Raw genomic sequence first — 55,548 nt, forward strand, 5'->3', positions numbered from 1 at the left:
TCGGCTCGCACGTCACCTTCACCGACGCCGCGACCGGCACGACCCGACGCGTACAGCTCGTGATGCCGGCCGAGGCCGATATCGGCCAGGGGCGGATCTCGATCCTCTCCCTGGTCGGGGCGGGGCTGATCGGCCTGCGCGCGGGGCAGTCGATCGACTGGCCGGTGCAGGACGGGCGGCTGCGGCGGCTCACCGTGGTCGAGGTGGCGCCGGGGTAGCCGCGCGCCTCAGCGCGGGTTCTGTGGCGGGCAGCCCAGCGGATAGCAGCGGATCCATTCGTAGTCGTTCTTGCTGCTGCCGCCCGCCCCCGCAGCCGCGGCCGCGATCGCGCCGATGACGACGACGCCGACGACCGTGAGCACCACCGCCTGGGTGTTCGCGCGGTCGGCCCGCTGCTGCGCGCAATTCTCCACGCCGCCCGTGTCGGGGTGCTCGGCCTGGCAGGCGCTGCGGTAGTCGTCGGCGGTCGCGCAGCCGGCGAGCATCGCCAGGGCAGCCGCAACCGCGGTGATCCGGTTCGCCGTCATCGGCGTCCTCCCGAGGCCCCTTTGCGGAGCACATTCGAAAGTGCGCACGAAGGCGTGAGGATGCCTTGCGAAGGATCAACCGCCCCGGCGATCGCGCATGAAGAAGGGCGCGGCCTTGCGGACCGCGCCCCCTTCGCGTCTCCGGCGGTGACGCGCGGCTTACGCCGCCTTCGCCATCCCGCGCAGCACGTAGTGCAGGATGCCGCCGTTCCTGTAGTACTCGACCTCGTCGGCCGTATCGACGCGGCACAGCACCTGCGTCTTCACCTGCGTCCCGTCGGCGCGGGTGATGACGACGTCCATCATCATGCGCGGGGAGAGGTTCTCCACGCCCAGGATGTCGATCGTCTCGTCGCCCTTCAGGCCGAGCGTCGCGCGGCTCTCGCCGTCCTTGAACACCAGCGGCAGCACGCCCATGCCGACCAGGTTCGAACGGTGGATGCGCTCGAAGGATTCGGCGATCACCGCCTTAACGCCGAGCAGGAAGGTGCCCTTCGCCGCCCAGTCGCGCGACGAGCCGGTGCCGTATTCCTTGCCGCCGAGGACGACCAGCGGCACGCCCTCCTTCTTGTACATCATGGCGACGTCGTAGATCGGCGCCACCTTGCCCGAGGGGTAGTGCTTCGACACGCCGCCTTCGACGCCGGGCACCATCTCGTTCTTGATGCGGATATTGGCGAAGGTGCCGCGCATCATGACTTCATGGTTGCCGCGGCGCGCGCCGTAGGAGTTGAAGTCCGCTTGGCGCACCTGGTGCTCGAGCAGGTACTCGCCCGCCGGCGAGGACTTCTTGATCGAACCGGCCGGGGAGATGTGGTCGGTCGTGATCGAGTCGCCCAGTTCGGCGAGGATGCGCGCGCCCTTGATCGAGCCGACCGCGCCCGGCTCCATCGTCATGCCCTCGAAGTAGGGCGGGTTCTGCACGTAGGTGGACCCCGAGTTCCAGCGATAGGTGTCGCTGTCGGCGTCGACGCGAATGGCCTGCCACTGCGCCGGGCCCTTGAACACGTCGCCGTAGCGTTCCTGGAACATCGCGCGGGTCACGACGGAATGCACCGTGTCCGCCACTTCCTTCTGCGTCGGCCAGATGTCCTTCAGGAACACCGGCTGCCCGTCCTTGCCGGTGCCGATCGGCTGCTTCGACAGGTCCTTCTTCACCGTGCCGGCGAGCGCATAGGCGACCACCAGCGGCGGGGAGGCGAGGTAGTTCGCGCGGACGTTGGCGTGCACGCGGCCTTCGAAGTTGCGGTTGCCCGACAGCACCGAGGTCACGACGAGCTTGTTGTTCTCGACCGCGTCCACGATCGGGTCCGCGAGCGGGCCCGAATTGCCGATGCAGGTCGTGCAGCCATAGCCGACGGTCTGGAAGCCCAGCGCATCCAGGTGCTGCTGCAGCCCCGACTTCGTCAGGTATTCCGTCACCACCTGGGACCCCGGGGCGAGCGAGGTCTTCACCCACGGCTTCGCCGTGAGCCCCTTCTCGTTCGCCTTCTTGGCGACGAGGCCGGCGGCCACGAGGACATAGGGGTTGGAGGTGTTGGTGCACGACGTGATCGCCGCGATCACCACGTCGCCATGGCCGAGGTCGTAGTTGGCGCCGGCCACCGGCACGCGCAGCTCGGCCTTGTCGCCCGGCACGCCCATGGTGCCGGCCGCGAGGTCCTTGCCGAAGGCGGTCGCGACGTTGGTCAGCGCCACGCGGTCCTGCGGGCGCTTCGGACCGGCCATCGACGGCTCGACGGTCGCGAGGTCGAGTTCCAGCGTGTCGGTGAAGACCGGATCCGGCATGCCCTTCTCGTGGAACATGCCCTGGGCCTTGAGGTATTCGCGCGCCAGGTTGATGCGGTGCTCGTCGCGGCCGGAGACGCGCAGGTAGTCCAGCGTCGTCTCGTCCACCGGGAAGAAGCCGCAGGTCGCGCCGTATTCCGGGGCCATGTTGCCGATCGTCGCGCGGTCCGCGAGCGGCAGGTCATCGAGGCCGGGGCCGAAGAACTCGACGAACTTGCCGACCACGCCCTTCTTGCGGAGCATCTGCGTGACGGTGAGCACCAGGTCGGTCGCGGTCATCCCTTCCTTGAGCTTGCCGGTCAGCTTGAAGCCGATGACGTCGGGGATGAGCATGGCGATCGGCTGGCCGAGCATCGCGGCCTCGGCCTCGATGCCGCCCACGCCCCAGCCCAGCACGCCGAGGCCGTTGACCATCGTCGTGTGGCTGTCCGTGCCGTAGCAGGAATCCGGGAAGGCGAAGGTCTCGCCGGTGTCGGTCGAGGTCCACACCACCTGCGCCAGGTATTCGAGATTCACCTGGTGGCAGATGCCCGTGCCCGGCGGGACGACGCGGAAGTTGTTGAAGGCTTCCTGGCCCCAGCGGAGGAACTCGTAGCGCTCGCCGTTGCGCTCGAACTCGATGTCGACGTTCTTCTGCAGCGCGTCGGCGGTGCCGGACACGTCCACCATCACCGAGTGGTCGATGACGAGGTCGACGGGCACCAGCGGGTTCACCTTGCGCGGGTCGCCGCCGAGCTTGAGCAGCGCGTCGCGCATCGCGGCGAGGTCGACCACCGCGGGCACGCCCGTGAAGTCCTGCAGCAGGATGCGCGCGGGACGGAAGGGCACTTCCTTCGTGGAACGGCCTTCCTTCACCCACTCGGCGATCTTCTTCGCGTCGTCGACGGTGTAGGAACGGCCGTCCTCGAAGCGCAGCACGTTCTCGAGCAGCACCTTGAGGCTGTAGGGCAGGCGGCTGATGTCGCCGATGCTCTTGGCCGCCTCGGGCAGGCTGAAGTAGTGATAGGTCTTGCCGTCCACGGTGAGGGTACGGCGGGTCTTCAGGCTGTCCTGCCCGATCATCCGCATGGTCCGGGTGCCTTCCTCGCTGGGAGCGGCCTTTCGCGGCCGCGAAACGGCCGCCTTAAAGCATGGCAGCCCGCGGCGGTCCATGGAGTGGGGGACGGTTTTGCCTGATCCGGCCGACGCGGTGCTCATGGCGCGCAACCTGGCCTGCCTGCGCGGGGAACGGGCCGTCTTCGCGGGCCTCGACGTTTCCCTCGCGCAAGGGTCGGCGCTGCTGCTGACCGGCGCCAACGGCGCGGGCAAGTCGACGCTGCTGCGGATCCTCGCCGGCCTGCTGCGTCCTGCCGAGGGCGCGGTGCTCTGGCAGGGGGAGGACATCGCCGCCGACCCCGCCGCCCATGCCCGCCGGCTGCGCTACCTCTCGCACCAGGATGCGCTGAAGCCGGCACTGACGGTCGCGGAGAACCTGGCCTTCTTCGCCGCACTCTGGGGTGGCGCGGTCGCCGGGGCACTGGACGCGGTCGGCCTCGCGCCGCTCGCGGACCTGCCCGCCCGCGTGTTGTCATCCGGCCAGCGGCGGCGCCTCGCCCTCGCGCGCCTTGCCCTCGCGCCCGCGCCGCTGTGGCTGCTGGACGAACCGACCACGGGGCTCGACGCGGCTTCGGTGGAGCGTCTGCGACCGCTGCTCGCCGCGCATCGCGCCGCGGGCGGCATCGTGATCGCCGCGACGCATATCCCGCTGCCGCTCGCGGATGCGCAGGAGTTCCGGCTGTGACCGCCTTCCTCGCGCTGCTCGGCCGGGAGATCCGCCTCGCGCTCCGCCACCCCGCGGATACGCTCGCCGCGGTGCTGTTCTTCGTCCTGGTCTGCGCCCTGTTTCCCTTCGGCGTTGGCCCGGCGCCGGAAACCCTGGCCCGCCTGGCCCCCGGCGCGCTCTTCGCCGCCGCACTCCTCGCCGCGCTGCTGCCGCTCGACCGACTGTTCGGCGCTGATGCCGAGGACGGGACGCTCGACCAGTTGCTGTTGTCGGGCCTGCCGCGGGGCGGGATCGCGGCGGCCAAGGCGCTCGGCCACTGGATCACGACCGGACTGCCGCTTCTCGCCGCGACACCGGTCGCGGCCGCCCTGCTGAACCTGCCGACGGATGCCTGGGGCGCGGCGCTCGCGGCGCTGGCGCTGGCCACCGCGCTGCTGTCGCTGCTCGGCACGGTGGGCGCGGCGCTGACGCTCGGCGCGCGGCGGGGGTCGGTGCTGCTGCCGCTGCTGGTGCTGCCGCTCGCCATCCCCGCCGTGATCTTCGGCGCGGCGGCGATCGAGGCCGCGGCCGCCGGCCTGTCGCCCTCGCCCTTCCTGCTGCTGCTCGGCGCGGGCGTGTCGCTCGCCCTGCCGCTCGCCCCCTTCGCGGCCGGCGCGGCGCTGACCGCGGAGTAGCGCCGGGCCGCCGATTTCTTCGCGGGGTTGCGAGGTGATGGTCACTCGAACGTGACGCGTCTCAGGCCATGCGATGATGCCCACCGGGTGGCGCTGCCCGCGGCCCCGCCATCCATGTTATGATATTGGAAACGCAGAATTTCCACCGCAACCCGCCCGCCCCCCGGATCCGGGCCGCAACCAGCAGGCACCCTCGCGCCAGAACCCTCTACCCAGGATCGGTGGCGGCGCGGCGGCCAAAAGGTCTACGAAAACATCGATTCGAGGGCGTGATGCCCCGGTCACGCGGGTTCCGGATCCCCCCCCGACTCCCCCACCGGAACCTGGCGGCACCTGGACCCGTGCGCCCGGAAGGACAGCTGACCATGGCCCATGACACCGACCCCCCCGCCGAGGACGTCATCATCACGCTGCGCCCGGCCGCCGGCGGGGCCAGCACGATCGAGATCGACCGCCTCAGCGACGGCTCCTACCGCGCGACCCACCGGGCCGGACTCGGCTCGCTCGAGCTCTGCCGCACCGCCGACCTCGAGCGCCTGCTGCGCCAGTTGAACGAGGCCATGCTGACCGGCACGCCCAGCAGCTACGTCGCCGCCGTGCGGAACCTGCACGCCTCGGAACTCGCCAGGACGGCCTGAACCGCGCCTATTCCGCCCGCTGCGGCCGAGCCATCAGCCGCGCCATCGCCTCGGCGACCGTGATGCGGTCCGCGACCAAGTCCGCGACCGCCGCGCAGATCGGCAATTCCACCCCGACACCCGCCGCCCGTGCGACGATCGCCGGCGCCGTTGCCACGCCCTCCGTCACGCCGGCGCGCTTGGCGAGGACCTCGGCCATCCGCTCCCCACGCCCCAGCGCGACGCCGAGCGAGGTGTTGCGGCTGCCCATGCCGGAGGAGGTCAGCACCAGGTCGCCCATGCCGGTCAGCCCCGCCGCGGTCTCCGCACGGCCGCCGAGCCCCACCGCAAGGCGCGACAATTCCGCGAGGCCGCGCGTCACCAGCGCCGCGCGCGCATTCTCCCCAAGGCCCGCCCCGATCACGGCACCCGCCGCGATGGCGATGACGTTCTTCGCCGCCCCGCCGACCTGCGCGCCGACCGGGTCCTCGCCCGCATAGAGCCGGAAGGCCGGGGAGCCGAGCAGCGCCAGCCCGGCCTCCCGCAGCCCGGCATCTGCCGCCGCCACCACCGCGGCGGCCGGCAGGCCGCGCGCGACCTCATGCGCGAAGTTCGGCCCCGACAGCACGCCGGCCGTCGCCCCGGGCCGCACCGCCGCCACCACCTCGAGCGGCAGGCGCAGCGTCGACGCCTCCACGCCCTTCGCACAGACGAGCATCGGTGCGTCGAAGGCAGGCAGGCCAGCCAGCACCCGGCCGAGCGCCTGCGCCGGCACCACCATCAGCACCAGGGCGGCGCCGGACAGCGCCTCCCCGGCGTCCGACGTGACGCGCAGCGCGTCGGGCAGAGGCGCTCCAGGGAGGTAGCGGGCGTTCTCGCGCGCTGCAGCGATCTCGGCCGCGCGGTCAGGGTCGCGGGCCCAGAGGACAGCGTCACGACCCGCGCGCACGGCCTGCACGGCCAGCGCGGTTCCCCAGGCACCGGCACCAAGGACGGCGATCTTCATGCGACGTTCCCCGGGGGAGGATGAACCTCCCCCGGCCCCCCTCCCTTCTCTGCGACTCCGCCCTCGCTCACGGGCACGGCCCTCATTCCGGAACGATCCGGGTCACGGAAACGCCAGCGCCGGGCTCGGTCTCCAGGGCCGCCAGCAGGGCGGACAGGATCTCGGCGGCCGCCGGCTCGAAACCATAGGGCGGGTTCACGACCAGGAGTCCGCTGCCGTTCAGGCGGCGCGGATCGGTCGGCTCGCGCAGCCACATCTCGGCCGCCACGACGTCGCGAACCGGGGAGGCCCGCAGGGCATCATGGAAGTCGCGCACCGGCGCGCGGTGCTTCACCGGATACCAGGCGGCGAGGATGCCGGCGCGGAACCGATGGTTCAGACCCATGATGGCCTCGGCCAGGCGCGCGAACTCGTCCTCCTGCTCGAAGGGCGGATCCATCAGCACCAGGCCGCGCCGCTCGGGGAAGGGCGTCAGGGCGCGAATCGCCTCCCACGCATCGCGCCGGTGCACCGCCACCTGCCGGTCGCGCGCGAAATGCGCCCGCAGCGCCGCATGGTCCTCGGGGTGCAGCTCGCAGCAGGCGAGGCGATCCTGCGGCCGCAGTGCGGCGCGGATCAGCGCCGGCGAACCCGGATACCGCGCCGGAAACCCCTGTTCCCGAAGCGCCGCGACGAAGGGCAGGAGCGGCCCCTCGGTGACGCCCGCGAGGCGCAGCGCGCCGCGCGCGGCTTCTCCCGTCCGCGCCGCCTCCTCCGCCGAGAGGTCGTAGATCCCCCGTCCGGCATGGGTGTCGAGCACGGCGAAGGGCGCCGCCTTGCGCTTCAGCGCGTCGAGGATCGGCAGCAGCAGCGCGTGCTTCAGGCAATCCGCGTGGTTGCCGGCATGGAAGGCGTGGCGGTAGTTCATCGCGCCGCGGTCATCGCGCGATGCGCCGCCCGGCGCAACCGCGCCGCTCGACCGCGGCCGGCCGCGATGCGAGCCTCGCCCGATGAATCGCCGGACTCTCCTCGCCGCGACGCTCCTGCCGCTCCCCGGGATCGCCGGGGCGACGACGCGGCTTGCGGCACCCTTCGACGTCGCCGCCATCCGGGCCGCCGCCGCACGCCCGGCCCGCACGCGCGCCTGCACCGCGCCGCCGGCCCCGGTCACGACCCTGCAGAGCGAGCCCTTCTACACCGATGCCCGCTTCTCAGTGCCCGACCCGGCGCGGCTCGCGGCCGACACCGCGGCGACGCGCCCGCTGCGCCTCTTCCTCGACGCCGCGCAGCGCGGCGCGGAGGATTGGCTGCGCGCCGCGCCGCCCGACGCCGCCGCGTGCGGCCTCGACGCCCTGGACGCCTGGGCACAGGCCGGCGCGCTGCTCGGCGCCTTCAACCGCCAGGCCGGCTATCACCGCAAATGGACGCTCGCCGGCGCCGCGTCGGCCTTCCTCGCCATCCGCGACGCGCCGGGCCTCGACCCCGCCGCGACGGCGCGCGTCGCCGCCTGGCTCGCCGCCGTCGCGCGGCGGGTGCAGCCGGACTACGACCGCATCCCGCCGGCGGGCGCGATGGCGCATTCCTCGCTCAACAACCATGCCACCTGGGCCGGCTTCGCCGTCGCCGCGGCCGGCGCCGCCGCGGGCGACCGCGCGCTGCTCGACTGGGGCGTCGCGCGCCTTGCACTCACCCTCGACCAAATCGACGCCGCCGGCGCGCTGCCGCAGGAACGCGCGCGCGGACGCATGGCGCTGCACTACCACCTGTTCGCGCTGCAGGCGCTCGCGCCGCTGCTGCGCCTCGCGGAGGCGAACGGCCATGTGCTGTCGCGCCAGCAGGACGCGGCCCTGGCGCGTCTCGTCGCGCTCGTCGCGGCATCGATCGCCGATCCCGGCCGCATGGGCGCGCTCGCCGGCGTGCCGCAGGGGCATCTCACCGAGGATCCGCGCTTCGACGAGACGACGCGCTACGCCCGCGACGCCCATGGGCTCGAGGTGCTGCAGGGGCGCCGCGCCGATCCCGCGCTCGAACCGCTGCTCGCACCGCGCCGCCCGTTCCGCCAATCCTGGATGGGCGGCGATGTCACGCTGCTGTGGGGTCCGCGCCAGCCGCCCTCGGCCAGATGATCCGAAGCGGTGGCAACCGGGCCCGTTCGGGACCATCTTCCGCCCATGAACCTGATCGCCCCCGGCCCCGTCCTGTTCATGCCGCAGAAGCGCCCGGCCCCCGCGCCGGAGCGCCCGCTCAAGGTCGTCTCCCCCTTCGAGCCGAATGGCGACCAGCCGCAGGCGATCCGAGAGCTCGCGGCCGGGCTGGAACAGGGTGATCGCGACCAGGTCCTGCTGGGTGTGACCGGCTCCGGCAAGACCTTCACCATGGCCAAGGTGATCGAGCACCTGCAGCGCCCGGCGCTGGTCCTCGCGCCCAACAAGACCCTGGCGGCGCAGCTCTATGGCGAGATGAAGTCCTTCTTCCCCGACAACGCGGTGGAATACTTCGTCAGCTACTACGACTACTTCCAGCCCGAGGCCTACGTCCCGCGCACGGACACCTATATCGAGAAGGATTCCCAGATCAACGAGCAGATCGACCGCATGCGGCATTCCGCGACGCAGGCGCTGCTCGAACGCAACGACGTGGTTATCGTCGCCTCGGTGTCGTGCATCTACGGCATCGGGTCGGTCGAGACCTATTCCCGCATGGTCGTGAAGCTCGAACGCGGCGGGCGGATCGACCGCGACGCGCTGGTGAAGGGCCTGGTGGAGCAGCAATACCGCCGCAACGACGCCTTCTTCGCCCGCGGCACCTTCCGCGTGCGCGGGGAGAGCGTGGACATCTGGCCCTCGCACCTCGACGACCGCGCCTGGCGCGTCTCGCTCTTCGGGGACGAGATCGACGGCATCCGCGAATTCGACCCGCTGACCGGCGAGGTCACCGGCGAGATGGAACGCATCGCCGTCTACGCCAACAGCCACTACGTCACGCCGCGCCCGACGCTCACCCAGGCGATCGCGCAGATCAAGGTGGAGCTGAAGGAACGCCTCGCGCAGCTGGAAGCCGAGGGCAAGCTGCTGGAGCGCCAGCGCCTCGAGCAGCGGACCATCTTCGATATCGAGATGATGGAGACGACCGGGTCCTGCAAAGGCATCGAGAACTATTCGCGCTACCTGACCGGCCGCAACCCAGGCGAACCGCCGCCCACCCTGTTCGAATACCTGCCCGAGAATGCGGTGCTGATCGTGGACGAAAGCCACGTCACCGTGCCGCAGATCGGCGGCATGTATCGCGGCGACTATGCGCGCAAGTCGATCCTGTCGGAGTTCGGCTTCCGCCTGCCCTCCTGCACCGACAACCGCCCCCTGAAGTTCGAGGAGTGGGACGCCTATCGCCCGCAGACCGTCTTCGTCAGCGCGACGCCGGGCCCGTGGGAGATGGAACGCACCGGCGGCGCCTTCGCCGAGCAGGTGATCCGCCCGACCGGCCTCGTTGACCCCGTCTGCGAGATCCGCCCCGTCGAAGGCCAGGTGGACGACCTGCTCGCCGAATGCCGCGAGGTCGCGAAGAAGGGCGGGCGCGTGCTGGTGACGACGCTGACCAAGCGGATGGCCGAGGACCTCACGGAATACATGACCGAGGCCGGCATCCGCGTGCGCTACCTGCACAGCGACGTGGACACGCTGGAGCGCATCGAGATCATCCGCGACCTGCGCAAGGGCGTCTTCGACGTGCTGGTGGGCATCAACCTGCTGCGCGAGGGCCTCGACATCCCCGAATGCGCGCTGGTCGCGATCCTCGACGCCGACAAGGAAGGCTTCCTGCGGTCCACCACCTCGCTGATCCAGACCATCGGCCGCGCCGCGCGCAACGCGGAAGGGCGCGTGGTGCTCTACGCCGACACCATGACCAACTCGCTGCGCAACGCGCTCGGCGAGACCGAGCGACGCCGCGCCAAGCAGCAGGCCTGGAACGCCGAGCACGGCATCACGCCCCAGACCATCCGGCGCGAGATCGCCGACGTGCTGAAGGATGTCAGCCAGGGCGACTACATCACCGTCGATGCGGTGGAAGGCGAGGAGGAGACGAACTTCGTCGGCAAGGACCTCCGCGCCGCGATCGCCGACCTCGAGCGCAAGATGCGCGCCGCCGCGGCCGAGCTGGAATTCGAGACCGCCGCGCGGCTGCGCGACGAGATCAAGCGGCTCGAGGCGCTGGACCTCGGCCTCGAGCCGAACCTCGCGGGCCGGTCGTTGCAGGAAGCAACGCCGCGCGCCGACTGGCGCCCCAAGCCGATGGGCCCGGGCGGCGGCGGCTACGACCCGAAGAAGGGCAAGGGCGGGCGCAAGCGCAAAGGTCCCTGACGCGCTTGTGAATCCTGTGGCGGGCTTCGCCCAGGTCCTGCCCGATGCCTGCCACACGCAGGGGGTGCACTGGCCGCATGGATTGCAACGCCAGGAGGCATCGAATGCGCCCCTCCCGTCTGCGGCTCGCTGCCGCACTTCTTCTCGGTCTCGGCCTCGCGGCCTGCGCGGACCCGGTCGGCCAGCGCGCCCTGGTGGGCGGCGGCATCGGCGCGGCCGGCGGCGCGGGCATCGCGGCGCTGACCGGCGGCTCGCCGCTCGCGGGTGCTGCCATCGGCGGCGCCGGCGGCGCGGCGATCGGCGCCCTGACCGCCCCGCGCCAGCCGCGCGGCTACTACTACTGACCCGGCGGGCACGGAGGCTTCGCCTTCGTGCCCCACCCTTTCGCGCGGCTCAGGCCGCCGCTTCGCCCGCCGGGCGCGGCACTTCGAGCACGAAGAGCCGGTGCTGCGCGGTATCGACCATCCGGCGCGTCTCGTCGCGCCACACCCGCTCGGCCGTCGCGGCATCGTGGTAGGGGCCGAAGCACTGCTCCGTCCCGGCCTCAAGCTCCTGCCAGGTGGAATCCGTGAAGATCCCGCCCCAGACGAAATACAGCGTGCGTGCCGTCATGCCGGCCTCCTCGAAACCGGGCCGACCATAGCGCGGCCGTGCTGCACTGCAACATGACGTGGCGCAAGGCGCGGTCAGGCGGATCGGCGCCGTTGCGTCTCCTCGCCGCGCTCCGCCTCGGCCCGCGCCGCCAGACGGGCGCGGATGCGCTCCAGCGCCTCGCCCTCGGTCAGCACCGGCAGGCAGGCCCGCGCGCCGCGCCGCGCCTTGGCACCCTCGGCGGCGAAATCCTTGAACAGCAGCGTGATGCCGTGGTTGTCGAACTGCGCCCGGTTGCCCTCGTCGAGGTAGGATTCCGTCACCGCCCCGTCCGAGACCACCAGCACATGGGCCGGCAGCTCGACATGCCAGTAGGTGACCTCGGGGCACCAGAGCTCCTGCACGATGGTGCTGCCGTTCAGCAGCAGGCCGGCGGGCACCAGCACGCCCTCGATATGGATTCCGTGGTCGGGCGAGACGCGCAGCGGCCGGTGCGGCATGCCCTCGGCCAGCGCGCCCGCCGCGATCAGCACCGGCGCGACGCGCCGCGGGTCGTGGTGCCGGGCGATGTCGATCCGGCTGTGTCCCATCCAGACCACCGGCTGCAGGGCGGGCCCGCCCTGGGCGGTGACCACCAGGTCGCCGGCGCGCAGGCGCTCCACCGGCACCTCCCCCTGCGCCGTCGCGATGAGCGTGCCGGCGGCGAAGCAGGGAATGACGTCGACCGGGCCGACCGGGTTGCTCGTCACCCCGCCGCCGGTCGCGGTGAAGGTGTAGTCCACCCTGGGGTCGAGTCCCGCGGTGTTGAGGGCCACGATCCGCGTATAGGTGTGGTTGCCGCTCGTCTGGCTGACGGTGACGGCGCCCACGACGACCGGCGCGCCGCCGCCCACCGGCGTCGCGACGATGTTCACCGTGCCGGTGTAGTTGCCCGTGTAGGTGAAGGTGATTCTCGCCTGGCCGCCCGGCACCGGCAGTGGCTGCGGGCTGACGCTGCCGAGCGTGATCGATTGTGTCGGCATGCCCCGATCCCCGGCCGTCGCCCGCGGCACCCGCGCCAGCCGGGCCGCGGCGCGGGGCGCCCTCGGGGCCCGGCATCGTCTTCCGCGGCGGCACGGGGCGCAGGTCCCGCGCCGCGAGGGTAGCGTCGCGCCAGGACCCGTCCCGCATCACATCGCCGTAGCGGCGAACCCAAGGCCGTGACGACGAAGGGGCGGGTCCCTTCCGGAACCCGCCCCCCGAGCCATGCCGGCGATGGACCGGCGCGTCAGGCCGTGCGGCGCGCCCCGACCTTGGCCGAGGCCTCCGCCCGCGCGGCGAGCCGGGCGCGGATGCGGTCGAGCACCTCGCTCCCTTCCTCGAGCACCGGGCGGCAGGCCTGCGCGGCGTAGCGGCCGTTGGCGCGCTCCGACGCGAAGTCCTTGAACAGCGTCGTGATGCCGTAGTTGTCGAACTGCTTGCGGTTGCCGTCGTCGAGGTAGGATTCCGACACCGCGCCTTCCGACACGACGAGCCCATGCGCGGGCAGCTCGACATGCCAGTAGGTCACCTCGGGGCACCACAGTTCCTGCACGATCGTCGTGCCGTTCACCAGGCGGCCGGCCGGCACCAGGTAGCCGTCGACGAACATGCCGTGGTCGGGGGAGACGCGCAGGTCGCGATGCGGCACGCCCTCGCCCAGCGCGCCGGCCTTGATCAGCACCGGCGCGATGCGGCGCGGGTCGGGGTGGCGCGCGACATTGGCGCGGCTGTGGCCGATCCAGACGATGGGCTGCAGCGCGGCGCCGCCCTGGGCGGTGACGACCAGGTCGCCCACGCGCAGGTCCTCGACCGCCACTTCGCCGCGCGCGGTCGCGATGAGTGTGCCGGTGGCGAAGCAGGGGTCCACGTCCGGCGGCTGCACGTAGTAGCTGCCGCTGATGATGCGGTTCGGGCTGTTGTCGAAGGAGACGGAGTCGGTGCCGTTGATGACGTAGCCGCCATTGGCGCCGGTCTTCACCACCGACCAGCCGCCGCCCAGCGTGTCGCCGGTCTTGAGGCTGCCCCAGACGACGCCGTTCGGGCCGCCCAGGGTGCTGTCCATGCCCTGGATGTAGACGGAGTCGTTGCCGCCGCCGGTGTTGATCGTGTCAACGCCGGTGTTGGTCGTGATGTAATAGACGTCGGCGCCGTTGCCGCCGAAGATCAGGTCGTTGCCGGCGCCGCCCTCGATCGTATTGACGCCGGTGCCCGCGCGGATCGTGTCGTTGCCCGCGCCGCCCTGCAGCAGGTCGTTGTCCGCGCCGCCGACAAGGCTGTCGTTGCCGTCGTTGCCCGTCAGGCGGTTGAAGCCCGCGCCGCCGATCAGCGTGTCGTTGCCGGCATTGCCGAACAGGCTGTCATTGCCGGCGCCGCCGTCGAGGTAGTCGGCCCCGCCGAGCGTGTCGTTCGTCCCGTCATCGCCGATCAGGACGTCGTCGCCGATCTCGCCGAGGATCGAGTCGGTGCCGTAGCCGCCCACCAGCGTGTCGTTGCCGTCGCTGCCGAGCAGCGTGTCGTTGCCGGTGCCGCCGTCGACGGAATCCGCGCCGAGCCCGGCGGACACGGTGTCATTGCCGCCGCCGGCCAGGATGGTGTCGGCGTTGGCGCTGCCGGTCAGCGTATCGTTCTGGTTGGACCCGATGATCCCCTCGATGCCGGAGAGGGTGTCGCCCTGCGCGTCGCCGCCCGTGCCGGCGCCGGACGTCAGGTTGACGTTCACGCCCGCCGAGGAGGCGCTGTAGTCGACGAAGTCGTTGTTGTTGCCGCCGACGAGGCTGTCGGCGCCCGTCCCGCCCGACAGGGTGTCGTTGCCGTCGAAGCCGAGCAGCGTGTCGGTGCCCGCGCCACCGGACAGGCTGTCGTTGCCGGTGATGCCACCGATGTAGTCGTTGCCGTCATTGCCGAGCAGCGTGTCGTTGCCGATGTTGCCGGTCAGCGTGTCGTTGCCGGCAAGGGCGTCGGCATACGCACCATCCACCGTTGCGACGAACTTGTCGTCGCCCGTCGTCGGGCCGGGGCCGGGGGTCCAGGTTCCGGACATGCGTCTCTCCTATCGCGAAGACTGGCCCGGGCGCGCGGCCCGCAGCGTGTTGGAAACGACGAAAGCCGCCGAGGGGACGAAGCCCCGCGGACGGCACGACAGCGACGCCACCGCGGGCACCAGCCCGCAGCGCGGCGTCAGGTCATGGCTTGGGTGTGGTCGGCCGCCTCGGCCTCGGCCCCGGCCGCCCTTGGCGGCGGGCCGGCGCGCCCCGGCGGTCCGCCGGGCCGGTGGCCTCGAGGCCCTGCCCCGCGATTCCGTCCCGCCGGGTTCGGGCCCTGCGGCGGCGTCGGGCAGGTCGAGGTCATCCGCGGCCGCGACCGGCGCCTCGGCCGGACGGGCGAGGCCCGCGGCCGGCGCCAGCGCATGGAACCCGCCCCGCAGCCGGCCGCGCGCGGCGGCCCGCAGGCTGCGCCGCATGCCGCCCGCGGACGGCGCGCAGGCCGCCTGGCGGAGCAGGCCGAGCCCGCCCTCCATGCTTCCCTGCAGATGCCGTGCGACGACGATCACGCGAACGAGACCCCTGGATGATTCACCAACGGGTCAATGACTAGCCCGCGAGCTCACGGTTCCGCAAGCGGATTCACAATTCCGTCAGTCAGGTGGATTTTTGAGACGCCGGCCGGCGACGGCGCAGCATCCCGGCCACCTCGCGCAGGTCGAAGGCGCCGATCGCCGTCCCGACCGCGAGGAAAACCGCGCCGCCGGCCGCGATCAGCGCCGCCGCCACCCCCGCGCGCCCGACCGGCCCCGCGCCCGGCGGCAGCACCCAGCCCAGGGCGAAGACGGCCGCGCCCATGATCACGGCGGTCGCGAGGATGCGCGGCACCCGCCGCCGCGCCCGGCGGTCCATGACGTATTGCCCGCGCCGCGCCAGCAGCCACGCCAGCAGCCCCGCATTCGCCCAGGCCGCCAGCGCGGTCGACAGCGCCACGCCCACATGCTGCAGCGGTCCCATCAGCACCAGGTTGAAGCCGAGGTTCAGCGCCACCGCGAACAGCCCGACCTTCACCGGCGTCGCCGTGTCGCCCCGCGCGAAGAAGCCCGGCGCGAAGACCTTCACCAGCACGAAGGCCGGCAGCCCGAAGGCGTAGGCGACCAGGGCCGCGGAACTTGCCGCCGCTTCCGCCGGCCCGAAGGCGCCGCGCAGGAACAGCGCCCCGATGATCGGCCCGGCCGCCACCGCGAGGCCGACGGCCGCCGGCACGGTCAGCAGCAGCGACATCTCGAAGGCGCGGTTCATCGACCGATGCGCCGAGAGCGGCTGCCCGGCCCGCAACTGCCGCGACAGCAGCGGCAGCAGCGCGGTGCCCACCGCCACGCCGATGACGCCGAGCGGCAGCTGCGCCACCCGGTCCGCGTAATAGAGGAAGGAGATGGCGCCGGAGGGCAGCAGCGAGGCGATGATGATGTCGACCGCGAGATTCAGCTGCACCACGCCCGCCCCGATCACGCCCGGCACCATGCGCTTCAGCACCAGGCGCACTTCCTCGGTGATCGCGGGCAGGCGCAGGATGTGCAGCGCCATCCCCGCCCGCGCCGTCGCCCAGAGCACGAGCGCCAGCTGGGCGACGCCCGAAGCCGTGACGCCCCAGGCCAGCGCATGCCCCGGCGTGGCGACATAGGGCGTGAGGAACAGCAGCGCGGCCATCGAAACCAGGTTGAAGAAGATCGGCGCCGCCGCCGCCGCGGCGAAGCGGTCGAGCCCGTTCAGCACCCCGCTCACCAGCGCCGTGAGGCAGATGAAGAGCAGGTAGGGGAAGGTGATGCGCGTCAGCTCGACGGCCAGCGCGAACTTCGCCGGGTTGTCCGAGAAGCCGGGCGCCAGCACGCTCATCAGCTGCGGCATGAAGATCATGCCAACCAGCACCAGCATGCCGAGCCAGATGCCCATCAGCGCGCCCATCCGCTCGGCGAGCGCCTGGGCGCTGGCCTTGCCCTCGGCCGCCAGCGTTCCCGCGAAGGCGGGGACGAAGGCGGCGTTGAAGGCGCCCTCCCCGAACAGGCGGCGGAACAGGTTGGGCAGCTTGAGCGCGACGAAGAAGGCATCGGCCACCGGCCCGGCGCCGAGCCGCGAGGCGATCAGCATGTCGCGGGCGAAGCCGAGGATGCGGCTCGCCATGGTCCAGGACCCGACGGTGAGGACCGAGCGGATCACGGGCGGGGCGCAGGGCGGGGCATGGGCGCGGCATGCCCCCGCTTCGGGGCGGAAGCAAGGCGCGCGTCAACGGCGTGGAAAGGCCGGGCGCGCACCATGGCGTGGATGCGACACCTTCTCCTGCAGATCGCGGTCAGCGCGGGGCTGTTGCTGGTCGCGGGCCTCTGGCCCCCGTCGGCCGTCACGCCAAGCGCGGCGCGGCTGCTGGCCGCGATACCGCCCCCCGCGCGGCCGCCGGCCGTAATGCCAGACCCCGCGCGGCTGTCGGCCGCGACGCCGGACCCCGCGCGGCTCTTGGCCGCGACGCCCGGCATCACAGGCCCAGCAGGTCCAGGGTCCGGCCGATGACCTTCGCCTCGTCGAAGCGGTCCAGCGCCCTCGCCCGGCCCGCCGCGCCCATCCGCGCCCGCAGCGCCGGGTCGGCGGCGAGCCGCGACAGCGCGACGCCGAGCGGACCGTCCTGCATCGGCGGCACCAGGTAGCCGGTCTGCCCGTCCACCACCTGCTCGCGCGGGCCGCGCGTGTCGGTCGCGACCACCGGCAGGCCGGTCATCATCGCCTCGATGACGCTCATCGGCAGGCCCTCGAAATGGGAAGGGAGGCAGAAGACGTCGGCGGCCGCGAGGATCCGCCCGACATCGTGGCGGTAGCCCAGGCGCCGGATCCGCCGGCCCATCGCCGCCTCGGCGCGGGCGAAATGCGGCTCGAGGTCCTCGCCATGGTCCGAGGCGAGCCGTTCGCCGACCACCCAGAGCACGGCGTTGGGCGGCGTCGCCTCCATGGCGCGGAGCAGTTCCGGGTGGCCCTTGTGGCGCACCAGGCGGGAGACGATGACGATGACGCAGTCATCCTCCGCAGCGCCGAGCTCCGCGCGGATCGTCGCGCGCGCCTCGGCATCCGGGTGGTAGATCGCGGGGTCGCGCCCGTTCAGCACCGCCACCGCCTCGCGATGGATGCCGAGGCGCCGGGCATCGGCCGCCTCCTCCTCGCTGACCGTGAGGAAGACGTCGGTCATCCGCCCGCCGAGCTGCTCGAGCCGCAGCGAGAGCTGCCGCCGCCACCACGGCCCCGGCTGGTTGAACAGGAAGCCGTGGCAGGTATAGGCGATCCGCGGCACGCCCGCCGCCTTGGCCGCGGCACGCCCGAGCAGCCCGCTGATCGGCATGTGCGCGTGGACCAGGTCGAACTTCTCCCGCCGGAACAGGTCGACCAGCGCGCGAAGGGCACGGCCCTGCGGCACGGGGTTGAGGCTGCGCGCCATCGGCACCGTCTCGATCCGGAACCCCTCGGCGCGGGGGATGTCGAGCAGCGGCCCCTCGGCGCAGACGCCGACCACCTCATGCCCGCGCGCCCGGGCGCCGCGCATCACCGGCAGCAGGAAATGCCGCAGGGAGAAGTCGACATTGGTGATCTCGCAGATCTTCATGCCCGCGGGATTAGGCGGTTTCGCGCCGCGGGGGAACGCGCCGGCGGGTGAAATGAATCATCGGCAGCCTCCGCCCGGATCTGTGAGAGTCTCCCGCGCGCAGGCCCGCCCGGTCGGGCGGCCCGCCACCCCGCGATGCACGGAGGAATTCCATGGCAGGCCAGGGCACAGGTCAGTCGAAGGCCACCACGCAGGACGGCGTCGCCATCGAGCGGCTCGTGGAAGGGCGCCTCAAGGTGCTGCTGCCGCAGTCGAAGGGCGACCAGCGGGAACGCGGCGGCACGGTCCATCGGCATAACCAGTCGGGCAAGCTCGGCTATGTCGAGTTCGAGCCCGGCACGCATGAGAAGATCGACATGGGCTTCAACAAGGACAAGCTCGGCCGATACCTCAAGCCCAACCGCGGCTGCCCGGCCAATACGACGCCGATCGCCTTCTACCACACGCATGGCCGGGACGATTCGAAGCTGCCGCCCGGTGCCCGCCGCGCCGGCCCCGCCGACATCAGCGACGAGGACATGCGCGTCGCGACGGAGGAACAGCTCGTCGCCTATGTCGCCCTGGATGACGGGCGCTGGAAGCGCTTCACCCCCGTGGTGTTGCAGGCGCTCACCGGCACCATCGACCGCGAGATCGACGGCCAGACCGTCTCCGTCCCCTACCGCGCCCTGCCGGCCTTCAACGAGCAGGGGCAGGAATATTGGCGCCTCGGCAAGAACGAGTTCATGAACGGCAACCTGCTGCGCTGAGGGTCGGTTTGAGAATGCGCCTCTCGGCGCATTCCGGCACCGGCCCGCACCCCCGCCCGGCCACCCACGTCAGTATCCTGCAATGGATGGTCGGGCGGGGGTGCGGGCCGGTGCCGGACTTGTCACATCGAGGCTGAGCCGCGGTCAGCCGACAATTTCGACCGCGGTGAGCCCGGCCTCGAGCAGGCGGCGCAGCTCCTTCTCGGGCAGCGCCACGCAGCCTTCGGTCGGTGCAAGGTCCGGCCGCGCCACGTGCAGGAAGATCGCGCTGCCGCGCCCGCGCCGCACCGGCGCGTCGTTCCAGCCGAGCACGCCGATCACGTCGTAGACGGCATCCTCGCGCCACAGCCGCTCATGGCGGCCCGGATGCGGCAGGCGCACGGCCTTGTTGTAGTCGGCATGGGCGGGATCGTCGCACCAGCCATCCTCGGGCGCGATCGGTTCGGCCGGCACCGCGCAGCGCGGGCGCGGCCCGCGATCGGCACGCCACAGCACCCTGCGCAGCGGCAGCAGCCCGACCGGCGTCGCGCCATCCCCTTCCTGCTTGTCGGCGCGGATGCCGCCCTTGCCCAGGGCGCAGCGCAGCGTCTCACCCCGGAAGCGCAGCAGCCCGTCCGGGGTGACCCGGGCGGTGCCGCTCATTCGGGCAGCAGGTGGCCGAAGCGCAGCGCCTTGGTCTTGAGGTAGCCGTCATTGATCCCGTTGGGGTCGAAGACATGCGCCTCCCGGCCCAGCACCTCGATGCCGCAGGCGGACAGGCCCTCGATCTTGTCGGGGTTGTTGGTCAGCAGCCGCACCCGCTCCACGCCCACCGCGCGCAGCATGGTCGCGGCGACGAGGAAGTTGCGCTCATCTGCCCCGTAGCCCAGCGCCCGGTTGGCATCGAGCGTGTCGAGGCCCTGGTCCTGCAGCGTATAGGCCCGCAGCTTGTTCACGAGGCCGATGCCCCGCCCTTCCTGCGCGAGGTAGAGCAGCACGCCGCCCGCCGGGTCCCGCGCCATGCGCGCGATGGCCCCGCGCAGCTGCGGCCCGCAATCGCAGCGCAGGCTGCCCAGCAGGTCGCCGGTGAAGCATTCCGAATGGGCGCGCACCAGCGGCGCGCCGCCCTCGGCCGCCGTCTTCTCCGGCGTGCCGACCAGGATCGCGAGGTGCTCGATGCCGCCATCCGCGGCGCGGAAGGCGACGATCCGCGCCTCGGCCGCATCCTCGAGCGGCACGCGCGCCTCCGCCACGCGGGCTAGGCTGGTCGCGGCCGAGGCCGGATAGCCCAGCACGTCGGCCGCCTGGACGCCGAGCAGGCCGAGCCGCGCCGCCGCCCCCTCGGTGGCCGGCGCGGCGACCAGCGCCGGCAGCAGCCGCCCGAGCTTGGCCAGCGCAATCGCCGGCTGCGCCAGCGCCGGCGCGGTGACCCGCTCGGGCTGTTCCGGCAACAGGCGCTCGGCGACCGGGTCGGCCAGGCTGCGCAGCGCCTCGGGCGCCAGCAGCGCGGGCGGCAGGCGCAGCGCGACCGCGCCTTCGTCTTCCGCCGCATGGGGCACCGGGCGCTGCAGCACGGCCGCCGCCCGCACGGGGGCGAGCAGCAGCACCGGCGCCGTCAGCGCCGCCTCGGCCAGTTCGCCCAGGCCACGGGCGCCCACCGTCTCGGCCGCCGCGACCACGAGGCAGCCATCCGGGCCCGAGATCACCACCGGCGTCCCGCGCCGCAGCTCCGCCACCGCGCGGTGGACGCGGCGCAGGGCGAGGACGGTCGGGTCCAGGGCGACCGGGACGTCGGCGATCTGCTCGGCGGTGCTGGGACCGGGAGGGGTCATCGTGGGGCGTTCCATTCCTTGCTCCCATGGCGCGCGCCGAATGTGGCGTGCCCATGGCATCGGGCGGCGGGGCCAGGACTGCTCCTGTCCACCCTGCCTCCGCGATGTGGTACGCACTGCGCCGTCGTCCAGATGCGCAAACAGTCCATCACAGATCCGCGAGTGTGCGCGGACGGTAACTTGATATCTGGCAGATTGGTTCGCGAACGGCCATACCTCTGCCAAGGGGGATGTAAACCTGCCAGTATCGGGTTCGCATCACAGGATTTCCGACGTGGGGGATAGCTGCGCATGACCGGTCCGCGCCCGGTACTCATCGTGGACGACGATCCGGCACTGCTGGCGACACTGGCCGAACAGCTCGCACTCGAGGGCGAATTCGCCATCGCCGAGGCCGGGACGCTGGCCGAGGCCGATGCGAAACTCGGCACCGAGGGCGCGCGATTCGACCTGGTGCTGCTCGACATCCGCCTGCCGGATGGCGACGGGCGCGACTTCTGCGCCCGGATGCGACGGCTCGGCCTGCGGATGCCGGTCATCATGCTGACCGGCTCGGACAGCGAGAGCGACATCGTCAGCGGCCTCGACGCCGGGGCCAACGACTACATCGCCAAGCCCTTCCGGCTGAACGAGCTGCTCGCCCGCATGCGCGCCCAGCTGCGCGGCTACGACAGCAGCGAGGACGCGGTCTTCAAGGTCGGGCCCTACCTGTTCCGCCCCGCGGCCAAGCAGCTGCACGACGCCGCGCGGAATAAGCGGATCCGCCTGACCGAGAAGGAGGCGGCGATCCTCAAGTTCCTCTACCGGGCGGGCGGGCGGCCGGTGCCGCGCAACGTGCTGCTGAACGACGTGTGGGGCTACAACAGCAACGTCACCACCCATACGCTCGAGACGCACATCTACCGGCTGCGCCAGAAGATCGAGCCCAACCCGGCCGAGACGCGCATCCTGCTGACCGAGGCCGGCGGCTATCGCCTCGAGCAGACGAGCGAGGCCGAGGCCGGCTGACCCCCGGCGCGCGGGCAGGACAGGCCCGCGCGCGGCTGCCATCATCGCCCTCCAGCCGCAGCGGAGGGACCATGACCCGCCTGATCGACCATGCCGACGCGCCGCCCGAGGTCCGGGCGGTCTATGACGACATCAAGGCCCGGCGCGGCGTCCCCGACGTGAACAACTTCTGGAAGGCGCTCGCCATCCACCCGCCCACGCTCGCCCGCACCTGGGAGAGCCTGAAGGAGGTGATGGCCCCCGGCGCGCTCGACCCGCTGACCAAGGAGATGCTGTACCTCGCCGCCTCGGCCGCGTCGGGCTGCACCTACTGCATCGCCTCCCACACAGCGGCGGCGAAGGCGAAGGGCATGACGGAGGCGATGCATGGCGAGTTGCTCGCGGTGATCGCCATGGCCGCCGAGACGAACCGCCTGGCCGAGGCGCTGCGCGTGCCGGTCGACCCGGCCTTCGAATAGCCCCGCTACGCGGCGGCGCCCCGCCCGCGCATCGCCGCCGCATAGACGCCGAGCGCGGTGACGCAGATCGCGAGGAATCCCGCGGCGGTCAGCAGCGGGGCCGCCGGCGCCCCGGTCAGGTCGCGCACGAAGCCCGCGAAGGGCGGCAGCAGCGCAAGGCCGAGGTAGAACAGCGTGTAGTGGACGCCCATGCCGAAGGCCCGGCTCTCGGCCGAGAGCGCGCGGCCGGCGAAGGCCATGATCAGGCTCGAGGGCGGGGCCGCCAGCAGGCCGAAGGCCGGCAGGGTCAGCCAGGCCGGCGCCCCGGCCGCCGTCGCCGCGAGCGCGCCCACCATGCCGAGCAGGCACAGCACGCAGACCAGCATCGGCCGGCCGAGCCGTTCCGCGATCGCCCCGCCCATCGGCTGCAGCGGCAGGATGGAAAAGCCGATCAGCGAGGCGAGCGCCCCGGCCTCGGCGCGGCTCAGCCCCTGTGCGACCAGGAATGCCGGCGTGAAGCCCACCGCGACGGCGAAGGACGCGTTGTAGCCCGCCCAGACGACGCCGAGCGCGATCAGCGGCCGCCATTCCTCGCGCAGCAGCCACATGCGCCGCTGCGTGGCCGCCTGCGGCCCGCCGCCCTGCACGGTCAGCATCACCAGCACGAAGGCGAGCGAGCAGAACCCCGCCGACAGCCACAGCCCCGTCCGCCAGTCCTGCCCCAGCATCGGCAGCACCAGCAGCGCGAGGCCGATGCCGAAGGGCCAGGCCATCAGCATCATGCCCATGGCGAGCGCGACCGCCGCACCGCTGAAGCGGTCGAGCACCATCTTCGCCCCGGCGATGGTGAGCAGCGCGCCGCCCACGCCCGAGACGAGCCGCCCGGCGAGCGCCGCGGTGAAGTCCGGCGCCAGCGCGAGGACCACGCCCCCCAGCGCCATCAGCCCGACCCCGCCGAGCAGCACGACGCGGTCGCCGAAGCGCGCCAGCAGCCAGCCGGCCGGCAGGGCGACGAAGACGCCGGCCAGCGAATAGGTGCCGATCAGGGTGCCGAGCGCCGCCCAATCCGCGACCAGGCCGCCGATCAGCAGCGGCCCGAGCGCGCCGACCACCTGCAGCTGCGCGCCCATCGAAACCCGCGCCAGGGCCAGCACCCCGACGTCGCCCCAGCGACCAAGACTCATGCGACGCTGCTTATGCGTCGTGGCGGCGGGCAGCAATGGGGCGACGCATGAAAAAGGGCGCGGCGGATGTGCCCGCCGCGCCCCCTTCGCTCACCCGCCGAGGCGGGTCATGTTCAGTTGATGCGCTCGCCGTGCATCGTCACGTCGAGGCCCTCGCGCTCCTCTTCCTCGCTCACGCGCAGGCCGATCACCACGTCGGTGATCTTGAGGATGATGAAGGTCGCCACCGCGGTGAAGACGATGGTCGCGCCGACCGCGGTGCACTGCTTGATGAACTGCTCCATCCCGCCCGGGCTGCCGTCCGGCGCGGCCGTCGTCGCCGAGAGCGGCCCGTAGGAGAGGAAGCCGACCAGCAGCGCGCCGACGATGCCGCAGATGCCATGCACGCCGAAGGCGTCGAGGCTGTCGTCGTAGCCGAGCGCATGCTTGAGCGCGGTCGCGCCCCACAGGCCCGCGAGGCCCGCGACCAGGCCGATGATCAGCGCCGCACCCGGCAGCACGAAGCCCGCCGCCGGGGTGATGGCGACCAGGCCCGCCACCGCGCCCGAGATCGCGCCGAGCACCGAGGGCTTCCCCTTGATCATCCACTCCGCGAAGGTCCAGGACAGCACCGCGCCGCCGGCCGCGATCTGCGTGACCAGCATCGCCATGCCCGCGCGCCCGCCGCCCGAGGACCCGGCCGAGCCGGCGTTGAAGCCGAACCAGCCCACCCACAGAAGCGAAGCGCCGATCACCGCGAGGCCGAGGTTGAACGGCGCCATGTTCTCGCTGCCGTAGCCCACGCGCTTGCCGAGCACGATCGCCGCGACCAGGCCTGCCACGCCGGCGTTGATGTGCACGACCGTGCCGCCCGCGAAGTCGAGCGCGCCGAGGCCGAACAGCCAGCCATTCGGATGCCAGACCCAATGCGCGATCGGGCTGTAGACCAGCAGCGTCCACAGGGTGACGAACATCACCAGCGCCGAGAACTTCATGCGGTCCGCCACCGCGCCGGTGATCAGCGCCGCGGTAATGATCGCGAAGGTCATCTGGAACATCAGGAAGATGCTCTCGGGGATGGTGAAGGCCACCGCCCCGTCGCCCGTGCCGAGCGTGAAGGGCTTGTCCCAGTTCTCCGAGATGCCGGACAGCAGGATCTTCGAGAAGTCGCCGACATAGGCCGAATAGGTGCCGCCGTCGCCGAACGCGATCGAATAGCCCGCCACCATCCAGAGCACCGTCACCAGCGCGGTGATGAAGAAGGACTGCATCATGGTGGCGAGCACGTTCTTCTTGCGGACCATGCCCGCGTAGAAGAGTGCGACGCCCGGCACCGTCATCATCAGCACGAGCGCGGTGGAGGTGAGCATCCAGGCGGCGTCGCCGGTGTCCACCTTGGCGTCTTCCGCCATCGCGGGCATCGCCGCGAGCATGAGGGTGGCCGCGGCCAGGCCGCAGCGCGCGAAGATGCGCTTCACTGTCGTCAGATCCTTTCCGGTCATGGTGCGGCGCCTCACAGGGCCGAGCCGTCGGTCTCGCCCGTGCGGATGCGCAGCGCGCGCTCCACATCGAGGACGAAGATCTTGCCGTCGCCGATCTTGCCGGTGCGCGCGGTCGTCGCGATCGCCTCGACCACCGCGTCGGCCAGCTCGTCCGGCACGGTGACCTCGATCTTCACCTTGGGCAGGAAGCTCACGTGGTATTCGGCACCGCGATAGATCTCGGTCTGGCCCTTCTGCCGGCCGAACCCCTTCACCTCGGTCACCGTCAGACCCTGCACGCCCAGCGGGGTGAGCGCCTCGCGCACCTCGTCAAGCTTGAAGGGCTTGATGACTGCCATCACCAGTTTCATGGCCCGTCTCGATCCTCTCCTGGGCGAACTGGGCAAGGTGGCTTCCAAGACCCGTGCCACAGCCGCGCGGCCCGTCCCCCGCAGGCTGAAAGACCCCCCGGCCATGGCGATGCCCGCGGATTGTGCGTCTGCCTAAAGCGCGCGCAGACTGGTGCGCGGGCGGGAGCGGCCTAGATTGGCGCCATGACCAAGCCCATCGACGTCGAGACCTGCATCATCGGCGCCGGCCCGGTCGGCGCCACCCTCGCCGCCGCGCTCGCCGCGGGCGGCGTGCGGACCGCCGTGGTCGACGCCGCCCCCCTGCCGCCCATGGAACTGCCGGCCTTCGACGGGCGCGCCTACGCCATCGCGCTGACCTCGAAACGGCTGCTGGCCGCCGCCGGCGTGTGGGACCGGCTGCCCGAGGAACCCTGCCCGATCCTCGCCATCCGCGTCGCGGACGGCCGGCCGGGCGAGCGCGCCTCCCGGCTGTCGCTGCATTTCGACCATGCCGAGGTGGGCGAGGACCCCTTCGGCTGGATGGTCGAGGCCCGCGCGCTGCGCGTCGCGCTCAACGCCCGCCTGCCCGCCCTGCCCGGCCTGTCGGTCTTCGCGCCCGCCCAGGCGACGGTCGAGCGGTCTGCCTTGGGCGCGATCATCCGCCTGTCATCCGGGCAGGAGATCCATGCGCGGCTGGTCGTCGGCGCCGAGGGCCGCAATTCGCCGCTGCGGCGCGAGGCCGGCATCCCCGCGACGCGGCTCGACTACCACTGCATGGGCATCGTCGGCGCCGTCGCGCATGAGAAGCCGCACCACAACGTCGCACTGGAGCAGTTCCTGCCCCACGGCCCCTTCGCCCAGCTGCCGATGCAGGGCATCCCCGGCCATCCGAACGTCAGCGCCATCGTCTGGACCGAGCGCACCGCCATCGCGAAGGCGGCGCTCGCCATGGACGATCCGGCTTATGGGCGGCAGATCGCCGCGCGGATGGGCGACCACCTCGGCGCCGTCACGCCGATCGGGCGCCGCTGGTCCTATCCGCTCTCGGCCATGCATGCGGAACGCTACGTGGCCGAGCGCCTGGCCCTTGTCGGCGATGCCGCGCACGGCATCCACCCGATCGCGGGCCAGGGCCTCAACCTCGGCTTCCGCGACGTCGCGGCGCTGGCGGAACTGGTGATCGAGGCGGTGAACGCCGGCGAGGATCCGGGCGCCGCCGCGCTGCTCGCGCGCTACCAGGCGGCGCGGCGGCCCGACGGGCTGCTGATGCTCGGCGCGACCCATGCGCTCGAACGGCTGTTCACCTCGCGCCTGCCGCCGGTGCGCCTCGCGCGGCGCCTCGGCATCGCGGCGGTGGACCGGATGCCGCGGCTGAAGCGCTTCTTCGCGCAGCGGGCGATGGGCTTCGGCAGCACGACGGGCGGGCTGCTCGGCGGGCAGACGCTGGCGGGCGCGGACTGACACGCCCGCGCCGCGCGGGCTCAGTCGAGCCGGATGTTCTGCCGCTCGATGATGCCCTTGAACAGGTCGCGCTGTTCCTGGAGGTAGCCCGCGAAAGCCGCCGGGCCGCGCGGCGCGGGCTCGACGAAGATGCTCTCGAAGCGGCCGCGCACGGTCGGGTCGGCCATGCCCGTCTCGACCTCCTGCGCCAAGCGGTCGGCGATCGGCGCGGGGGTGCCGGCGCGCGCCACCAGGCCCACCCAGGCGCCGGCGTCGAAGCCCTCGAAGCCCGGCGTGCGGGCGAAGGGCGCGATGTCGCGCGCGAGGCTCGTGCCGTCCTTCAGCGAGACGCCGAGCGCCTTCAGCGCGCCCTGCCGCACCAGCGGGTAGGTCGCGGCCATGGTCTCGATCGAGTAGTTGATCTGCCCGCCGATCAGCGCGGTCATCGACGGCGCGCTGCCGGCGAAGGGCACATGCAGCGCATCGATCCCGGCGCGGGCGTTGAACGCCTCGATGATCAGGTGCGCCGTCGCGGCGGTGCCCGAGGAGCCGAAGGAATAATGCCCCGGGCGCGCCTTCATCAGCGCGACGAATTCCGCGACGGTGTTCGCCGGGAAGTCGGGCTTCACGACGAGCAGGTAGGGCGAGACGCCCCACATCGCGATCGGCGCCAGGTCGCGCGACGTGTCGTAGGGCAGGCGCTGCAGCAGCGGCGAGATGGTGAAGGGCCCCGAGGACCCGGCGAGCAGCGTGTATCCGTCGGGCGCGGATTTCGCGACGACGTCGGTGCCGATGGTCCCGCCCGCGCCGGCGCGGTTCTCGGGCACCACGGGCTGGCCGAGCTTTTCCTGCAGGCGCTGCGCGATGACGCGGCCGGCGAGGTCCGTCGCCTGGCCCGGCGGCCAGGGGATGACCATGCGGAGCGGACGGTTCGGCCACGGCGCCTGCGCCGCGGCGATACCCGGCAGGCCAAGGGCGGTGAGCGCGAATGTCGCGCGGCGAGTGATGCGCATGCCTGACGTCTCTCCCAAGTCAATGGGCGGGTTGGCCCGCTCCTGTGCCCGCTACAGCACGCCGCGCCCCGCGCCACAAGGGCGGGGCACGGCGCGGGTTCAGCGCGGCGGCATTTCCGAGATGATGAGCTGCGTCGGCACGCCGCGGCCGCGATCGTAATGACCGACCCAGATGTCGTACTGGCCCGACATCGGCTGGCGGAAGACCATGCCCGGATTGGTGCCGATGAAGTCGTCGTTGCAGACCCACTGCCCGTTCGGGAGGTTGACCACCAGCGTCACGTCGAAGCGCGACTGCGCGGCGATGTAGAGGGGCAGCCCGCCGCCCGCCTGGTAGTTCAGCCGCACGTCGGGCGCCTGCGCGATGGACCCCACGCAGCCCGCGCCGCCGATGCGCTCGGCGGGGATGTTGCCGCCCGCGGTCACGTTCACCACGAAGGGGTCGGGGGCGAAGTTGAAGCGCAGGTTCGCCGTGCCGAAGGACGGCGGCATGTTGTAGTTCTGCGCGGCCACGCCGCCCGCGCCGATGGCCAGAAGTGCCGCGGCGCCGAGCAACATTCGTCTCGAAAACATGTCCAGTCCTCCAATTTTTGGGCGGACGGGATCATTCCGCCGGTGGCCGGCGGCGGCAAGTGGATTCCGCGTGACCGGAGCGTCATCCGGCCCGCATGCCGGCTTTTGCCTGAGGGCTGCAGCGCGCGCGCCACAAGGGGCCGCCGGGGCATGTTCCGATCACGCAGCGCCGGGGTCGCGCCGCGCGGGGCGGAAGCGGCCGAGGGCTACGCGCGCGCCACCAGGCGCGGATGCGGCCCGTCCTCGAGCACCAGGCCAGCGAGCACCGCGTCGCGCACCCGCGCGCGCACGACCTTGCCCTGTGCGTTGCGCGGCAGTTCCGGCAGCGCGATCCAGGCCCGCGGCCGCTTGTGGCGCGCGAGCGAGGCGACGCGCCCCTCCACCTCCGCCTCCCAGCCCGGCGCAGGGGCTTCGGCGACGCCGACGATCACCTCGCCCCAATAGTCCGACGGGATGCCGAGCACGCAGATCGCCCGCCCACCCGCCGCGCCGTCGAGCACGGATTCGATCTCGCCGGGATGCACGCGGTAGCCGCCGGTCTTCATCACATCCGCCGCGCGGCCCGACAGGCGCAGCCGGCCGCGCGCATCGATGGCGCCGAGGTCGCCGGTGCGATGCCAGGCGCCGGGCGGGCGCGCCGCGAAGCCCGCCGCCGTGATGGTGCCGGCATTCATGTGCCGCCCGCGCAGCCAGATCTCCCCGGCCTCGCCCGGCGGCAGCGCCGCGCCGTCCTCGCCGCGGATGTCGATCTCGACGCCCGGCGCCGGCCAGCCGAGGCAGGCGCCGAGGCCCGCATCGGGAGCGGCCATCACCTCCGCGACCTCGGGCGGTTCGAGCACGGTGATGGGGTTGAAGCATTCGCTCATGCCGTAGGTGATGCGCACCACCGGGCCGAAGGCCTCGGCCGCGCGGCGCCACAGCTCCCGCGACAGCGTCGAGGTGCCGGTGAAGATGCAGCGCACGCCCTCGAAGCGCCGCCCGGGGAACAGCGAGAGGATCTTCGCGAGCACCGTCGGCGGGGCGAAGATCGCGGACGGCCCGGCTTCGAGCACCGGCAGCACGGCCTCGGCCTTCACGCCGTCCTGCAGCACCACCTCCGCGCCCTGCTCCAGCCAGGCGGCGCTGATCAGGGAGGCGCCGTGCACGAAGGGCGTCATCAGCAGCACGCGGTCGCCGCGGCCGGGCGTGAAGGGCAGCACCGCCCGCTGCAGCAGGTGCGCCGTCCAGCGCCCGCCATGGGTGTGCACGATGCCCTTGGGCCGGCCCGTGGTGCCCGAGGTGAACAGGATCCGCCCCCAGGCCTCGGCCGGCACCGCGGGCAGCCGCGCCGCCGGGGGTTCCGGCGCGATCTCCTCGATCGCCCAGGGCTCGAGGCCGAGCGCTGCGAGCCGCGCGCCCTGCGCCGCCGGGGCCATGACGCAGCGGAAGCCCGCGAGTTCGGCGAACCAGCCGATCTCCGCATCCGTCGAATGGGCGTTCACCACCACCTCGCAGGCGCCCGAGATCGTGACGCCCGCGCTGACCCAGGGCGCGTCGACGCCGTTCGGCACAAGTGTGGCGACCGGCGCGCCGGGGGCGACGCCCGCCGCCTGCAGCCGCCGCGCCAGCGCATGCGCGCGCGCCGACAGCGTCGCGAAATCCATCGTGGCCGCGCCGTCGGTGACCGCGACACGGTCCGCGAAGCGCGAAGACAAGGTGAGAAGGTCGTTCGACCAGGCAATTCCATCCCGCATGGCGCGGAGGTTCGTCGCCGCGGCGCGGCGCGTCAAACCGCGGGGGGCTTGATCGCCGCGCGCAAGGCGGGCGGGATGCGTGCAACACCCGGAGGAACGACCATGGACCCGCTGCGCCACCCGACCCTGCCCGAGGGCATCCGCAGCCGCTTCGTCGAGGACATCAACGGCCTGACGATGCACCTGCTCGAGGCCGGCGAGGCCGGGCGCCCGGCGCTGCTGCTGCTGCACGGCTTCCCCGAGCTCGCCTATTCCTGGCGCAAGGTGATGCTGCCGCTCGCGGAGATGGGCTTCCACGTCATCGCCCCGGACCAGCGCGGCTATGGCCGCACCACCGGCTGGGACGATTCCTACGACGCGGACCTCCGGCCCTTCGCGATGCTGAACCTGATCCGCGACCAGCTGGCGCTGCTCGGCGCGCTCGGCATCGAGCATGTCCATGCCGTGATCGGGCACGATTTCGGATCGCCGGTCGCGGCGCATTGCGCGCTGGTGCGCCCCGACGTCTTCCGCCGCGTCGCGCTGATGAGCGCGCCGCATGCCGGCGCGCCGCGCATCGGGGACCATCGCTCGGCCGCGGTCACGCGGGTGTCGCCGGCGCTCGCCGCGCTGCCGCGCCCGCGCAAGCACTACCACTGGCACTATGCGCAGCGCGGCGCGAACGGAGAGCTGATGGCCTGCCCGCAGGGCCTGCACGCCTTCTTCCGTGCCTACTACCACCACAAGTCGGGCGACTGGGCCGGCAACGACGTCCATCCGCTGAAGGGCTGGACCGCCGAGGAACTCGCGAAGCTGCCGACCTACTACGTGATGGACCTGGCGGAGACGATGCCCGAGACGGTCGCGCACGAGATGCCCTCGCCCGCGCAGATCGCCGCCTGCGCCTGGATGACCGAGGCGGAGATGGCGGTCTACGCGCAGGAATACGGCCGCAGCGGCTTCCAGGGCGGGCTCAACTGGTACCGCACGCGCTTCACCGGCACGAACATGGAAATGGAGGCCTTCGCCGGCCGGCGCATTGACGTGCCCGCCACCTTCATCGGCGGCGCGCGCGACTGGGGCATCCACCAGGGACCCGGCGCGCTCGAGGCGATGGCGACCACCGCGACCTCGGACTGGCGCGGCACGCATCTGGTGCCCGGCGCCGGCCATTGGGTGCAGCAGGAGAAGCCGGAGGAGACCGTGGCCTTGCTGCGCGACTTCCTGCGCTGAGCCGAGGAGCCACGGCGCGACACACGCATGACGCGAATCGCCCAGGGACTCTGTTTCCGATACGCGAATCACGTGATTCGTGAGGTCGCGTCAGTATTTGTTTTGAGAATTCTCGCGGAAGATTGACCGTTTTGAGAGGGGCGCGGCTTCTGAATCCTTAAGTAACGCGCGGCAATCCGTGATTGATATCGGGTCGCAGAATCGCAACGCGACCGTGACCAAACCCGCCGCCCCACCCTTCGCCGCATACGCTCCCGCCGCCTCCGCGCGGCGGGCGCGGCGCGTCCTGCGCCGGCTGCGGGCCGGACGGTCGCTGGCGATCTTCTCGGCACCGGCGCCTCTGCCCGCGATGGCCGAACCCGCCGAGACGGAGCGCGAGGGCCTCGCCCTCCCTTCGGCCTCCCCGGCCGGCGGGCGCGCGGCACCGCGCGCGGCGCGCCACGCCGCCGCTGCCGCGCCGCCGGTCCGGACCCGCAGCCGCACCCGCCGCCGTCGACGACGACCGGCGCCGGCGCATCCGCGCCCGGCGCCCCAATCCATCCCGACCTGATCCGGCGTCATCCCCGCCACGGCCTCCGTGAGCGCGCGGGCGGCGTCATGCCCAAACCCACGCCCTGACGGGCGACGCGATTGGATGAACCCATGTCCTGGTCCGCAGGCGGCCCCAGCAACGGCAACGACACCTTCACCGGCGGCCCCAACGGCGATTCGCCGGCCGGTGCGCAGAACGGCAACGACAGCCTCGTCGGCAACGGCGGCAATGACTCCCTGCGCGGCGAGGGCAACAACGACACCATCCGCGGCGGCGAGGGCAACGACACGCTGCTCGGCGGCAACGGCAGCGACTGGCTGTTCGGCGATGCCGGCAACGACCGGCTGCTCGGCGACGGCCAGGGCGGCGACGGGTCCGAGGCCGACACCATGGACGGCGGCACCGGCAACGACACCATCATCGCCGTCGACGGCAACGACAGCGTGCTCGGCGGCGACGGCAACGACAGCCTGGTGCTCGCCGGCGGCAACGACACCGGCCTTGGCGGCGCGGGCAACGACACGATCGATGCCGGCAGCGGCAACGACATCCTCGACGGCGGCGCCGACAACGACCGGCTGATCGGCGGGTCGGGCAACGACAGCCTCTTCGGCGGCGCGGGCGCGGATTCCCTCGACGGCGGTTCGGGCGACGACACGCTGCAGGGCGGCGCCGGCGCCGACACCTTCGTCGATTCCGGCGGCGTCGACGAACTCTCCTACGCCTCGGACACGGTCGGCGTGACCGTGAACATGCAGCTCGGCACGGCGAGCGGCGGCGACGCCCAGGGCGACGTCTTCGCCGGCAACACCTTCGAGAACCTGCGCGGCGGGTCGGGCAACGACTTCCTCACCGGCAGCACGCACTACGACAACATCATCTATGGCGAGGGCGGCAACGACACCATCGTCACCAACCTCGGCGACACCGCCTATGGCGGCGCGGGCGACGACAGCATCTACGGCTCGCCCGAATCCGGCAGCGGCAACGAGGACGTGCTGTTCGGCGACGACGGCAACGACATCATCGTCGCGCGCGGCGGCACCGACACCGTCTTCGGCGGCGCCGGCGACGACACCGTCATCGCCGGCAACGGCGACGGCATCGACAGCCTCGACGGCGGCAGCGGCAACGACACGCTGCTGCTGCGCAACTGGGCCGGGCCGAACATCAACACCGACGACATCGCGAGCGGCACCTACGGCAACTGGACCGTGAGCGGCGCCACCGGCACCGACGCCCTGCGCACCTTCACCTACAGCGACGGCACCGTCCTGCGCGTCCGCGACTTCGAGGCCATCGTCTGCTTCACCGAGGGCACGCTGATCACGACGCCGCGCGGCGAGGTCCCGGTCGAGGCGCTGCGCGCCGGCGACCAGGTGCTGACCCTGCATGACGGCCCCGTGATCCGGCCGCTCGTCTGGACCGGGCGCACCAGCGTCGACGTCGCGCGCCATCCCGATCGCGTGAAGGTCGCCCCCGTGCGCATCACCGCCGGCGCGCTCGGGGACGGCGTGCCGTTCCGCGACCTCGTGGTCTCGCCCGACCACGGCATCCTGCTCGACGGCCACCTGGTGCCCGCCGGGCTGCTGGTGAACGGCACCACCATCCTGCGCGAGACCTGGCATCGCCGCGTGACCTACTACCACCTCGAGATCGAGGGCCACGGCCTGCTGGTCAGCGAGGGCGCGGTCACCGAGACCTACCTCGACGACGGCAACCGGCACCTGTTCGACAATGCCGCGCTCGCCACCGTCGCGGTCGACTTCGCGGCCTATCGCGGCAATGGCCGCTATGCCGCGGCCGCCTGCGCGCCGCTGCTCGCCGAGGGCGACCTGCCGCTCACGGCGATCCGCGCACGCCTCGCCGGACGCGCCGCCGCGGCGGGCCCCCGCCGAAGCGCGCGCGGCTGAACCGTGGACGGGGGGGCGGGGGCCATGGACCCGACGCAGGGGCCGCGCCGGCGCGACGGCCAGGGACCGGACGGGCGGCGGGACACCACCCGCGCCCGCCCCGACCCGCGCGACGCCCGCGCCTGGGCGACGCATCCGGTGTATGTTTCGCCGCGCGGGGGGCCGGTGCGGATGCCGGCCGCCCCGTCCCGCAACCGCTCCGAGACCTCCGTGCCGCTCGAGAATCTGACGACGCTCGCGAATCCCGTCCGCCACGAGGCCAACAACCTCCTGGCCGCGATCTCGGGCACGGTCGACATCCTGCTCCGCACCGCGGCGACGGATCGCGACCGGGCGCGGGCGTCCCGCCTGCGCGAGGCGACCGACCGGCTCGAGGCGCTGCTGAAGGCCTACCTTTCCCTCGCCGCGCCGCCGGCGGGCGAGGACGGGATCGACGGCGCGCAGATGCTCCAGCTCATGCGCCCGCTGCTGGTGCTGACGATCGGGCCCGGCCGGTTGGTCGAGATCGAGGCCGCGCCCGGCCTGCCGCGCCTGTCGGTCTCGCCGACGATGCTGCAGGCGAGCCTGCTGCGCCTGGCGCGCGAGGCCGCGGCCGCGGCGCCCGCCGGCGCGATCCTGCGCGTCACGCTCACCCGCGCGGAGGACGGCGTCGCCCTCTCGGTCGCATCCGATCCGGAAGGCGCGGGGCCGGCGCCGCTGCTGCTGCACCCGTCCGGGGGATGACCCCCGGACCGGCGCCGCGGCTCAGGTGCGGATGCCGAGCAGCGTGTAGGCCGGGCAGAAGCGCGTCACGCCGGTCGCGAGCGGCACCAGGCCGACCAGGCCCCACCAGCCGAGCGGACCGAACACCCCGGCCGCGAGGATCGCGAGCCCCGCCACGATGCGGAGCACCCGGTCGACACTGCCCACGTTGCAACTCATCGTTCCGATCCTTCATCCCGCCGGCACCTGCCGGCCATGCGCCGTCTCTGCGCCCGCCGGCAAGGCGCGTCGGTGATGAAGTCACGCGAGGCCGTCGCCGTCCTTGATCCGCGTCAGCCGCGGCAGGTCGAGCACGACGACCGCCCCGCGCTCGGTGCGCACCAGCCCGCCCTTCGCGAAGGCGGCGAGGCGACGGCTCACCACCTCGCGCGCCGTGCCGATGTCGGTCGCGATCTCCTGCTGCGTCGCCGCCACCGTCCCGCACGCGCGCTCGGCCAGGTAGGCCGCGAGCCGCGCATCGACGCTGCGGAAGGAGAGTTCCTCGATGCGGCCCATCAACGCGCCGAGCCGCCGCGCGAAGCCGGCCAGGACAAACGTGCGGAAGCCGGCGCTCTCCTCGACCAGCCGCGCGAAGACCGGCGCGGGCAGCAGGATCCCCGCGCACTCCGTCTCCGCCGTGCCTTCCGCCGAATAGACATCGGCCGAGAACAGGCAGGAGGTGGTGATGGCGCAAGGTTCCCCCGGCACCACCCGGTAGAGCAGCAGGGCGTGGCCGTCCTCGGCGATCAGGTCGACCCGCACGCGGCCGGTACGCAGCAGCACGAAGCCGCGACAGGGATCGCCAGGGCGGAACAGCACCGCGCCGGCCGGCGCCGACAGCGGCAGCGCGGCCTCCGCGATGCGGGCCCGCGCCGCGGCGTCGAGCGTGGCCGGAAGGCCGGGCAAGTCGTCCGGCACGGGCCGGCCCTGGGATGGCGTCTCCATATGTGAGAGACTACGCAGCAAGGTGACCGAGGGGGAGCCGCCGATGTGCTGGTCGATGGAGGCGACCGTCGGGATGGTCGCCCTCGGCACCGTCGCGACGGCCGTGACGATCCGCCAGGAGCAGCCCGCGGCCATTCCCGCGTCCATCGCCTGGTTCACCCTGATGGAGGCGCTGCAGGTCGCCGGCCACGCGACGGCCGACGACTGCGCCCTGCCGGCGAACCAGGTCGCGACCGTGCTGTCCTACCTGCACATCGCCTTCCAGCCCTTCTTCATCAACGCCTTCGCCATGGCGCTGATCCGCGGCACGGTGCGCCCGGCCGCCCGCATCGGCGTCTGGGCCATCTGCGGCCTGTCGGCGACCTCGATGCTGCTGCAGCTCTACCCCTTCGACTGGACGGGCCGCTGCCCCCAGGGCTTCGGCCTCTGCGGCGCGCCGCTCTGCACCGTCTCGGGGTCCTGGCACATCGGCTGGCAGGTCCCCTTCAACGACCTGCTGGGACCGCTGAGCGCCCTGCCATGGTCGTTCGGGGGGCATCTCGACTATTTCGCCGCGGCCTTCCTGGTGCCGCTCGCCTACGGCGCCTGGCGCTTCGTGCTGTGGCACGCCCTGTCCGGGCCGGTGCTGGCCACCCTGCTGACCCACGACCCGCGGGAGATGCCCGCGGTCTGGTGCCTCTTTTCCATAGGGATCGTGCTGATCGCCCTCAGCCCCTGGGTGCGGGAGCGGGTCTCCTCGCCCGGCTGGCGGCCCCTTGCGGTGCCGTCGTGACACAGGCCGGCGTGTCGCGGCGGCCACGCCCCGCCGCGGTGGCGTGGTCCGGGCGGGGGAAAGCGATGCATCCCAGCATCTTCGCGTGTAGGATTATGACGTCGTCTGAATATTGATCCTCCATGCCCCGTGCCGCCCTTTCCGATGATGTGCGCCGTTCCGGCCGCCTGAGCGGCGCGACCTTCCGCTTCGCCTCCCCGGCGGTGCGGGCGGTGCTGCGCCGGCGGATGAACGAGCTTGCCGGCGTGCTGGTGGCCCTTGCCGCCGTCGCGCTGCTGGTCGCGCTCGCGACGCACAACCCGTCCGACCCCTCGCTCAACACCGCGACCGACCGCGCGCCGACCAATCTCGCGGGCCATCCGGGGGCGATCATCGCGGACCTGCTGCTGCAGACCTTCGGCTTCGCCGCGGCGCTGCCGGTCCTGGCCATGCTGGCCTGGGCATTCCGGCTCGCGACGCAGCGCGGCTTTGGGTCGGTCGCGGGGCGGATCGGCGGGCTGGTGGTCGGCCTGCCGCTGGTCGCCGCCGCGCTGACACTGGTGCCGATGCCGGCCAATGTGCCGGTCGACGCCGGTCCAGGCGGCGCCGCCGGGCTGGTGCTGTCCTCGGCCATCGTGGACAGCCTGGCCGGCTGGCTGGGCCCGCTGGGCGGCATGGCCGCGAGCGCGCTGCTGTCCGTCGCCGCGGTCGGGTCGGCCTTCATCGCCTGCGGCCTGACCTTCGGCGAATGGCGCGGCGCGGGCCGCGTGGCCGTCGGCGCCGGCCAGGTCGCGGTCGGCGCAGCCTGGAGCGGTGCCGCCGCCCTGCGCCGCACCCCCGGTCCGCTGGAGGCGCCGGTCGAAGCCGAGGAACCGCCCCGCGCCCCGCTTTCCCGCCCCACTCGGCCGGGCCTCTTCGTCCGCCTCGGCGCCCGCCTGCGGACCGCGCGCGACGGCGCCGGTGCGATGCTGCGGCGGGAACCGCGGGAGACCTCCCTCGGCGCCATGCTGCGCGCCGCGGACGAGGCCGCCGCGGCCGTCCCGCCGAGCCCCGCCGCCCCGCCCCCGCCCCTGCCGGGCGAAGAAGGCGACATCCGCCGCGGCACCGAGCCCGAGGCGAAGCCGCGCCTCGCCCCGCGCACCCGCGTCACGACGCCGGCCGCCGACCGCCCGCGCCGCGTGCCGGAACAGCGTGCGCTGGATCTCGGCCCCGGCTGGCGCCTGCCGCCGCTCGACCTGCTGACCGAGGCGCCGGCCAAGCGCACCGGACGGCCGTCGGAGGAATCCCTGCAGGCCAATGCGCGCCTGCTGGAATCGGTCCTCGAGGACTACGGCGTGCGCGGCCGCATCGCCGAGATCCGCCCGGGCCCGGTCGTCACGCTGTATGAACTGGAACCCGCGCCGGGGACGAAATCCTCCCGCGTCATCGGCCTCGCCGACGACATCGCGCGGTCGATGTCGGTCATCGCGGTGCGCATCGCGACCGTCCCGGGCCGCAACGTCATCGGCATCGAGATGCCGAACGCCAAGCGCGAGACGGTCTACCTGTCCGAGATGTTCGTCGACGAGGGCTGGGCGCGGAACCAGGGGCGGCTGCCGCTCGCCCTCGGCAAGGACATCGGCGGGGCGCCGGTCATCGCCGACCTCGCGCGCATGCCGCATCTGCTGATCGCGGGCACCACCGGGTCGGGCAAGTCGGTCGGGATCAACACCATGATCCTGTCCCTGCTCTACCGCTTCGGGCCCGACGAGTGCCGCTTCATCATGATCGACCCGAAGATGCTGGAACTGTCGGTCTATGACCGCATCCCGCATCTGCTCGCCCCCGTCGTCACCGAGCCGCCCAAGGCGATCGGCGCGCTGAAGTGGACGGTGCGGGAGATGGAGCGCCGCTACCGCGCCATGTCGCAGCTCGGCGTGCGCAACATCGGCGGCTACAACGAGAAGGTGGCCGCCGCGCGCGCCCGCGGCGAGGTGCTGACGCGCAAGGTGCAGACCGGCTTCGACCCGGACACCGGCAAGCCGGTCTTCGAGGAACAGCCCCTCGCGCTCGAACCCCTGCCGATGATCGTCGTCGTCATCGACGAGATGGCCGACCTGATGATCGTCGCCGGCAAGGAGATCGAGGCCGCGGTGCAGCGCCTGGCGCAGATGGCGCGCGCTGCCGGCATCCACGTCATCATGGCGACGCAGCGCCCGTCGGTGGACGTCATCACCGGCACCATCAAGGCGAACTTCCCGACCCGCATCTCCTTCCAGGTGACGTCGAAGATAGACAGCCGCACCATCCTCGGCGAACAGGGCGCGGAGCAATTGCTCGGCCAGGGCGACATGCTGTTCATGGCCGGCGGCGGGCGCGTGACGCGCGTGCACGGCCCCTTCGTCACCGACAACGAGGTCGAGCGGGTGGTCGAGCACCTGCGCGAGCAGGGCGAGCCCGCCTATATCGAGGAAGTCACCGAGGAAGCCGACGACGACGCCGGCGCGCTGCCGGGGATGCTGGGCGGCAACACGGATGCCGAATCCTCGCTCTACGACCAGGCGGTCGCGCTGGTGACGCGGGAGGGCAAGGCCAGCACCTCCTTCGTCCAGCGCCACCTGAACATCGGCTACAACCGCGCGGCCAAGCTGATCGAGCAGATGGAGAAGGAAGGCGTGGTCGGGCCGGCGAACCATGTCGGCAAGCGCGAGGTGCTGGCGCCGGGGCCGCGGGACTGAGGATCGCAGGGGCGTCGCCTGTCGCCGGGGTCGCCTCTCGCAGCCCGGGGTCGTCGCGATGGTCGATGGAACCCGCGCAGGCTCAGGCGCCCGCTTCCGTCCCGTCCTCGGGCAGGGCGAGCCGGTAGCCGAGCCCCCGCACCGTCTGCACCACGACCCCCGCCCCGGCCGCCGCGAGCCGGCTGCGCAGCCGGTGGACGCAGACCTCGACCGCATTGGGCTGCAGCACGCGGTCGATCCCCGCGAGGCGGCCTTCCAGCGCCTGCTTCGCCACCGGTCGCGGCACGTTGCGCAGCAGCGCCTCGAGCAGCGTGCGTTCCCGCGGCGGCGGATCGAAGGGCGCGCCGCCCACCGTCAGCTCCCGGCTGACCGGATCGAAGGACAGCGCACCGAGCGTGAGCGGCGTGACGTCCCGCGACCCGCGCCGCTGCAGCGCCTTGAGGCGCGAGACGATCTCCGCGAGCGTCACCGGCTTCACCGCGTAGTCGTCGGCGCCGAGGTCGAGGCCCTGGCAGATCTCCTGCACCGTGCCGCGTGCCGTCATGATCAGCACCGGGGGGGATCCCGGGCGCGTGCGCAACTGCCGCACGAGGTCGAGCCCGTCCCCGTCCGGCAGCCCGCGATCGAGCAGCACCACGTCGTAGTCGCCGGTCATCGCCGCGGCCTCGGCTTCCTCGAGCGTGCCGACGCCTTCCGATTCCCAGCCCGCGCGACGCAGCCCCTCCGCCAGGAGGTCGCGAAGCCGCTCGCTATCCTCGACGATCAGAACCCGCATGCGATCCCGTCTGTCTCCACAAGCCGTGCCGACCGGATGACATCGTGGCCATGTGCCGGCGCGCCGCCCGTCCGACATACACGCAGGGCGGGTCGGCGGGCTAGACTGGGCCATGCCCGCCGCCCGTGACACGGACGACCGCCCGAGCCTGCTGCGGCAGCTTGCCGCCATCCATCTCTGCCTTGGGCTCATCGCCCTCGTCGTCGGCGCCATCGTGCTGCAGACGACGCTGACGGACGTGGTGTGGGACCAGCACCGGCGCAGCCTGCTCGCCTCGGGCCAGGACGTGATGCAGCGCCTGCGGCGCGAAGGCGTCGATGGCCTGCACCGCCCGCTGCCGCCCGAGACGAACCGCCGCTTCGACGCCGCGACGGGCTCGATGCGCTACGCGGTGCTGTCGCCATCCGGCGATGTCCTCGCGATCTCTCCCGGCGCCCAGGACGTCCTGCCCCGGCGGGAGGATGGGCACCTCGCGCCCTTCTTCCGGGCAGGCGCCGACGGCTCCAACGTCTGGGGCATCACCGAGCGGCTGAACACCCCGCGCGGCCCCGTCACCGTGCAGATCGCGCAGGACATGGACCGGTCCTACGTGGTGGTCGACGACATCGCCCCGGCGGCGTTGTGGCCCATACTGACGGTGCTGGCGATCGGCTCGCTGCTGCTGTTCGGGGCCAACGCCCTGCTGCTGATCCTGATGCTGCGCCCGATCCGCCGCGCGGCGGCCGAGGCGGCGCGGATCGGCCGCGGCACCACCGCGCGGCTGAGCGAATCCGGCCTGCCGGACGAGATCCGCCCGATGATCGCCGCGGTGAATGGCGGCCTCGACCGCCTCGACGAGGCATTGACCTGGCAGCGCGCCTTCTCGGACGAGGTCGCGCACGAGCTGCGGACGCCGCTCGCGATCATGCTGGCCGAGCTGGAGCTGCTGGACCCCGGCCCTGCGCGCGACCGGCTGCAGCGCGACATCGAAGGCCTGTCGCAGCTCGTGAGCGATCTGCTCGAGGCCGCGGAGGCGTCGCGCGACCTGCCGGTCGGCGACACGCCCTTCGACCTGGTAGAGCTGGCGCGCGAGGCGGCAGAGCGGCTCGCCGGCGTCGCCGAGCGCGCCGGGCACGCGATCGTGCCGCCGCCGGCGAGCGCGCCGCGCCTCGTCCGCGGCAATCGCGACGCCATCGGCCGCGCCCTGCGCAACCTGCTGGAGAACGCGCTGGCGCATTCCCCGCCCGGTGCCCCCGTCGACGTGGTGCTGCCGGAATCGTTGGCGGACGAGGTCTCGGTCGGGATCGCCGACCATGGCCGCGGCGTGCCGGCGCCGGAGCGCCAGAAGGTCTTCCGCCGCCACTGGCGCGCCGGCGACAGCCACCGGCCCGGCCTCGGCCTCGGGCTGTCGATCGTCGAACGGGTGGTGCGCGCCCACAACGGTCGCGTCGAGGTCGGGGACACGCCGGGCGGGGGCGCCCTGTTCACGATCACCCTGCCCTCGGCGATCCACCACCCGGCGCCGCTGCCGCAGGATGCGCGGCAGCGCCAGCCCGCGACGGCGGACGGCGCGGCCGGCTGACGGCCCCGGTCAGTCCGCCGTGGCGGCGCGATCGACGAACAGCGCGCCGCCGGTCACCACGCGCGCGCCGGGGGTGACACCTTCGGTCACCTGCACCAGGTTGCCGTCGCGCTGGCCGGTGCGGACCGGGCGCAGGATGAAGCGCGTATCCTCCAGCGCCTCCCAGACCGAGGCCTCGGCACCGCGATAGATCAGCGCGCCGGAGGGAACCGCCACCGATCCCTGGCTGTCGCCGACCGCGATGCGGAAGGAGGCGAACATCTCGGGCTTCAGCACATGGTCCGGGTCGGCGATCGCCGCGCGCACCGGCAGCCGGCGCGTCGACGCATCGAGCGCATTCGCCACATGCTCGATCCGCGCGGGGAAGCTGCGGCCGGGCAGCGCATCGACGCTGACCTGCACCGCCTGGCCCACATGCACCAGCGGCGCGTCGAGTTCCCGCACCGCCGCGACCAGCCAGACATCGGACAGGTCGGCGATGGTGAAGACCGGATCGGACCCGCCGGCATTGAGCCACTGGCCCGGACCCACGCGGCGCTGCACGACGGTGCCGGCGAGCGGCGCGACGACGGGCACCACGGCGTTGACGCGGCGCGTGCGCTCGATCTCGGCGATGGTGTCCGCATCGCGGCCGAGGACGCGCAGGCGGTCGCGCGCGGCGGCCAGCGATGCCTCCGCGGTGCGAAGGTCGGCCTGGGCGTTCTGGAAGTCGGCCTCGGCCTGTTCCACGTCGCGCCGGGCAGCGGCGCGCACCGCGAACAGGTCGCGCTGCCGCGCCTCGTTGCGGCGGGTGAGCTCGAGCTGGTTGCGTGCCCGCACCAGCTGGTCGCCCGCGGCGAGCAGGTCGTTCGCCGCGCCGGTCAGGTCGGTCGTCTCGATCTCGAACAGCACGTCGCCGGCCTTCACGGCCTGGCCGGGCTGCGCGACGACGCGCACCACGCGGCCATTGTAGGGCGGATAGACCGGGGTCGAACGATCCTCGTTGTAGGCGATGCGGCCCTCCGCGACGCGCTCGGGGCGGAAGTCGCGCATCGCCACCGGCTCGATGCGCAGCATCCGCGCCTCGGCCGGGGAGAGGCGGAAGCTGCCGTCGGGCAGGCGCGTGCTGGTCGTCGCGGCCTCGGCCGGCGCGACGATCGCCGGCGCGTGCTCGAGCTTGAACCACGCGGCGGCGCCACCCGCGGCGGCGAGCGCGACGGCGCCGAGCAGCAACGCGCGACGGCGCGGGCGCGCAGCGGGGGGCACGGCCGTATCGGCCGGGGTCATGGGGCTGGCTTCGGCCTTCGGCGCCTCGGCCGGGGGAGCGATATGCATCAGAGCCGAACCTTCCATCTCTCGGTGCGCGGCATCGCGATACGACCGACCGCGCGCGGAGTCCGTGGTCTTCGGGCAAGCTTGTGCCGTATGCCGCTTACGCCTTCCTTACGGCATGGCGGCCGCGCGGAGTGCAGCCTTACAGCTGGCTTTCAGCGCGATCCGCCCTCTTGCGGGCCTCGATCGGCGCAGCCTAGTCCATGTCGCCCGGTGCGCTGTTGCACCGCCGGAGTTCGTCCCGTGCAGCACATCGTCGCCTTCTCGCTCGAGCGCCGCCCGCTGGTGCTGCTGCTGTTCGCCGTCTTCCTCGTCGTCGGCGCCGTCGGCTTCCGCTCGCTCAACATCGAGGCCTATCCCGACCCGGTCCCGCCGACCGTGGTGATCATCACGCAGAACCCGGGACAGAACGCCGAGGAGATCGAGCGCACCATCACCATCCCGATCGAGGTGGCGATGTCCGGGCTGCCGAACCTGACGACGGTGCGCTCCACCTCGCTGTTCGGCCTGTCGGACGTGCGGGTGCAGTTCAACTTCAACTACACCTACGACGAAGCGGTGCAGCAGGTGCTCAACCGGCTCGGCCAGCTCTCGGGCCTGCCGGAGGGCGCCCAACCCGGCATCTCCCCGGCCTCGCCGATCGGCGAGATCATGCGCTACCGCCTGGTCGGCCCGCCCGGCTTCGCACTGGACGACCTCAAGACGCTGCAGGACTGGGTGCTCGACCGCCGCTTCAAGCGCGTGCCCGGCGTGATCGACGTGACCACCTTCGGCGGCCTGTCCAAGACCTATTCCGTCGAGGTCGACCTCGGCCGGATGCGCGCCCTCGGCCTCGAGCTGCCGACCGTGGTCGACCAGATCCGCCGAGCCTCCGTCAATGTCGGCGCCGGGACGATGAACCTTGGCCCGCAATCCGTCGTGGTTCAGGGCGTCGGCCTGATCCGCTCGCTCGACGACCTCCGCGCCGTCGTGCTCGGCAGCCAGAACGGCGTGCCGGTGCTGCTGTCGGACATCGCGACGGTGCAGACGGGCAACCTGCCGCGGCTCGGCATCGCGGGGCACGAGAACGACGACGACGTGGTGCTCGGCGTCGTGCTGATGCGGCGCGGCCAGCAGACCCTGCCGACCATCCATGGCGTCCAGGAAGCGGTCGCCGAGATCAACGGCGGCGGCGTGCTGCCGCCGGGCGTGCGGCTGGTGCCGCTTTATGACCGCGAGGATTTGGTCGCCACCACGACCAAGAAGGTCGTGAAGAACATCATCGAGGGCGTGCTGCTGATCCTGGTGATCCAGTGGCTGTTCCTCGGCGATTTCCGCGGCGCGCTGGTCATCGCCGCCACCATCCCCTTCGCCTTCTTCTTCGCCGTCCTGATGATGCTCGGACGCGGCGAGAGCGCGAACCTGCTCTCGGTCGGCGCGCTCGACTTCGGCCTGCTGGTCGATGCGACCGTCATCATGGTGGAGAACATCTTCCGCCACCTCTCGCTCGCGCGGAAAGCGCCAGGCGGACCGCATCCCGTGGCCAAGACCGTCCTGCGCGCGGCGAACGAGGTCGGGCCCGCCATCTTCTTCTCGGCGCTGATCATCCTCGCGGCCTTCATCCCGCTCTTCACCATGGGCGGCATCGAGGGACGCATCTTCGGCCCGATGGCCAAGACCTACGCCTATGCCATCGCCGGCGCGCTGATCGCGACCTTCACCATCACCCCCGCGCTGTCCGCCACGCTGTTCAAGGCCGATACCGAGGAACGCGACACGCTGATCATGCGCTGGATCCGCCGCGGCTTCGACGCGACCTTCGCGGCGGGCATGCGCCGGCGCCTCGTCACCCTCGGCCTCGCGGCGATGATGGTCATCTCCTCCATGGGCATCCTCACGCGCCTCGGCGCCGAGTTCCTGCCCACGCTCGAGGAAGGCTCGATCTGGCTGCGCGCGACCATGCCGAGCACGATCTCGCTCGAGGAAGGCAACCCGGTCGCCAACCGCATCCGCCGAGTCCTGATGGAATTCCCCGAGGTCATCACCGTCACCTCCCAGCAGGGCCGCCCGGACGACGGCACCGACAGCGCCGGCTTCTTCAACGCGGAATTCTTCGTCCCCCTCGTTCCCCAGGAACGCTGGACCACGGCGCATGACCGCGACGGCCTCGTCACCGCCGTCAACAACCGCCTGTCGCGCGAATTCCCCGGCGTCGAGTTCTCCTTCTCCCAGACCATCTCCGACAACGTCCAGGAAGCGGCCTCGGGCGTGAAGGGGGCCAATGCGGTGAAGGTGATCGGGCCCGATCCCGCCGTCGCGTCGCGCATCGCCGAGCAGATCCGGCGCGAGCTGGCGCAGGTGCAGGGCGTGGCGGATCTCGGCGTGCTGCTCTCGGTCGGGCAGCAGACCATGTCCATCACCGTCGACCGCGCCCGCGCGGCACGGCAGGGCCTCGCGGTCGGGGACGTCAACGCCGCCCTCGCCGCCGCCGTCGGCGGCCAGGAGGCCGGCCGCTTCTACGAACCCGGCGGCGACCGCAACTTCCCCATCGTGGTGCGCCTGTCGTCGCAATACCGCGACGGCATCGACGCCATCGGCCGCATTCCGGTCGGCGGCAATGCGACCCTCGCCGACGTGGCGCGGATCGAGCTGATCTCGGGCCCGTCCTACATCTACCGCGAGAATTCCTCCCGCTACGTGCCGGTGCGCTTCTCGATCCGCGAACGCGACCCGGCGAGCGCGGTCACGGAGGCGCAGGAACGCGTCGCGCAGAACGTCCGGCTCCCGGATGGCTACCGCCTCGAATGGGTGGGCGAGTTCCGCAATCTGCAGCTCGCGGTCGCGCGTCTGACCGTCGTGGTGCCGGTCGCGCTCGCGGTCATCGCGGTGCTGCTCTACATCGCCTTCGGCCGTCTGACGCAGACGCTGATGGTCTTCGCCATGCTGCCGCTGTCGATCTCGGGCGGCGTGCTCGCGCTGGCACTCGCGGGGCTAAACTTCTCGGTGCCCGCGGCGATCGGCTTCCTCGCGCTGCTCGGCATCACGGTGATGGAAGCGATCATCTTCCTCACCCATTTCCAGCACCTGCGCGACCATGAGGGCCTGGCCTGGGCGCGGGCGCTGGCACAGACCGGCACGGACCGGCTGCGCCCGGTGATGATGACCTGCTTCGCCTCCTTCTGCGGCCTGCTGCCGATGGCGATGGCGCACGGCATCGGCGCGGACGTGACCAAGCCGCTTGCCATCGTGGTCGTCGGCGGCATCGGCCTGGTGCCGCTCTTCATCCTCGTGGTGCTGCCCGCGGCGGTGGACCTCGTGATGCGTCCGCGGGGCGAGGACGAGGACGAGGGCCTCGAGCCCGCAGCCCACGCCCACCCCGCCCCCCGCCCTGCGGAATGACCGGCCGAGACGGACACCCAACGCCATGATCCGCCCCTTGCTGATCGCCCTCGCCGCCGCGACCGCGGCGACGGCGGCCCAGGCCCAGACCCCCGTCATCACGCCAGCCCCGGCGCCCGAGGCCGCCGCGCCGGCGGCGATCCCCGCGCCGGCGGTGCCCGCAGCCCAGGCGCCGCTGCCCATCACGCTGCCGAGCCTGACGCTCGCCGAGGCCGAGGCCCTGCTGCTCGAGCGCAACCTGGCCCTCGCCGCCGCGCGCCGCGGCGTGGACGTCGCGCGGGCGCAGGTGCTGGTGGCCGATACCTCGCCCGCGCCGACGATCGGCTACAACCAGGTGGTCGGCCAGTGGAGCGAGCAGTCGCGCCTCAGCGGCCAGTACGGCGCGCGGGGCGTCTCGCCCCTCAACAACGCGCAGGCGACCTTCTCCGTCCTGATCGAGACCGGCGGCAAGCGGGAGCTGCGCACGCGCGTCGCGCGCGAAGGCGTCTCCGCGGCGGAGGCGCAGCTCCTCGACACGCTGCGCGGCGAGGTCTTCGCGCTCCGCCAGGCCTTCTTCGCCGGGCTCGAGGCGCGGGCCAACCTGCAGGTGGCACTGGCCAACCGCCAGGCGCTGAACGAGACGGAGGGCCTGCTGCGCCGCCAGGTGCAGCAGGGCCAGATCCCCGAGGCCGACCTGCTGCGCTTCCAGGCGAGCCGCCTGCCCTTCGAGCAGGACCTCGCGGCGGCCGCGCAGGCCTACGTCGCCGCGGTCGCGCAGGTGGCGGTGCAGCTCGGCACCGACGCGACGCGCCAGCGACCGCAGGGGGCGTCGCACGATCCGCTCGCGCCCATTCTGGCGCCGCTGCCCTTCGACCTGCGCGGACGGCTCGATGCGCGGGCGAGCGAGCCGCCGCCGCGCGAGCAGCTCGCGACCGCGGTCGCCAACCGGCCCGACGTGCTCGCCGCGGCGCGGATCGCCGGCGCGGCCGCGGCGAATGCGCGCCTCGCGGAAGCCGGCCGCTCGCGCGACGTCACCCTGAACGCGAGCCTGGGCCGGACCGAGCTGAGCCAGGACCTGCCGAGCGGCTCGCGGACCGCCTTCGCGTCGAACCAGGTCGGCATCGGCGTCTCGATCCCCATTTTCACGCGCCGCCTGACGGACGGGACGGCGGCCGCGGCGACGGCGCTGCAGGGCCAGGCCGAGATGCAGGCGCGGCTCGTGCTGACCCAGGCGCAGGCCGATGTGGCGACGGCCTGGGCCAGTTACCTCCAGGCGCGCCAATTGCTGACCCTGACCACCGCCCAGGCGCTGCGCCGGGCCGAGGAGGCCTACCAGTCGACCGAGGCGGCCTACCGCGCCGGCGGGCGCACGCTGCTCGACGTGCTGGACGCGCTGCGCACGCTGAACGCGACCCGGGTCGCGGCGAATGGTGCGCGGGCGCAGATGCTGCGGGCGCTGGCGGGCCTCGAGCAGGCGAGCGGCGTCGCGGGGATCGCGCCGCGGCCCTGAATGGCGCGAAGGCAGCTGGTCCGGATCACCCCGGAGCCGCCGCCGGTATCGGTTTCCAAAGGCCCTTCGGCCTTTGGCGGGGTGAGCCCGAGAGGGGCGGCGCCCCTCTCGGAAGCCATCACCGCTTCAGCACCGCCCTGACCACTTCCGCGCACCCCTGGTGCCGGGGCCCTTCGTCCAGCGCCACCGTCCCTTCCAGCAGTTCGAGCACCTCGAGCCCCGCGAAGTGCTGCTCGACCAGTGCGCGCGACCACAGCAGCGAGACATCCTTCGGCCCGCCGCTGCGCCGGCCTTCCTGCGCCGGCGTGAAGCATTCCATCACCAGCAGCCCGCCGGGCGCGAGCGCGCGCATCGCGCCGGCGCAGGCCGCCGCGCGGTCCGCGGGCGGAAGATGCACGAAGATCCAGGCGATCAGGTCGAAGCCGGCGTCCGGCCAGTCCCACACGGAGACATCCGCGGTCACCGTCCGCAGCCCGACGCCGCGCCTCCCCGCCAGCGCCGCCGCCTTCGCGAGGCCGACCGGCGACCAGTCGACCGAGGTCGTGACCAGCCCCTGTTCCGCCAGCCAGACGCCGTTGCGGCCCTCGCCGTCGCCCACCGCCAGCGCGCGCATCCCCCGCCGCAGCCGGTGGGCCTGGGACAGCAGATACAGGTTCGGCGCCTCGCCGAACTGGAAGCCGCCGCCGGCGTAGCGTTCGTCCCAGGCGAGCGAGGTGCTCATGCCGGCAGCACCACCGGCTGCGGGTCGAGGAAGGTCTGGAACCAGGACAGCGAGAAATGCAGGTGCGGCCCCGTCACCCGCCCCGTCGCACCGGACAGCGCCACGCGATCGCCCTTCGCGACCATCTGCCCTTCCCGCACCTCGAAGGCCGAGAGATGCGCGTAGAGCGTGTTCACGCCGTGCCCGTGGTCGATCACCACCAGATTGCCGAAGAAATGGAACTCGTCCGCGAGCGTCACCCGCCCCGCCGCCGCGGCCTTGAGCGGCGTGCCCGTCGGTACCGCGAAGTCGAGCCCGTAATGCGGCTGCCGCGGCTGTCCGTTCAGGATGCGCCGGCTGCCATAGACGCCGGAGATCCGCCCGCTCGCCGGAGGGGCGAAGCCCTCGGCGAAGCCGGTCAGCGCGCTGTCCACCGCGCGCACGGTCGCGAGCTTCTCGCGCTCGCGCAGGATGCGCTGCAGCGTCTCCTCGTCGGGCGTGACCTGGGACGGCGGCAGGCCGTTGATGCGTTGTTCCTGCCACTGCCGCCGCGCGATCGACAGGCGCCGCTCCTCCCGCCGCCCGCCGGGCTCGGTGACGGACAGCGTGGCACTCGGCCCCTGGTCGCGCCCGAAGCCGAAGGCGAAGGCGCCATCCGCGGCGACGCGCACGGCACGGCCATCGAGGGCGAGGCGCGTGCCGGGCGCGGCACGGCCGACGACGAAGCCGCCTTGCGCGAGGCCGCGGTCGGGGAAGGACACGGCGGCGGCAGGGCGGGACAACAGCAGGGCCGGGGCGGCCAGTACCGCGCGGCGGGAGATCGTGGAGGGGCCTTGCCCCTCCACACCACCCCACCAAAGGCCGAAAGGCCTTTGGGAACCGATACGGGCGCCGGCCAGGCAAGTCCGCGGCCGGGCATCGAAGATCTTCACAGCAATGATCCCTGTTCCGGCGCCGATCCCTTGCGGCGCGGCGCGCCCCCTTCCGCCTGCGCGCGAACGTCACCATCGGCGAAGGTCAACCGCAGCGCCTGGCCCGGCGCGACGCGCTTCGCGGCCGTCACCGGATGCCCCTCCGCGTCCCGCACCAGCGCAAAACCACGCGCGAGCACCGACTGATACGACGCGCTCTCGAGCCGCGCCGACAGCCCCTCCAGCACCGCTCGCTTCTGCCGCACCAGCGCCTGCACCGGCGCCGGCGACAACCGCGCCAGTGCCGGCGCACGCGCCCGCGCATCGCGCTGCCGCCCCCAGGCCGCCGACAGCCGCAGCGACAAGGCCTGAACCGCGGCGCGCCGCGCCAGGATCCCCTCGCGCGGATGCGGCACGCGCAGCCCCGCCAGCGCTTGCCGCCGCGCGCCCAGCAGCGACACCAGCGCCCGCGGCAGCCGTTCCCCGATATCGTCCAGCCGCTGCCGCGACTGCGCGAGCCGCGCCGGCACGTCCGGTAGCCCGCGTTCCGCCCGCAACAAGCGCAGCCGCGCCCCGTTCAGCAGCCCCGCCGCCGCCTGCGCCAGCCGCGCCCCGGTCTGCGCCAGCCCCGCCATCAGGTCCGCCCGCGCCGGCACCGCCAGTTCGGCCGCCGCCGTCGGCGTCGGCGCCCGGCGGTCCGAGGCGAAGTCGATCAGCGTCGTATCCGTCTCATGCCCCACCGCGCTGATCAGCGGGATGGAACAGGCGGCGGCGGCGCGGACCACGATCTCCTCATTGAAGGCCATCAGGTCCTCGAGCGACCCGCCGCCGCGCGCGACGATCAGCACGTCCGGCCGCGGCACCCGTCCGCCCGGCGCGATGGCGTCGAAGCCGCGGATGGCAGAGGCGATCTGCTCGGCCGCGCCCTGCCCCTGCACCATCACCGGCCACAGGATGATCCGGCGCGGGAAGCGCCGCGCGATCGTCGTGCGGATGTCCTGGATGACCGCGCCCTTCTCGGAGGTCACCACGCCGATCACGGCGGGCAGGCGTGGGATGGGCTTCTTGCGCGCCTCATCGAACAGGCCTTCTTCCAGCAGGCGCTTGCGCAGCGCCTCGATGCGCGCGAGCAGCGCGCCCTCGCCGGCATATTCCAGCCGCTCGATCACCAGCTGGTACTTCGACCGGTCGGCATAGGTGGAGATCCGCCCCGTCGCGATCATCTCCACGCCGTTCTCGGGCAGCGTGCCGAGGTTGCGAACGGCGGACTTCCAGATCACCGCCTCGATCTTCGCATCCGCATCCTTCAGCGACAGGTAGATGTGGCCGGAAGGATACCGCTTCATCTCGGTGATCTCGCCGCGCACGCGCACGCGGCCGAAGGCGCCCTCGAGGGTGCGGCGGATCGCCCCCGCCAGGTCCGAGACGGCATATTCCGGGATGTTGGTGGTCGCCGGGGTGTCCATCCGGCCACCCTATGCTAAGGCGCCGCCCGTCAGAAGCGGGGTGCGCGCGATGAAGGTCCTGGTGGTCGGCGGCGGCGGTCGTGAACACGCGCTGTGCTGGGCGATCGCGGCCTCCCCGCTGCTGAGCAAATTGTGGTGTGCCCCGGGCAATGCGGGCATCGCCGAGGTCGCGGAATGCGTGGCGATCGATTCGCTCGACATCCCGGCCCTGGTGGCCTTCGCCACGACACACGCGGTTGACCTTGTGGTGGTCGGCGGCGAGCCGCCGCTGGTCGCGGGCCTCGCCGACGCCTGCGCCGCCGCCGGCATCAAGTGCTTCGGCCCGAGCCAGGCCGCCGCGCGCCTTGAAGGCAGCAAGACCTTCACGCGGGAGGTCGCCGACGCCGCCGGCGCCCCCGGCGCGCGGTGGCAGCGCTTCACCGACCCGGCGGCCGCGAAGGCCTATGTCCGGGACCAGGGCGCGCCCATCGTGGTGAAGGCCGATGGCCTCGCCGCCGGCAAGGGCGTGGTCGTCGCCGCGACGGTCGAGGAAGCCGAGGCCGCCATCGCCGACATGATGGAATCCCGCATCCACGGCGACTCCGGCGCGACCGTGCTGATCGAGGAATGCCTGATCGGGCAGGAGGTCTCCTTCTTCGCGCTGTGCGACGGGACGACGGCGCTGCCCCTCGGCGCCGCGCAGGACCACAAGCGCGTGGGTGACGGCGACACCGGCCCCAACACCGGCGGCATGGGCGCCTATTCGCCCCCGCCGGTCTTCGACCAGGCGATGCAGGACGCGACCATGTCCCGCATCGTCCGGCCCGTGCTGGCGGAGATGGCGCGGCGTGGCACCCCCTTCCGCGGCGTGCTCTTCGCCGGGCTGATGATCACCGCGGACGGCCCGCGCCTGATCGAGTTCAACGTCCGCTTCGGCGATCCCGAATGCCAGGCGCTGATGGTGCGGCTGCGGTCCGACCTGCTGCCCGCCTTGCTCGCCGCCTGCGACGGGGAACTGGCGCAGTTCGACCTGCGCTGGGAGACCCAGCATTCCCTCGTCGTGGTGATGGCCGCGCAGGGCTATCCGGGGTCCTACGCCAAGGGCAGCGAGATCCGCGGCCTGGAACGCGCAGCGCAGGTCCCGGGCGTGCAGGTCTTCCACGCGGGGACGTCGCGGCGGGACGACGGCGCGCTGGTCGCAACCGGCGGACGCGTGCTCGGCATCACCGCCACGGGCGCCACGCTGAAGGAGGCCCAGGCCGCGGCCTATGCGGCGGTCGATGCGATCGACTGGCCGGGCGGCTTCTGCCGGCGCGACATCGGCTGGCGGGCCCTCTAGGCCCCGCTTGCCTTCGAGCCTGCAGCGGCCCATTCTGTAGCGATCGTTAAAAAAGACCGTCGCGCGCGCCGGTCTTCCGCCACGGATCGGGACGCGATGGGCAAAGCAGCGGCCGGAGGCGCACCCCGTGGCTTCCTGGGCCAGGCCTGGGCCGGGGCGGCGGCGACGGCCTCCGGCAACGGGCTGGCGCGCTTCGCCTTCGTGCCCCTGTTCCCGGCCATGGTCGCCGCCGGCTGGGTCGATGGGGCGGAGGCCGGGGTGCTCGGCGCCGTGACCCTGCTCGGCTCGCTCATCGGCACTCTGGGCGGGCGGCATGTCGCGCTGCGGCTGCCGGTGCCGCTGCTGCTCGACCTCGGCATGGGAACCATCCTCGTCTCGCTGCTTGCCTGCGCCTGGAACGGCGGGCTGTGGTGGCTGATGCCCTGGCGGCTGCTCGCCGGCATCGGCGGCGGCATCCTGATGGCGCTGGCCGGCCCGGCCGCCGTGGCCGCCGCGCCGGCCGACCGCCGCGGCATGGCGGGCGGCATCGTCGTCGCCGGCGTCGGCCTCGGCATCGCCGGCGGTGCGCTGGCCGTGCCGACCTTCCTGACCGCCGGCGGCGTGGCCGGAAGCTGGGCGGGGCTGGCGGGCCTGGTCGGGTTGCTATGGATTGCGGCGCGCGGGTCCTGGCCGCTCGCGACCCCCGATCGCGCCGGCGGCGCGGCGCCCGCCGGCGGCACGCTGCTGATCGCGACCTATGCGCTGCACAGCGCCGGCATGGTGCCGCCGATGGTATACCTCGCGGACCTCGCGGTCCGGGGGCATCACCTCGCGCTCGGCATCGGCTCGCTGCTCTGGTTCGCCTTCGGCGCCTCGGGCGTCGCCGGCGGCATGCTCGCCGGCCGCCTCGCCGACCGGTTCGGCAGCCGCCGCGTGCTGATCGGCCTGCTGGTGACGCAGGCGACGGCGCTCGGGCTGTGCATGCAGCCGGTGACGGCGCTGATCATCCCGGCGGCCGCATTGGCGGGCTTCGCGGCGGTCGGCACGACGACGGTCATCCTCGCCCTCGCGCGCGATGTCGCCGGGCCGCAGGCGACCTTGCTCTGGGTCCGCTGCACCGCCGCCTTCTCGGTCACGCAGGCGGGCATCGGCTTCCTGCTCGCCGGCGTCTTCGCGGCGACCGGCGAGAGCCATGCCGTGATCTTCGCCATCGGCACCGGCTTCTCGCTCGCCGCCCTGATCTCCGCCCGGTACCTCTGACCTTGGCCGCCTAGGCGACCAGCGCGTCGATCGCCTTCGCCAGCGCCACGTCCCGGGCGCTCAGCCCGCCCGCGTCATGGGTGGACAGCGTGATCTCCACCCGGTTCCACACGTTGAACCATTCCGGGTGGTGATCCTGCTTCTCGGCGAGCAGCGCGACGCGGGACATGAAGCCCCAGGCCTCGCTGAAATCCTTGAAGCGGAAGGTGCGGGCGATGGCGTCGCGGCCCTCGACCATCGCCCAGCCGGGCAGGTCCCGCGCCAGCGCCGCCCGTCCCGCCGCGTCCAGTTTCTCGACCATCGCGCCCTCCTTCGCTTGACGCCGGCAGGGCCGCCCGCGCATGGAGCGCCATGCGCTTCTCGACCCCGCCCGGCCTCGATGACCTCGTTGAGATGGCCGAGCACGCGCTCGCCGCAATCCCCGCCCCGCTGCGCGACCTCGTGCGCGGCACCGCCATCCTCGTCGAGGACACCCCCGACGACGAGATCACCCGCGACATGGGCCTCGAAAGCCCCTGGGAACTGACCGGCCTCTACCAGGGCGTGCCGCTGACAGCGAAGTCGGTCGGCGACATCCCGCGCGAACCGGACCGCATCCTGCTGTTCCGCGAACCCATCCTGCTCGAATGGATCGAGACCGGGGAGGACTTGTTCCGCCTGGTGCGCAACGTCCTCATCCACGAGATCGGCCACCATTTCGGCCTGTCGGATGACGACATCGCGCGGCTTGAGGAAGACGACTAGGTCGTCGCCCGATCGCGCGGCACCGGCTACCCAACGACAGTCTCCTGGATGGGTGGCCGGGTGGGGGTGCGGGCCGGTGCCGTTTCCGGCAGGACCGGAAGGCGCCCTACCGGTTCTGCCAGTTCGGCTTGCGCTTCTCCGCGAAGGCCTTCGGCCCCTCGATGTAGTCCTGGCTGTCCCGGTTGCGCTGCTGCGACGGATACATGGTGGTGATCGCCGTCTCGAGCGTCTGCTCGTCGAGCCCCGCATAGACGCATTGCTTCGACGCGCGCACCGCGAGCGGCGAGCATTCCAGGATCTGCGCCGCCCAGCGCTTCGCCCCGGCCAGCGCCTCGCCCTGCGGCACGACCTCGTTGACGAAGCCGAGCGTCTTGCCTTCGGCCGCGCTCACACGCCGCCCGGTCAGTATCATGCCGAGCGCCTGCTTCTGCCCGATCATGCGCGGCAGCCGGTGCACGCCGCCCGCGCCCGCGACCAGGCCGACGCGCGGCTCCGGCAGGGCGAAGACCGCGTTCTCGGCGGCGACGACCAGGTCGCAGGCGAGCGCAATCTCGAAGCCGCCGCCCATGGCGATGCCGTTCACCGCGGCGATCAGCGGCTTGTCGAGGTTGAAGCGCAGCGTCAGCCCCGCGAAGCCCGAAGGCGGCGTCGGCCCGCGCTTGCCGGCCGCCTGCACCTTCAGGTCGTTGCCCGCGGAAAAGGCGCGATCGCCCGCGCCGGTGACGATCGCGACCCAGAGGTCCGGGTTCGCCGCGAATTCGTCCCACACCTTCTCGAGCTCGAAATGCGCCTCGCTGTGCAGGGCGTTCATCACCTCGGGCCGGTTCAGCGTGACGATGCGCAGGCGGCCTTCGTCCTCGACGCGGCAGTATTTCAGTTCGCTCATCGACCCAGCACCTCCTCGTTGTGTTCGCCCAGTTTCGGCGCGCCGCGCTGCGACCGCGGACGGACGCCGTCGAAGGCGATCGGCAGCCCGACCACCTTCGGCCCGCCGGGCAGTTGCTGCACGATCTCCATGGCGGCGAACTGCTCGCTCGCCACGACCTCGCCGATATCGTTGACCGGTGCGCAGGGCACGCCCGCGCCTTCCAGCGCCGCGATCCATTCGTCGCGCGGGCGCGTCTTCAGCACCGCCGCGATCAGCGGGATCAGCGCGGGCTTGTTGCGCACGCGCGCGGCACCTTTCGCGAAGCGCTCATCCGTCGCCCATTCCGGATGCCCCAGCACCTTCGCGCAGCGCGCCCACAGCCTGTCATTGCCCGCCGCGAGGCACATCGGCCGGTCCGCGCAATCGAAGACCTGGTAGGGCACGATCACCGCGCCGCCCGTGCCGTGGCGCTTCGGCACGTCCCCGGTCGCGAGGTGGTTGTTCACCTGCCCCTCGACCCAATGCACCGCCGTCTCGAACAGGGAGGTGTCGACCAGCCCGCCCTTGCCGGTGATGTCGCGCCGGCGCAGCGCGCCGAGCGCGCCGATCACGGTGAACATCCCCGTCGCCTTGTCGTTGATGGACGCGCCGCAGAAGGTCGGCGGATCCTCGGGGCGGCCGGTGACGCTCATCATGCCGCCATAGGCCTGCAGCAGCGGGTCGAAGCCCGGCTTCATCCTCATCGGCCCACGGTCGCCGAAGGCCCAGATCGAGCAATAGATCAGCTGCGGATGCCGCCCGAGCATCGCATCAGGCCCGATGCCGATCTCCTCCACCACGCCGGGGCGCAGGTTCTGGATCAGGATGTCGGCGGTCTCGCACAGGCGGTGCAGCGCCTCGACGTCCTCGGCCTTCTTGAGATCCAGCGTGATGGATCGCTTGTTGCGGTTCTGGCCGTGGAAATAGAGCGAGGTGACGCCATCCGCCGCGAAGGGCGGGCCCCAGCCGCGCGCATCGTCGCCGCCATCGGGCTTTTCCACCTTGATCACGTCGGCCCCCATGTCGGCCATGATGGCGCCGGCGAGCGGCCCGGCCAGCGCCTGGCCCACCTCGATCACGCGTACCCCGTCGAGCGGCAGCATTCCTCGCATTCCCTCCTGCAGTCCTTGCGGCCAGCATAGGCCCCGCGCGCCCTTGCCGGCAGAGGGGGGGCCGCTACCCTGCGCGCGATGCCCGACGCCGAAGACTTCCGCGCATGAGCGCGCCCCGCAG

General features: G+C 72.5%; 51 protein-coding genes (2 of these 51 cut by a window edge). 23 read left to right on the forward strand and 28 right to left on the reverse strand.

Annotated elements, in window-relative coordinates:
* Positions 1–218, forward strand: partial view of a nucleoside diphosphate kinase regulator gene (gene rnk, locus GWK15_RS21130; protein WP_168043377.1) — the 3' portion only. The gene continues 196 nt to the left of window position 1, outside the view; 218 of the gene's 414 nt are visible here — the last part of the coding sequence; the start codon falls outside the window, past its left edge; the stop codon is at positions 216–218.
* Between the two features lie 9 nt (positions 219–227).
* Here rnk and GWK15_RS21135 read toward each other — a convergent pair whose 3' ends face one another.
* Together GWK15_RS21135 and acnA are read right to left on the reverse strand one after the other, a co-directional pair.
* Complete coding sequence (locus GWK15_RS21135) at positions 228–527, reverse strand: hypothetical protein (RefSeq protein ID WP_168043378.1); 300 nt, start codon at positions 525–527, stop codon at positions 228–230.
* Positions 528–686: 159 nt separating this feature from the next.
* Positions 687–3,383, reverse strand: coding sequence for an aconitate hydratase AcnA (gene acnA, locus GWK15_RS21140; RefSeq protein ID WP_168043379.1), 2,697 nt, complete (start codon positions 3,381–3,383; stop codon positions 687–689).
* Positions 3,384–3,510: 127 nt separating this feature from the next.
* On the opposite strand from acnA, the gene ccmA reads away from it, so the two are divergent.
* The 3 genes from ccmA to GWK15_RS21155 all read left to right on the forward strand — a co-directional run bounded on the left by ccmA (position 3,511) and on the right by GWK15_RS21155 (position 5,389).
* Entirely contained in the window at positions 3,511–4,095 is a 585-nt protein-coding gene (gene ccmA / locus GWK15_RS21145; protein WP_408891914.1) for a heme ABC exporter ATP-binding protein CcmA, read from the forward strand.
* Complete coding sequence (ccmB, locus tag GWK15_RS21150; protein ID WP_168043381.1) at positions 4,092–4,751, forward strand: heme exporter protein CcmB; 660 nt, start codon at positions 4,092–4,094, stop codon at positions 4,749–4,751. The genes ccmA and ccmB overlap by 4 nt, the downstream gene beginning before the upstream one ends.
* A gap of 365 nt (positions 4,752–5,116) precedes the next feature.
* Entirely contained in the window at positions 5,117–5,389 is a 273-nt protein-coding gene (locus tag GWK15_RS21155; RefSeq protein ID WP_168043382.1) for a hypothetical protein, read from the forward strand.
* A gap of 7 nt (positions 5,390–5,396) precedes the next feature.
* On the opposite strand, the gene GWK15_RS21160 is transcribed toward GWK15_RS21155, so the two are convergent.
* Both GWK15_RS21160 and GWK15_RS21165 read right to left on the reverse strand, forming a co-directional pair.
* Positions 5,397–6,374, reverse strand: coding sequence for an NAD(P)H-dependent glycerol-3-phosphate dehydrogenase (locus tag GWK15_RS21160; RefSeq protein ID WP_168043383.1), 978 nt, complete (start codon positions 6,372–6,374; stop codon positions 5,397–5,399).
* An 82-nt stretch (positions 6,375–6,456) separates the two neighbouring features.
* Positions 6,457–7,281, reverse strand: a complete 825-nt coding sequence (locus GWK15_RS21165) for a 23S rRNA (adenine(2030)-N(6))-methyltransferase RlmJ (RefSeq protein ID WP_168043384.1) — start codon at positions 7,279–7,281, stop codon at positions 6,457–6,459.
* A gap of 82 nt (positions 7,282–7,363) precedes the next feature.
* Here GWK15_RS21165 and GWK15_RS21170 point away from each other — a divergent pair, with 82 nt between their 5' ends.
* The 3 genes from GWK15_RS21170 (at position 7,364) to GWK15_RS21180 (ending at position 11,055) form a co-directional block, all read left to right on the forward strand.
* Positions 7,364–8,479, forward strand: coding sequence for an alginate lyase family protein (locus GWK15_RS21170; protein ID WP_168043385.1), 1,116 nt, complete (start codon positions 7,364–7,366; stop codon positions 8,477–8,479).
* Between the two features lie 45 nt (positions 8,480–8,524).
* Positions 8,525–10,711: an excinuclease ABC subunit UvrB gene (gene uvrB, locus GWK15_RS21175; protein ID WP_168043386.1), complete on the forward strand. Its 2,187-nt coding sequence runs from the start codon at positions 8,525–8,527 to the stop codon at positions 10,709–10,711.
* Positions 10,712–10,815: 104 nt separating this feature from the next.
* Complete coding sequence (locus tag GWK15_RS21180; RefSeq protein ID WP_168043387.1) at positions 10,816–11,055, forward strand: hypothetical protein; 240 nt, start codon at positions 10,816–10,818, stop codon at positions 11,053–11,055.
* 49 nt (positions 11,056–11,104) lie between these two features.
* Here GWK15_RS21180 and GWK15_RS21185 read toward each other — a convergent pair whose 3' ends face one another.
* The 6 genes from GWK15_RS21185 to GWK15_RS21210 form a co-directional block, all read right to left on the reverse strand.
* The gene (locus GWK15_RS21185; RefSeq protein WP_168043388.1) at positions 11,105–11,323 is read right to left on the reverse strand and encodes a DUF4170 domain-containing protein; all 219 of its coding nucleotides are present in this window, start codon (positions 11,321–11,323) and stop codon (positions 11,105–11,107) included.
* Positions 11,324–11,397: 74 nt separating this feature from the next.
* Positions 11,398–12,324: a Hint domain-containing protein gene (locus GWK15_RS21190; RefSeq protein WP_168043389.1), complete on the reverse strand. Its 927-nt coding sequence runs from the start codon at positions 12,322–12,324 to the stop codon at positions 11,398–11,400.
* Positions 12,325–12,569: 245 nt separating this feature from the next.
* Entirely contained in the window at positions 12,570–14,363 is a 1,794-nt protein-coding gene (locus tag GWK15_RS21195; protein WP_168043390.1) for a Hint domain-containing protein, read from the reverse strand.
* Positions 14,364–14,372: 9 nt separating this feature from the next.
* Positions 14,373–14,873, reverse strand: coding sequence for a hypothetical protein (locus tag GWK15_RS21200; RefSeq protein ID WP_168043391.1), 501 nt, complete (start codon positions 14,871–14,873; stop codon positions 14,373–14,375).
* An 88-nt stretch (positions 14,874–14,961) separates the two neighbouring features.
* Entirely contained in the window at positions 14,962–16,521 is a 1,560-nt protein-coding gene (gene murJ, locus GWK15_RS21205; RefSeq protein WP_168043392.1) for a murein biosynthesis integral membrane protein MurJ, read from the reverse strand.
* Positions 16,522–16,834: 313 nt separating this feature from the next.
* Positions 16,835–17,947 (reverse strand): glycosyltransferase family 4 protein, encoded by a 1,113-nt coding sequence (locus GWK15_RS21210; protein WP_168043393.1) that lies wholly within the window; start codon positions 17,945–17,947, stop codon positions 16,835–16,837.
* Positions 17,948–18,099: 152 nt separating this feature from the next.
* Between GWK15_RS21210 and GWK15_RS21215 the strand changes: the two genes are divergently transcribed.
* Positions 18,100–18,696, forward strand: a complete 597-nt coding sequence (locus GWK15_RS21215) for a hypothetical protein (protein ID WP_168043394.1) — start codon at positions 18,100–18,102, stop codon at positions 18,694–18,696.
* Positions 18,697–18,840: 144 nt separating this feature from the next.
* Here GWK15_RS21215 and GWK15_RS21220 read toward each other — a convergent pair whose 3' ends face one another.
* Together GWK15_RS21220 and GWK15_RS21225 are read right to left on the reverse strand one after the other, a co-directional pair.
* Positions 18,841–19,338, reverse strand: a complete 498-nt coding sequence (locus tag GWK15_RS21220; protein WP_168043395.1) for a L,D-transpeptidase family protein — start codon at positions 19,336–19,338, stop codon at positions 18,841–18,843.
* Positions 19,335–20,507 (reverse strand): GTP cyclohydrolase II, encoded by a 1,173-nt coding sequence (locus GWK15_RS21225; protein WP_168043396.1) that lies wholly within the window; start codon positions 20,505–20,507, stop codon positions 19,335–19,337. Before GWK15_RS21225 ends, GWK15_RS21220 begins: the two co-directional genes overlap by 4 nt.
* 291 nt (positions 20,508–20,798) lie before the next feature.
* Here GWK15_RS21225 and GWK15_RS21230 point away from each other — a divergent pair, with 291 nt between their 5' ends.
* Positions 20,799–21,515 (forward strand): response regulator transcription factor, encoded by a 717-nt coding sequence (locus tag GWK15_RS21230; protein WP_168043397.1) that lies wholly within the window; start codon positions 20,799–20,801, stop codon positions 21,513–21,515.
* 71 nt (positions 21,516–21,586) lie between these two features.
* Positions 21,587–21,973 (forward strand): carboxymuconolactone decarboxylase family protein, encoded by a 387-nt coding sequence (locus GWK15_RS21235; RefSeq protein ID WP_168043398.1) that lies wholly within the window; start codon positions 21,587–21,589, stop codon positions 21,971–21,973.
* Between the two features lie 5 nt (positions 21,974–21,978).
* On the opposite strand, the gene GWK15_RS21240 is transcribed toward GWK15_RS21235, so the two are convergent.
* The 3 genes from GWK15_RS21240 to GWK15_RS21250 all read right to left on the reverse strand — a co-directional run bounded on the left by GWK15_RS21240 (position 21,979) and on the right by GWK15_RS21250 (position 24,967).
* Entirely contained in the window at positions 21,979–23,136 is a 1,158-nt protein-coding gene (locus GWK15_RS21240) for an MFS transporter (protein WP_168043399.1), read from the reverse strand.
* A 113-nt stretch (positions 23,137–23,249) separates the two neighbouring features.
* Complete coding sequence (locus GWK15_RS21245; RefSeq protein WP_168043400.1) at positions 23,250–24,617, reverse strand: ammonium transporter; 1,368 nt, start codon at positions 24,615–24,617, stop codon at positions 23,250–23,252.
* Positions 24,618–24,628: 11 nt separating this feature from the next.
* The gene (locus GWK15_RS21250) at positions 24,629–24,967 is read right to left on the reverse strand and encodes a P-II family nitrogen regulator (RefSeq protein WP_137125843.1); all 339 of its coding nucleotides are present in this window, start codon (positions 24,965–24,967) and stop codon (positions 24,629–24,631) included.
* A 183-nt stretch (positions 24,968–25,150) separates the two neighbouring features.
* Between GWK15_RS21250 and GWK15_RS21255 the strand changes: the two genes are divergently transcribed.
* Positions 25,151–26,407, forward strand: a complete 1,257-nt coding sequence (locus GWK15_RS21255; protein ID WP_168043401.1) for a UbiH/UbiF/VisC/COQ6 family ubiquinone biosynthesis hydroxylase — start codon at positions 25,151–25,153, stop codon at positions 26,405–26,407.
* 20 nt (positions 26,408–26,427) lie between these two features.
* On the opposite strand, the gene GWK15_RS21260 is transcribed toward GWK15_RS21255, so the two are convergent.
* The 3 genes from GWK15_RS21260 to GWK15_RS21270 form a co-directional block, all read right to left on the reverse strand.
* Positions 26,428–27,399: a Bug family tripartite tricarboxylate transporter substrate binding protein gene (locus tag GWK15_RS21260; protein WP_168043402.1), complete on the reverse strand. Its 972-nt coding sequence runs from the start codon at positions 27,397–27,399 to the stop codon at positions 26,428–26,430.
* A gap of 99 nt (positions 27,400–27,498) precedes the next feature.
* On the reverse strand, positions 27,499–27,972 hold the full coding sequence (locus GWK15_RS21265; RefSeq protein ID WP_168043403.1) for a peptidase S1: 474 nt from the start codon (positions 27,970–27,972) through the stop codon (positions 27,499–27,501).
* 206 nt (positions 27,973–28,178) lie between these two features.
* Positions 28,179–29,705 carry a class I adenylate-forming enzyme family protein gene (locus GWK15_RS21270; RefSeq protein ID WP_168043404.1) on the reverse strand — a complete coding sequence of 509 codons (1,527 nt, stop codon included), beginning with the start codon at positions 29,703–29,705 and terminating at the stop codon, positions 28,179–28,181.
* 102 nt (positions 29,706–29,807) lie between these two features.
* On the opposite strand from GWK15_RS21270, the gene GWK15_RS21275 reads away from it, so the two are divergent.
* The 3 genes from GWK15_RS21275 (at position 29,808) to GWK15_RS21285 (ending at position 34,085) form a co-directional block, all read left to right on the forward strand.
* Positions 29,808–30,917 (forward strand): alpha/beta fold hydrolase, encoded by a 1,110-nt coding sequence (locus GWK15_RS21275; RefSeq protein ID WP_168043405.1) that lies wholly within the window; start codon positions 29,808–29,810, stop codon positions 30,915–30,917.
* A gap of 642 nt (positions 30,918–31,559) precedes the next feature.
* On the forward strand, positions 31,560–33,362 hold the full coding sequence (locus GWK15_RS21280) for a Hint domain-containing protein (protein WP_168043406.1): 1,803 nt from the start codon (positions 31,560–31,562) through the stop codon (positions 33,360–33,362).
* Between the two features lie 24 nt (positions 33,363–33,386).
* Complete coding sequence (locus tag GWK15_RS21285; RefSeq protein WP_168043407.1) at positions 33,387–34,085, forward strand: nitrogen regulation protein NR(II); 699 nt, start codon at positions 33,387–33,389, stop codon at positions 34,083–34,085.
* Positions 34,086–34,106: 21 nt separating this feature from the next.
* Here the strand turns inward: GWK15_RS21285 and GWK15_RS21290 are convergent, their stop codons facing one another.
* The gene (locus tag GWK15_RS21290; protein ID WP_168043408.1) at positions 34,107–34,283 is read right to left on the reverse strand and encodes a YgaP family membrane protein; all 177 of its coding nucleotides are present in this window, start codon (positions 34,281–34,283) and stop codon (positions 34,107–34,109) included.
* An 81-nt stretch (positions 34,284–34,364) separates the two neighbouring features.
* Positions 34,365–35,048: a Crp/Fnr family transcriptional regulator gene (locus GWK15_RS21295; protein ID WP_168043409.1), complete on the reverse strand. Its 684-nt coding sequence runs from the start codon at positions 35,046–35,048 to the stop codon at positions 34,365–34,367.
* Positions 35,049–35,070: 22 nt separating this feature from the next.
* On the opposite strand from GWK15_RS21295, the gene GWK15_RS21300 reads away from it, so the two are divergent.
* Together GWK15_RS21300 and GWK15_RS21305 are read left to right on the forward strand one after the other, a co-directional pair.
* Positions 35,071–35,820, forward strand: coding sequence for a DUF5765 domain-containing protein (locus GWK15_RS21300; RefSeq protein ID WP_209442337.1), 750 nt, complete (start codon positions 35,071–35,073; stop codon positions 35,818–35,820).
* A 122-nt stretch (positions 35,821–35,942) separates the two neighbouring features.
* The gene (locus GWK15_RS21305) at positions 35,943–38,516 is read left to right on the forward strand and encodes a DNA translocase FtsK (RefSeq protein WP_168043410.1); all 2,574 of its coding nucleotides are present in this window, start codon (positions 35,943–35,945) and stop codon (positions 38,514–38,516) included.
* Between the two features lie 82 nt (positions 38,517–38,598).
* On the opposite strand, the gene GWK15_RS21310 is transcribed toward GWK15_RS21305, so the two are convergent.
* The gene (locus tag GWK15_RS21310) at positions 38,599–39,291 is read right to left on the reverse strand and encodes a response regulator transcription factor (protein WP_168043411.1); all 693 of its coding nucleotides are present in this window, start codon (positions 39,289–39,291) and stop codon (positions 38,599–38,601) included.
* Positions 39,292–39,403: 112 nt separating this feature from the next.
* On the opposite strand from GWK15_RS21310, the gene GWK15_RS21315 reads away from it, so the two are divergent.
* Positions 39,404–40,852, forward strand: coding sequence for a sensor histidine kinase (locus GWK15_RS21315; RefSeq protein WP_168043412.1), 1,449 nt, complete (start codon positions 39,404–39,406; stop codon positions 40,850–40,852).
* A gap of 9 nt (positions 40,853–40,861) precedes the next feature.
* Here the strand turns inward: GWK15_RS21315 and GWK15_RS21320 are convergent, their stop codons facing one another.
* Positions 40,862–42,166, reverse strand: a complete 1,305-nt coding sequence (locus GWK15_RS21320) for an efflux RND transporter periplasmic adaptor subunit (protein WP_168043413.1) — start codon at positions 42,164–42,166, stop codon at positions 40,862–40,864.
* Between the two features lie 240 nt (positions 42,167–42,406).
* On the opposite strand from GWK15_RS21320, the gene GWK15_RS21325 reads away from it, so the two are divergent.
* Both GWK15_RS21325 and GWK15_RS21330 read left to right on the forward strand, forming a co-directional pair.
* Positions 42,407–45,541: a CusA/CzcA family heavy metal efflux RND transporter gene (locus GWK15_RS21325; protein ID WP_168043414.1), complete on the forward strand. Its 3,135-nt coding sequence runs from the start codon at positions 42,407–42,409 to the stop codon at positions 45,539–45,541.
* Between the two features lie 25 nt (positions 45,542–45,566).
* Complete coding sequence (locus GWK15_RS21330) at positions 45,567–47,030, forward strand: TolC family protein (RefSeq protein WP_168043415.1); 1,464 nt, start codon at positions 45,567–45,569, stop codon at positions 47,028–47,030.
* Positions 47,031–47,148: 118 nt separating this feature from the next.
* Here the strand turns inward: GWK15_RS21330 and GWK15_RS21335 are convergent, their stop codons facing one another.
* From GWK15_RS21335 to xseA, 3 genes are all read right to left on the reverse strand, one after another.
* The gene (locus GWK15_RS21335; RefSeq protein WP_168043416.1) at positions 47,149–47,751 is read right to left on the reverse strand and encodes a methyltransferase domain-containing protein; all 603 of its coding nucleotides are present in this window, start codon (positions 47,749–47,751) and stop codon (positions 47,149–47,151) included.
* Positions 47,748–48,491 carry a M23 family metallopeptidase gene (locus GWK15_RS21340; RefSeq protein WP_338147308.1) on the reverse strand — a complete coding sequence of 248 codons (744 nt, stop codon included), beginning with the start codon at positions 48,489–48,491 and terminating at the stop codon, positions 47,748–47,750. The genes GWK15_RS21335 and GWK15_RS21340 overlap by 4 nt, the downstream gene beginning before the upstream one ends.
* Before the next feature lie 167 nt (positions 48,492–48,658).
* Positions 48,659–50,107, reverse strand: coding sequence for an exodeoxyribonuclease VII large subunit (gene xseA / locus GWK15_RS21345; RefSeq protein ID WP_168043417.1), 1,449 nt, complete (start codon positions 50,105–50,107; stop codon positions 48,659–48,661).
* Between the two features lie 49 nt (positions 50,108–50,156).
* On the opposite strand from xseA, the gene purD reads away from it, so the two are divergent.
* Positions 50,157–51,425 (forward strand): phosphoribosylamine--glycine ligase, encoded by a 1,269-nt coding sequence (gene purD, locus GWK15_RS21350; RefSeq protein ID WP_168043418.1) that lies wholly within the window; start codon positions 50,157–50,159, stop codon positions 51,423–51,425.
* A 96-nt stretch (positions 51,426–51,521) separates the two neighbouring features.
* Entirely contained in the window at positions 51,522–52,664 is a 1,143-nt protein-coding gene (locus tag GWK15_RS21355) for a YbfB/YjiJ family MFS transporter (RefSeq protein WP_168043419.1), read from the forward strand.
* 10 nt (positions 52,665–52,674) lie between these two features.
* Here the strand turns inward: GWK15_RS21355 and GWK15_RS21360 are convergent, their stop codons facing one another.
* On the reverse strand, positions 52,675–52,965 hold the full coding sequence (locus GWK15_RS21360) for a 4a-hydroxytetrahydrobiopterin dehydratase (protein ID WP_168043420.1): 291 nt from the start codon (positions 52,963–52,965) through the stop codon (positions 52,675–52,677).
* 50 nt (positions 52,966–53,015) lie between these two features.
* On the opposite strand from GWK15_RS21360, the gene GWK15_RS21365 reads away from it, so the two are divergent.
* Complete coding sequence (locus GWK15_RS21365; protein ID WP_168043421.1) at positions 53,016–53,408, forward strand: metallopeptidase family protein; 393 nt, start codon at positions 53,016–53,018, stop codon at positions 53,406–53,408.
* A gap of 106 nt (positions 53,409–53,514) precedes the next feature.
* Here GWK15_RS21365 and GWK15_RS21370 read toward each other — a convergent pair whose 3' ends face one another.
* Both GWK15_RS21370 and GWK15_RS21375 read right to left on the reverse strand, forming a co-directional pair.
* Positions 53,515–54,294: an enoyl-CoA hydratase-related protein gene (locus tag GWK15_RS21370; RefSeq protein WP_168043422.1), complete on the reverse strand. Its 780-nt coding sequence runs from the start codon at positions 54,292–54,294 to the stop codon at positions 53,515–53,517.
* Positions 54,291–55,418 (reverse strand): CaiB/BaiF CoA transferase family protein, encoded by a 1,128-nt coding sequence (locus tag GWK15_RS21375; protein ID WP_209442338.1) that lies wholly within the window; start codon positions 55,416–55,418, stop codon positions 54,291–54,293. The genes GWK15_RS21370 and GWK15_RS21375 overlap by 4 nt, the downstream gene beginning before the upstream one ends.
* 113 nt (positions 55,419–55,531) lie before the next feature.
* Between GWK15_RS21375 and GWK15_RS21380 the strand changes: the two genes are divergently transcribed.
* Positions 55,532–55,548: the start of an MFS transporter gene (locus GWK15_RS21380; RefSeq protein WP_168043424.1), read on the forward strand. Its footprint extends 1,144 nt past the window's final position; 17 of the gene's 1,161 nt are visible here — the first part of the coding sequence; it begins with the start codon at positions 55,532–55,534; the stop codon falls past the right edge of the window.

Source organism: Neoroseomonas oryzicola, assembly GCF_012163135.1.
GTDB classification, from domain to species: Bacteria; Pseudomonadota; Alphaproteobacteria; order Acetobacterales; family Acetobacteraceae; genus Neoroseomonas; species Neoroseomonas oryzicola.

What these genes read in the sequence shown, in the direction of transcription:
- GWK15_RS21270 (WP_168043404.1), bottom strand. Translation starts at nt 29,705, where the DNA reads ATGCGGGATGGAATTGCCTGGTCGAACGACCTTCTCACCTTGTCTTCG.
- GWK15_RS21225 (WP_168043396.1), bottom strand. Translation starts at nt 20,507, where the DNA reads ATGACCCCTCCCGGTCCCAGCACCGCCGAGCAGATCGCCGACGTCCCG.
- GWK15_RS21295 (WP_168043409.1), bottom strand. Translation starts at nt 35,048, where the DNA reads ATGGAGACGCCATCCCAGGGCCGGCCCGTGCCGGACGACTTGCCCGGC.
- GWK15_RS21290 (WP_168043408.1), bottom strand. Translation starts at nt 34,283, where the DNA reads ATGAGTTGCAACGTGGGCAGTGTCGACCGGGTGCTCCGCATCGTGGCG.
- GWK15_RS21310 (WP_168043411.1), bottom strand. Translation starts at nt 39,291, where the DNA reads ATGCGGGTTCTGATCGTCGAGGATAGCGAGCGGCTTCGCGACCTCCTG.
- GWK15_RS21135 (WP_168043378.1), bottom strand. Translation starts at nt 527, where the DNA reads ATGACGGCGAACCGGATCACCGCGGTTGCGGCTGCCCTGGCGATGCTC.
- GWK15_RS21185 (WP_168043388.1), bottom strand. Translation starts at nt 11,323, where the DNA reads ATGACGGCACGCACGCTGTATTTCGTCTGGGGCGGGATCTTCACGGAT.
- xseA (WP_168043417.1), bottom strand. Translation starts at nt 50,107, where the DNA reads ATGGACACCCCGGCGACCACCAACATCCCGGAATATGCCGTCTCGGAC.
- GWK15_RS21160 (WP_168043383.1), bottom strand. Translation starts at nt 6,374, where the DNA reads ATGAAGATCGCCGTCCTTGGTGCCGGTGCCTGGGGAACCGCGCTGGCC.
- GWK15_RS21165 (WP_168043384.1), bottom strand. Translation starts at nt 7,281, where the DNA reads ATGAACTACCGCCACGCCTTCCATGCCGGCAACCACGCGGATTGCCTG.
- GWK15_RS21330 (WP_168043415.1), top strand. Translation starts at nt 45,567, where the DNA reads ATGATCCGCCCCTTGCTGATCGCCCTCGCCGCCGCGACCGCGGCGACG.
- GWK15_RS21355 (WP_168043419.1), top strand. Translation starts at nt 51,522, where the DNA reads ATGGGCAAAGCAGCGGCCGGAGGCGCACCCCGTGGCTTCCTGGGCCAG.
- GWK15_RS21255 (WP_168043401.1), top strand. Translation starts at nt 25,151, where the DNA reads ATGACCAAGCCCATCGACGTCGAGACCTGCATCATCGGCGCCGGCCCG.
- acnA (WP_168043379.1), bottom strand. Translation starts at nt 3,383, where the DNA reads ATGCGGATGATCGGGCAGGACAGCCTGAAGACCCGCCGTACCCTCACC.
- GWK15_RS21285 (WP_168043407.1), top strand. Translation starts at nt 33,387, where the DNA reads ATGGACCCGACGCAGGGGCCGCGCCGGCGCGACGGCCAGGGACCGGAC.
- GWK15_RS21215 (WP_168043394.1), top strand. Translation starts at nt 18,100, where the DNA reads ATGGCAGGCCAGGGCACAGGTCAGTCGAAGGCCACCACGCAGGACGGC.
- GWK15_RS21280 (WP_168043406.1), top strand. Translation starts at nt 31,560, where the DNA reads ATGTCCTGGTCCGCAGGCGGCCCCAGCAACGGCAACGACACCTTCACC.
- purD (WP_168043418.1), top strand. Translation starts at nt 50,157, where the DNA reads ATGAAGGTCCTGGTGGTCGGCGGCGGCGGTCGTGAACACGCGCTGTGC.
- GWK15_RS21265 (WP_168043403.1), bottom strand. Translation starts at nt 27,972, where the DNA reads ATGTTTTCGAGACGAATGTTGCTCGGCGCCGCGGCACTTCTGGCCATC.
- GWK15_RS21335 (WP_168043416.1), bottom strand. Translation starts at nt 47,751, where the DNA reads ATGAGCACCTCGCTCGCCTGGGACGAACGCTACGCCGGCGGCGGCTTC.
- GWK15_RS21195 (WP_168043390.1), bottom strand. Translation starts at nt 14,363, where the DNA reads ATGTCCGGAACCTGGACCCCCGGCCCCGGCCCGACGACGGGCGACGAC.
- GWK15_RS21360 (WP_168043420.1), bottom strand. Translation starts at nt 52,965, where the DNA reads ATGGTCGAGAAACTGGACGCGGCGGGACGGGCGGCGCTGGCGCGGGAC.
- GWK15_RS21320 (WP_168043413.1), bottom strand. Translation starts at nt 42,166, where the DNA reads ATGCATATCGCTCCCCCGGCCGAGGCGCCGAAGGCCGAAGCCAGCCCC.
- uvrB (WP_168043386.1), top strand. Translation starts at nt 8,525, where the DNA reads ATGAACCTGATCGCCCCCGGCCCCGTCCTGTTCATGCCGCAGAAGCGC.
- GWK15_RS21220 (WP_168043395.1), bottom strand. Translation starts at nt 19,338, where the DNA reads ATGAGCGGCACCGCCCGGGTCACCCCGGACGGGCTGCTGCGCTTCCGG.
- GWK15_RS21245 (WP_168043400.1), bottom strand. Translation starts at nt 24,617, where the DNA reads ATGACCGGAAAGGATCTGACGACAGTGAAGCGCATCTTCGCGCGCTGC.
- GWK15_RS21275 (WP_168043405.1), top strand. Translation starts at nt 29,808, where the DNA reads ATGGACCCGCTGCGCCACCCGACCCTGCCCGAGGGCATCCGCAGCCGC.
- GWK15_RS21190 (WP_168043389.1), bottom strand. Translation starts at nt 12,324, where the DNA reads ATGCCGACACAATCGATCACGCTCGGCAGCGTCAGCCCGCAGCCACTG.
- GWK15_RS21370 (WP_168043422.1), bottom strand. Translation starts at nt 54,294, where the DNA reads ATGAGCGAACTGAAATACTGCCGCGTCGAGGACGAAGGCCGCCTGCGC.
- GWK15_RS21170 (WP_168043385.1), top strand. Translation starts at nt 7,364, where the DNA reads ATGAATCGCCGGACTCTCCTCGCCGCGACGCTCCTGCCGCTCCCCGGG.
- GWK15_RS21155 (WP_168043382.1), top strand. Translation starts at nt 5,117, where the DNA reads ATGGCCCATGACACCGACCCCCCCGCCGAGGACGTCATCATCACGCTG.
- GWK15_RS21305 (WP_168043410.1), top strand. Translation starts at nt 35,943, where the DNA reads ATGCCCCGTGCCGCCCTTTCCGATGATGTGCGCCGTTCCGGCCGCCTG.
- GWK15_RS21210 (WP_168043393.1), bottom strand. Translation starts at nt 17,947, where the DNA reads ATGAAGATCTGCGAGATCACCAATGTCGACTTCTCCCTGCGGCATTTC.
- GWK15_RS21315 (WP_168043412.1), top strand. Translation starts at nt 39,404, where the DNA reads ATGCCCGCCGCCCGTGACACGGACGACCGCCCGAGCCTGCTGCGGCAG.
- GWK15_RS21260 (WP_168043402.1), bottom strand. Translation starts at nt 27,399, where the DNA reads ATGCGCATCACTCGCCGCGCGACATTCGCGCTCACCGCCCTTGGCCTG.
- ccmA (WP_408891914.1), top strand. Translation starts at nt 3,511, where the DNA reads ATGGCGCGCAACCTGGCCTGCCTGCGCGGGGAACGGGCCGTCTTCGCG.
- GWK15_RS21375 (WP_209442338.1), bottom strand. Translation starts at nt 55,418, where the DNA reads ATGCTGCCGCTCGACGGGGTACGCGTGATCGAGGTGGGCCAGGCGCTG.
- GWK15_RS21240 (WP_168043399.1), bottom strand. Translation starts at nt 23,136, where the DNA reads ATGAGTCTTGGTCGCTGGGGCGACGTCGGGGTGCTGGCCCTGGCGCGG.
- GWK15_RS21235 (WP_168043398.1), top strand. Translation starts at nt 21,587, where the DNA reads ATGACCCGCCTGATCGACCATGCCGACGCGCCGCCCGAGGTCCGGGCG.
- GWK15_RS21180 (WP_168043387.1), top strand. Translation starts at nt 10,816, where the DNA reads ATGCGCCCCTCCCGTCTGCGGCTCGCTGCCGCACTTCTTCTCGGTCTC.
- GWK15_RS21365 (WP_168043421.1), top strand. Translation starts at nt 53,016, where the DNA reads ATGCGCTTCTCGACCCCGCCCGGCCTCGATGACCTCGTTGAGATGGCC.
- GWK15_RS21230 (WP_168043397.1), top strand. Translation starts at nt 20,799, where the DNA reads ATGACCGGTCCGCGCCCGGTACTCATCGTGGACGACGATCCGGCACTG.
- GWK15_RS21250 (WP_137125843.1), bottom strand. Translation starts at nt 24,967, where the DNA reads ATGAAACTGGTGATGGCAGTCATCAAGCCCTTCAAGCTTGACGAGGTG.